General features: G+C 56.7%; 46 protein-coding genes and 1 pseudogene. 25 read left to right on the top strand and 22 right to left on the bottom strand.

The genetic code is table 11. From position 1 onward, the window contains the following. From ADICEAN_RS07915 to ADICEAN_RS07905, 3 genes and pseudogenes are all read right to left on the bottom strand, one after another. Positions 1-1,066: pseudogene (locus tag ADICEAN_RS07915) on the bottom strand (NAD(P)(+) transhydrogenase (Re/Si-specific) subunit beta); the annotation flags it as partial. Positions 1,067-1,071: 5 nt separating this feature from the next. Continuing rightward, positions 1,072-1,359, bottom strand: a complete 288-nt coding sequence (locus ADICEAN_RS07910; protein WP_009195044.1) for an NAD(P) transhydrogenase subunit alpha — start codon at positions 1,357-1,359, stop codon at positions 1,072-1,074. Continuing rightward, positions 1,356-2,489, bottom strand: coding sequence for a Re/Si-specific NAD(P)(+) transhydrogenase subunit alpha (locus tag ADICEAN_RS07905; RefSeq protein ID WP_009195043.1), 1,134 nt, complete (start codon positions 2,487-2,489; stop codon positions 1,356-1,358). The genes ADICEAN_RS07910 and ADICEAN_RS07905 overlap by 4 nt, the downstream gene beginning before the upstream one ends. 375 nt (positions 2,490-2,864) lie before the next feature. Between ADICEAN_RS07905 and ADICEAN_RS07900 the strand changes: the two genes are divergently transcribed. Next, positions 2,865-3,920 carry an acyloxyacyl hydrolase gene (locus ADICEAN_RS07900; protein ID WP_236612881.1) on the top strand — a complete coding sequence of 352 codons (1,056 nt, stop codon included), beginning with the start codon at positions 2,865-2,867 and terminating at the stop codon, positions 3,918-3,920. A gap of 80 nt (positions 3,921-4,000) precedes the next feature. Here the strand turns inward: ADICEAN_RS07900 and ADICEAN_RS07895 are convergent, their stop codons facing one another. Next, positions 4,001-4,708: an NADPH-dependent F420 reductase gene (locus tag ADICEAN_RS07895; RefSeq protein WP_009195041.1), complete on the bottom strand. Its 708-nt coding sequence runs from the start codon at positions 4,706-4,708 to the stop codon at positions 4,001-4,003. A 106-nt stretch (positions 4,709-4,814) separates the two neighbouring features. On the opposite strand from ADICEAN_RS07895, the gene ADICEAN_RS07890 reads away from it, so the two are divergent. Continuing rightward, positions 4,815-5,198 (top strand): winged helix-turn-helix transcriptional regulator, encoded by a 384-nt coding sequence (locus ADICEAN_RS07890; protein ID WP_009195040.1) that lies wholly within the window; start codon positions 4,815-4,817, stop codon positions 5,196-5,198. 66 nt (positions 5,199-5,264) lie between these two features. Here ADICEAN_RS07890 and mdh read toward each other — a convergent pair whose 3' ends face one another. The 3 genes from mdh to tilS all read right to left on the bottom strand — a co-directional run bounded on the left by mdh (position 5,265) and on the right by tilS (position 8,212). Next, positions 5,265-6,200 carry a malate dehydrogenase gene (mdh, locus tag ADICEAN_RS07885; RefSeq protein WP_009195039.1) on the bottom strand — a complete coding sequence of 312 codons (936 nt, stop codon included), beginning with the start codon at positions 6,198-6,200 and terminating at the stop codon, positions 5,265-5,267. Between the two features lie 123 nt (positions 6,201-6,323). Next, positions 6,324-6,851: a cyclic nucleotide-binding domain-containing protein gene (locus ADICEAN_RS07880; RefSeq protein ID WP_009195038.1), complete on the bottom strand. Its 528-nt coding sequence runs from the start codon at positions 6,849-6,851 to the stop codon at positions 6,324-6,326. Further along, a complete protein-coding gene (gene tilS, locus ADICEAN_RS07875) occupies positions 6,848-8,212 on the bottom strand; it encodes a tRNA lysidine(34) synthetase TilS (protein ID WP_009195037.1) in 1,365 nt (454 codons plus the stop codon). The genes ADICEAN_RS07880 and tilS overlap by 4 nt, the downstream gene beginning before the upstream one ends. 242 nt (positions 8,213-8,454) lie before the next feature. On the opposite strand from tilS, the gene ADICEAN_RS07870 reads away from it, so the two are divergent. The 11 genes from ADICEAN_RS07870 (at position 8,455) to ADICEAN_RS07820 (ending at position 18,067) form a co-directional block, all read left to right on the top strand. Beyond that, positions 8,455-10,164 (top strand): OstA-like protein, encoded by a 1,710-nt coding sequence (locus ADICEAN_RS07870; protein WP_009195036.1) that lies wholly within the window; start codon positions 8,455-8,457, stop codon positions 10,162-10,164. 341 nt (positions 10,165-10,505) lie between these two features. Beyond that, the gene (locus ADICEAN_RS21075) at positions 10,506-11,063 is read left to right on the top strand and encodes an outer membrane protein assembly factor BamD (RefSeq protein WP_009195035.1); all 558 of its coding nucleotides are present in this window, start codon (positions 10,506-10,508) and stop codon (positions 11,061-11,063) included. A gap of 4 nt (positions 11,064-11,067) precedes the next feature. Further along, entirely contained in the window at positions 11,068-11,397 is a 330-nt protein-coding gene (locus ADICEAN_RS07860) for a DNA-directed RNA polymerase subunit omega (RefSeq protein ID WP_009195034.1), read from the top strand. A 12-nt stretch (positions 11,398-11,409) separates the two neighbouring features. Beyond that, complete coding sequence (gene coaBC, locus ADICEAN_RS07855; protein ID WP_009195033.1) at positions 11,410-12,612, top strand: bifunctional phosphopantothenoylcysteine decarboxylase/phosphopantothenate--cysteine ligase CoaBC; 1,203 nt, start codon at positions 11,410-11,412, stop codon at positions 12,610-12,612. Beyond that, entirely contained in the window at positions 12,602-13,210 is a 609-nt protein-coding gene (gene porD / locus ADICEAN_RS07850) for a type IX secretion system protein PorD (protein ID WP_009195032.1), read from the top strand. Before coaBC ends, porD begins: the two co-directional genes overlap by 11 nt. Beyond that, positions 13,210-13,512, top strand: a complete 303-nt coding sequence (locus ADICEAN_RS23530) for a type IX secretion component PorD family protein (protein ID WP_009195031.1) — start codon at positions 13,210-13,212, stop codon at positions 13,510-13,512. The genes porD and ADICEAN_RS23530 overlap by 1 nt, the downstream gene beginning before the upstream one ends. Positions 13,513-13,823: 311 nt before the next feature. Beyond that, positions 13,824-14,072, top strand: a complete 249-nt coding sequence (locus ADICEAN_RS07840; protein ID WP_009195030.1) for a hypothetical protein — start codon at positions 13,824-13,826, stop codon at positions 14,070-14,072. Continuing rightward, complete coding sequence (recN, locus tag ADICEAN_RS07835) at positions 14,050-15,708, top strand: DNA repair protein RecN (protein ID WP_009195029.1); 1,659 nt, start codon at positions 14,050-14,052, stop codon at positions 15,706-15,708. The genes ADICEAN_RS07840 and recN overlap by 23 nt, the downstream gene beginning before the upstream one ends. A 233-nt stretch (positions 15,709-15,941) precedes the next feature. Next, entirely contained in the window at positions 15,942-16,442 is a 501-nt protein-coding gene (locus tag ADICEAN_RS07830; RefSeq protein WP_009195028.1) for an anthrone oxygenase family protein, read from the top strand. Between the two features lie 105 nt (positions 16,443-16,547). Continuing rightward, positions 16,548-17,426, top strand: a complete 879-nt coding sequence (locus ADICEAN_RS07825) for a bile acid:sodium symporter family protein (RefSeq protein ID WP_009195027.1) — start codon at positions 16,548-16,550, stop codon at positions 17,424-17,426. Between the two features lie 170 nt (positions 17,427-17,596). Further along, a complete protein-coding gene (locus tag ADICEAN_RS07820) occupies positions 17,597-18,067 on the top strand; it encodes a class I SAM-dependent methyltransferase (protein WP_236612880.1) in 471 nt (156 codons plus the stop codon). A gap of 18 nt (positions 18,068-18,085) precedes the next feature. Here ADICEAN_RS07820 and ADICEAN_RS07815 read toward each other — a convergent pair whose 3' ends face one another. Further along, positions 18,086-19,048, bottom strand: coding sequence for a transglycosylase SLT domain-containing protein (locus ADICEAN_RS07815; RefSeq protein ID WP_009195025.1), 963 nt, complete (start codon positions 19,046-19,048; stop codon positions 18,086-18,088). Between the two features lie 261 nt (positions 19,049-19,309). Here ADICEAN_RS07815 and ADICEAN_RS07810 point away from each other — a divergent pair, with 261 nt between their 5' ends. The 5 genes from ADICEAN_RS07810 (at position 19,310) to ADICEAN_RS07790 (ending at position 22,059) form a co-directional block, all read left to right on the top strand. After that, positions 19,310-19,900, top strand: coding sequence for a PepSY domain-containing protein (locus tag ADICEAN_RS07810; protein WP_009195024.1), 591 nt, complete (start codon positions 19,310-19,312; stop codon positions 19,898-19,900). A 53-nt stretch (positions 19,901-19,953) separates the two neighbouring features. Further along, entirely contained in the window at positions 19,954-20,448 is a 495-nt protein-coding gene (locus tag ADICEAN_RS07805; RefSeq protein WP_161622672.1) for a hypothetical protein, read from the top strand. A 61-nt stretch (positions 20,449-20,509) separates the two neighbouring features. Further along, positions 20,510-20,731, top strand: a complete 222-nt coding sequence (locus ADICEAN_RS07800) for a TetR/AcrR family transcriptional regulator (protein WP_009195022.1) — start codon at positions 20,510-20,512, stop codon at positions 20,729-20,731. Beyond that, a complete protein-coding gene (locus tag ADICEAN_RS07795) occupies positions 20,715-21,101 on the top strand; it encodes a TetR family transcriptional regulator C-terminal domain-containing protein (RefSeq protein WP_009195021.1) in 387 nt (128 codons plus the stop codon). Before ADICEAN_RS07800 ends, ADICEAN_RS07795 begins: the two co-directional genes overlap by 17 nt. A 55-nt stretch (positions 21,102-21,156) precedes the next feature. Next, positions 21,157-22,059, top strand: a complete 903-nt coding sequence (locus tag ADICEAN_RS07790; protein WP_009195020.1) for an alpha/beta fold hydrolase — start codon at positions 21,157-21,159, stop codon at positions 22,057-22,059. Positions 22,060-22,097: 38 nt separating this feature from the next. Here the strand turns inward: ADICEAN_RS07790 and ADICEAN_RS07785 are convergent, their stop codons facing one another. The 12 genes from ADICEAN_RS07785 to ADICEAN_RS07730 all read right to left on the bottom strand — a co-directional run bounded on the left by ADICEAN_RS07785 (position 22,098) and on the right by ADICEAN_RS07730 (position 31,469). Continuing rightward, a complete protein-coding gene (locus tag ADICEAN_RS07785; RefSeq protein WP_009195019.1) occupies positions 22,098-22,748 on the bottom strand; it encodes a hypothetical protein in 651 nt (216 codons plus the stop codon). Positions 22,749-22,772: 24 nt separating this feature from the next. Next, the gene (locus ADICEAN_RS07780) at positions 22,773-23,504 is read right to left on the bottom strand and encodes a caspase family protein (RefSeq protein ID WP_236612882.1); all 732 of its coding nucleotides are present in this window, start codon (positions 23,502-23,504) and stop codon (positions 22,773-22,775) included. Then, positions 23,450-24,091: a hypothetical protein gene (locus ADICEAN_RS23205; protein WP_040396526.1), complete on the bottom strand. Its 642-nt coding sequence runs from the start codon at positions 24,089-24,091 to the stop codon at positions 23,450-23,452. Before ADICEAN_RS23205 ends, ADICEAN_RS07780 begins: the two co-directional genes overlap by 55 nt. Continuing rightward, positions 24,091-24,747 (bottom strand): hypothetical protein, encoded by a 657-nt coding sequence (locus ADICEAN_RS07770; RefSeq protein WP_009195017.1) that lies wholly within the window; start codon positions 24,745-24,747, stop codon positions 24,091-24,093. The genes ADICEAN_RS23205 and ADICEAN_RS07770 overlap by 1 nt, the downstream gene beginning before the upstream one ends. 184 nt (positions 24,748-24,931) lie before the next feature. Next, complete coding sequence (locus ADICEAN_RS07765) at positions 24,932-26,023, bottom strand: hypothetical protein (RefSeq protein WP_009195016.1); 1,092 nt, start codon at positions 26,021-26,023, stop codon at positions 24,932-24,934. A gap of 45 nt (positions 26,024-26,068) precedes the next feature. Then, on the bottom strand, positions 26,069-26,944 hold the full coding sequence (locus ADICEAN_RS07760; protein WP_009195015.1) for a M48 family metalloprotease: 876 nt from the start codon (positions 26,942-26,944) through the stop codon (positions 26,069-26,071). A gap of 159 nt (positions 26,945-27,103) precedes the next feature. Beyond that, entirely contained in the window at positions 27,104-28,270 is a 1,167-nt protein-coding gene (locus ADICEAN_RS21070; protein WP_009195014.1) for a thioredoxin family protein, read from the bottom strand. A gap of 143 nt (positions 28,271-28,413) precedes the next feature. Beyond that, positions 28,414-29,196, bottom strand: coding sequence for a hypothetical protein (locus ADICEAN_RS07750; RefSeq protein ID WP_009195013.1), 783 nt, complete (start codon positions 29,194-29,196; stop codon positions 28,414-28,416). Further along, positions 29,193-29,777 (bottom strand): RNA polymerase sigma factor, encoded by a 585-nt coding sequence (locus ADICEAN_RS21065; protein WP_009195012.1) that lies wholly within the window; start codon positions 29,775-29,777, stop codon positions 29,193-29,195. Before ADICEAN_RS21065 ends, ADICEAN_RS07750 begins: the two co-directional genes overlap by 4 nt. A 111-nt stretch (positions 29,778-29,888) precedes the next feature. Then, on the bottom strand, positions 29,889-30,848 hold the full coding sequence (locus ADICEAN_RS07740; protein WP_009195011.1) for a hypothetical protein: 960 nt from the start codon (positions 30,846-30,848) through the stop codon (positions 29,889-29,891). A 109-nt stretch (positions 30,849-30,957) separates the two neighbouring features. After that, positions 30,958-31,161 carry a hypothetical protein gene (locus tag ADICEAN_RS07735; protein WP_009195010.1) on the bottom strand — a complete coding sequence of 68 codons (204 nt, stop codon included), beginning with the start codon at positions 31,159-31,161 and terminating at the stop codon, positions 30,958-30,960. A 32-nt stretch (positions 31,162-31,193) separates the two neighbouring features. Next, a complete protein-coding gene (locus ADICEAN_RS07730; protein ID WP_009195009.1) occupies positions 31,194-31,469 on the bottom strand; it encodes a hypothetical protein in 276 nt (91 codons plus the stop codon). 445 nt (positions 31,470-31,914) lie between these two features. On the opposite strand from ADICEAN_RS07730, the gene ADICEAN_RS21060 reads away from it, so the two are divergent. From ADICEAN_RS21060 to ADICEAN_RS07700, 6 genes are read left to right on the top strand one after another with little or no spacing between them, the layout of a single operon-like run. Next, the gene (locus tag ADICEAN_RS21060; protein ID WP_009195008.1) at positions 31,915-32,406 is read left to right on the top strand and encodes a tetratricopeptide repeat protein; all 492 of its coding nucleotides are present in this window, start codon (positions 31,915-31,917) and stop codon (positions 32,404-32,406) included. After that, a complete protein-coding gene (locus ADICEAN_RS21055; RefSeq protein ID WP_009195007.1) occupies positions 32,403-33,863 on the top strand; it encodes a S1C family serine protease in 1,461 nt (486 codons plus the stop codon). Before ADICEAN_RS21060 ends, ADICEAN_RS21055 begins: the two co-directional genes overlap by 4 nt. A gap of 18 nt (positions 33,864-33,881) precedes the next feature. After that, the gene (locus ADICEAN_RS21050) at positions 33,882-35,876 is read left to right on the top strand and encodes a caspase family protein (protein WP_009195006.1); all 1,995 of its coding nucleotides are present in this window, start codon (positions 33,882-33,884) and stop codon (positions 35,874-35,876) included. 23 nt (positions 35,877-35,899) lie between these two features. Then, positions 35,900-37,096 (top strand): CHASE2 domain-containing protein, encoded by a 1,197-nt coding sequence (locus ADICEAN_RS07710; protein WP_009195005.1) that lies wholly within the window; start codon positions 35,900-35,902, stop codon positions 37,094-37,096. Positions 37,097-37,102: 6 nt separating this feature from the next. Continuing rightward, positions 37,103-37,897, top strand: coding sequence for a hypothetical protein (locus ADICEAN_RS07705; RefSeq protein ID WP_040396524.1), 795 nt, complete (start codon positions 37,103-37,105; stop codon positions 37,895-37,897). Positions 37,898-37,948: 51 nt separating this feature from the next. Further along, a complete protein-coding gene (locus tag ADICEAN_RS07700; RefSeq protein ID WP_009195003.1) occupies positions 37,949-38,446 on the top strand; it encodes a hypothetical protein in 498 nt (165 codons plus the stop codon). A 104-nt stretch (positions 38,447-38,550) separates the two neighbouring features. Here ADICEAN_RS07700 and ADICEAN_RS07695 read toward each other — a convergent pair whose 3' ends face one another. Both ADICEAN_RS07695 and ADICEAN_RS07690 read right to left on the bottom strand, forming a co-directional pair. Then, positions 38,551-39,219 carry a hypothetical protein gene (locus ADICEAN_RS07695; protein ID WP_009195002.1) on the bottom strand — a complete coding sequence of 223 codons (669 nt, stop codon included), beginning with the start codon at positions 39,217-39,219 and terminating at the stop codon, positions 38,551-38,553. Positions 39,220-39,265: 46 nt separating this feature from the next. After that, complete coding sequence (locus tag ADICEAN_RS07690; protein WP_009195001.1) at positions 39,266-40,045, bottom strand: hypothetical protein; 780 nt, start codon at positions 40,043-40,045, stop codon at positions 39,266-39,268. Between the two features lie 266 nt (positions 40,046-40,311). Between ADICEAN_RS07690 and ADICEAN_RS07685 the strand changes: the two genes are divergently transcribed. Next, positions 40,312-40,872: a sugar O-acetyltransferase gene (locus ADICEAN_RS07685; RefSeq protein WP_009195000.1), complete on the top strand. Its 561-nt coding sequence runs from the start codon at positions 40,312-40,314 to the stop codon at positions 40,870-40,872. Positions 40,873-41,109 lie beyond the last annotated feature (237 nt).

The raw sequence follows: 41,109 nt of genomic DNA, 5'->3' as shown, positions 1-41,109 counted from the left end.
AGCACATTCATGTGCCCGGGCATGCGGCCCGCTACCGGGTGAATGGCAAATTTGAGGTGCCCCGTTTTTCCAGCAAGTCGGTGAGCTCCCGCACCACGTGCTGGGCCTGGGCCACGGCCATGCCATAACCCGGTACAATGATCACCGAAGAGGCCGATTCAAACAGCATGGCGCTTTCTTCCACGCCAACTTCTTTCACCACAATTTCATCACCCCCAGCGGCTGCACCGCCACTGCTGGTCTGGCCAAAGCCGCCCAGCAGTACATTGATCAGCGAGCGGTTCATGGCCCGGCACATGATCTGGGTAAGGATAAGGCCTGAGGCGCCCACCAGCGCCCCGGCAATGATCAGCACCTGATTATTCAGCACAAAGCCTGTAGCGGCGGCGGCAATGCCCGAGTAGGAGTTCAGCAGGGAGATCACCACCGGCATATCGGCGCCCCCGATGGGGATTACCGTAAGGATGCCCAGCAGCAGGGCCAGCAGCAGCATGCCCAGCATCCAGACCTCGGCATTGGGGTTGATGATCACCAGAGCACCCAGTACCAGAATGGCCAGGAAGATCACTGCATTCAGGAGATGTTGCCCGCTAAACACAATGGCCCGGCCGCTGATCAGCCCCTTTAGTTTGCCAAAGGCTACAAAGGAGCCGGTAAAGGTGACACAGCCAATAATAACGCTCAGTACCAGGGTAATGCCCATCACGACTTCCATGCTCACCCCTTCGGTTTGGGCCAGTTTCCAGTATTCCGAGCTGGCCACCAGCACCGAGGCGCCGCCACCAAAGCCATTCAGCACGGCCACCATCTCGGGCATGGAGGTCATCTCCACTTTGCGGGCAGTAAATACTCCTATGGCCGAGCCCAGCAGCACGGTGATAAAAATTTCGGTAAAGTTCAGGATATCCCGGCTCAGCAGGGTAGCCACTATGGCTATGAGCATGGCAATGGCCGAAAGTGTATTGCCCCTGCGGGCAGTGGTGGTGCGGCCCAGGCCCTTAATGCCCAGGATAAAGAGCACCGATGCCACCAGATAGGCGACTTTAATGAGTAAATCTCGCTCCATAGGGCTTATTTTTTCTTTTTGAACATCTGCAACATCCGGTCGGTTACCACATAGCCGCCCACTACATTGATGGTGGCCAGCAGCAGGGCCGCTACGCCCAGCCATTTGCTGACCGAGCCCACTTCAGGGCCGGCCGCTACCAGGGCGCCTACGATGGTAATGCCCGAAATGGCATTGGAGCCCGACATCAGGGGGGTGTGCAGGGTAGGAGGCACCTTGGAAATAAGCTCAAAGCCTACAAAAGAGGCCAGCACCGCCACATAGAGCAGCACTAAAAGGGTATCGGTACTCATACGGTCTTGCTTAAAATGTCTTTGGTAAATTGGTGCACCAGTTCGCCCTGATGGGTAATGAGGCTTCCGCGGGTGATCTCTTCTTCCAGCTCCCATTTAAATCCTTCCTTGGTGGCCAGGTGAAGCAGCAGGGTGCTGATGTTTTTGGCGTAGAGCTCCGAGGCATTTACCGCCACCAGGGCCGGCAGGTTGGCCTCGCCAATAATGGTGACCCCATGCTTTACCACCGTCTGGTTGAATTCGCTCAGGGCGCAGTTGCCGCCGCTCTCCACGGCCATATCTACAATCACCGAGCCGGGCTTCATGCGCTGCACCATTTCTTCGGTTACCAAAAGGGGTGCTTTTTTGCCGATCACCAGGGCGGTGGTAATCACCAGGTCGGCATCGGCAATGTGTTTGGAGATCAGTTCCTTTTGTTTTTGGAGGTACTCGGCCGATACTTCTTTGGCATAGCCCCCTTCGGTCTTTACCCCGTCGGCCTGTACTTCCAGAAAGCGGCCGCCCAGCGATTCTACCTGTTCCTTGGTTTCGGGACGTACGTCGGTTACCTCCACAACTGCCCCCAGGCGCTTGGCAGTGGCAATGGCCTGCAGGCCGGCCACCCCGGCGCCAAAGATCAGCACCCGGGCGGGGGTAATGGTGCCGGCGGCCGTCATCATCAGCGGAAAGATCTTGCCCAGGGCATTAGCGCCCATGATCACCGCTTTGTAGCCCCCCAGGTTGGCCTGCGAGCTGAGCGCATCCATTTTCTGCGCACGGGAGATGCGGGGCACCGCATCCATGGCAAAGGTAGAGAGGCGCTTTTGCAGGCTCAGGTTTACCAGCTCGGGAACGGTGTAGGCATAGAGAAAGGAGATGGTAGTGGCGCCTTCGGGCAGCAGCTGCAGTTCTTCAGGGGTGGGGGCATTCACCTTTAGCAGCACATCGGCCTCGGCCAACAGGCTGCGCTTGTCGGGGAAGATAACAGCGCCGGCCCCTTCATAGGCAGCATCATAAAAGCCGGTAGCCTCTCCGGCTCCGCTCTCAAGGCCACACTGAAAGCCTGCTTTGGTAAGGGATTTTACCACATCGGGGGTGAGCGCTACCCGGCGTTCGGGTACCTTGCTCTCTTTGGGAATGGCTAGTTTCAAGGCAGATGGGGTTAATGAATACGCCTGTTAGCGTTAAGATACTAAAGTATTTTGGCTAATTACAAGTGATTATTCTAAAGAACTGCTCAGAAACCGTTTGTTGTTGGGATTTTTCTGGCATCTGAAGCGGCCCCAGAGCCCCTGGGAGGCAGCTCCGATACAAAAGCTGCGCTACCCGCTGCCGGCCAGGGCTGCTATACTGGCCAGGCCGCAGCTTTCTTTCTCAGAACCCGGGGGCTGCCGCAGGAGTTAGGGCATCAGGGACTGAATTCTTCTATTCACAGTAACGCCGGCATGACCATCCGAAACTCTCCAGCTCTATTTTTACCCAGGCTACTGTTAAGGCTGCTGTACTACCTGCTGGCCCCTTTAAGCTTGTACGCACAGCAGCAGCAGCAGCAGCAGTCCAACATCGCTGAGCCGGCCGCTCTGCAGCTGGGCCTGACTACACATTACGGATTTATCATTCCCCATTCCAGCACCATCCGGGATGTGGCCCATTCCAATCCCCGGGCGCTGGAGCTGGACCTGAGCCTGCATTTCACCAGCCAAAAAGCCTGGAACTATCTGCAAGGCTATCCCCGCCTGGGAGCTACATTCAGCTATGTGAACTTCAACTACCCCCGGGTGCTGGGCAATGCCTATGCGCTGGTGCTGTATGCCGAGCCTTTTCTGTCGGCGCACCGCCGGTTTAGCTTGTCGTTTCGGCTGGGTGGGGGGCTGGCCTATATGGATACCCCCTATGATGAAGCCCAAAACCCTGATAACCTTTTTTACAGCACCCGTTTCAGTTTTCCGCTGGTGGCCAACCTGATGGGCAATTACCGCCTGGGGGAGCGCCTGCAGCTGCGGGCAGGGGGTACCTACAACCACATCTCCAATGGCGGCCGGCGTCAGCCCAACAAGGGGATCAACTACCCCACGGTTACCCTGGGCCTGCAGTGGGCACTGCGGCCGGCCTCTTTTCCGGAGCGTCAGCCGGCTACGGCTCAGGCACAGGGCAAAAAGCGGGAGTATTTGCTGGCCCTGATCGGGGGGTATAAGGACCGGGAGGATGATCCCGGTCGGCAGCTGCCCGTGCTTGGCCTTGCCGCCTATGCCAGCCAGCGCCTGGGCCGGCTCAGTGCCCTTACGTTTGGCCTGGAATGGATAGCCGATTACACCATACGCCACCAGCTGGAGCAGCAGGGAGTGGATACGGATTTTCAGCGGGGCGCCCTGCTGCTGGGCCATGAGCTGCGCATAGGCCGCATCCGGCTGGGCCAGCAGCTGGGGGTGTATGTGTATGCTCCGCATAAGGCGCGCGAGGCCGTGTACCAGCGCTGGGGGCTGGAGTATCATAGCCAAAAGCGCCTGTTTGGCGGCATCAACCTGAAGGCCCACCGGCATGTGGCCGATTTTCTGGATCTGCGGCTGGGGCTGAAGTTTTGAAGGGGGGCTGTGTTCTTAAATCCTAAAACCTGACAGATCTGGAAGACCTGTCAGGTTTTCACCGCCCTCATCTAGTAGGGTTAGACTGCCGCCTCAACAGGCACTTTGCGCGCAATGTGGAAGTTGAATTCCGGGCTGCCCAGCGCCCCCCACAGCCTGATCCAGACGGGTAGGAGCATTTCGGTACCCCGGGCGGTGCTGATATCGCCCAGATCAATAATGTTTTTTTCCTTCCAGCCCAGGCTATTCAGCAGGCGAACGATCTCTTTTTTTGCATCGGCATCATTGCCGCTCAGGAGTACGGTATGATCTCCGGGCACAAGCTGGGGATTCATCATTAAATAAGCATTCATGGTATTGAGGCCTTTAACCACCCGGGCTTCCGGAAACTCCCGCTGGATCTGCTCGCCCAGCGAATCGGTATTGCAGACAAACAGGGTAGGCGGCATGCCTTTTGAAAAATCCAGGGGATTGGCTACATCCAGCAGTACCTTTCCAGCCAGCGCCTTGCTACCTACGCCTCGCAGGGCCTCCAGCGAGCCGGCGCCACTGGTGGCATTGATGATAAGATCGGCATCGGTAGCGGCCTCCTGATACGGGGCGATCCGGATGCCGGAATGTGTGGCATGCCAGTCGGCAAAAGACGTACCCGTCATGGGGTTGGCAGCCGTACGCTGCAGGGTATCATTTACGGAGCGGGTGCCCAGGGTGATCTGGTGGCCCAGCTCCTGCAGTTTGGCAGCAATGGTTTGGCCAACCATGCCGGTGCCTAAGATGGTAATGTTCATAATCAGCTGTTTTTCAGTTACTATAAAATATATAGTTGCAAACCTAAGTATAGTTTGCTATCCTTGCAATAACTGTCAATGTTGACAGTAGCCAATTATTTTTCACATGCTGATACAGGACAAGGAATACGTATTTATAATCGATGGGGTAAAGCACCATTGCGCCCTGGATGTGACCATGAGTTATATAGGCGGAAAGTGGAAAACCGTAGTGCTCTGGTACCTGCGCAACCGCACCTACCGCTTTGGGGAGCTCAAAAAGCAGATACCCGACATCACCGAAAAAATGCTGAGCCTGCAGCTGAAAGCTCTGGAAGACGATGGGCTGGTCAGGCGCGAAGTGTTTGCCGAAGTACCCCTTCGGGTAGAATATTCACTGACCGACTTTGGTAAAACCCTGGTGCCGGTGCTCACTGCCATAGCCGGCTGGGGTCGCCAGCTGGCCGAAAGCAGGGGAACGCTGGTAGAAGTAGAAAAGGGGAAGGGATGAAAAAAGCCACGTCCCCTTGTCAGGATCGTGGCTTTCAAAAACAAAATACGATGTGAGATCGCCTGCTTACTTGTTGTTCATGCGGTCCAGTACATCCATTACTTCGCGTACGTGGCGGTTGCTGGTCTGCATCAGCTCCATTTCCTGCTCGTTCAGTTGCAGCTCAATTACTTTCTCTACGCCGTTCTTGCCCAGCACAACCGGTACACCCAGGTAGGTGCCATCGATGCCGTACTCGCCTTCCAGCTTTATACAAACCGGATAGATGTGGCGTTGGTCCTTTACGATGGACTCTACCATCTGGGCCGCTGCTGAGCCGGGTGCATACCAGGCCGAGGTGCCCATGAGTTTCACCAGCTCGCCGCCGCCAAACTTGGTGCGCTCGATGATGGCCTCCAGGCGGTCTTTGGCGATAAGTTCGGTAACGGGGATGCCCGATACGGTGGTGTAGCGGGGCAGGGGCACCATGGTATCGCCGTGGCCGCCCAGCAGCATGGCCTGAATGTCTTTGGGCGATACGTTCAGCTCTTCGGCCAGGAAGGCACGGTAGCGGGCCGTATCCAGAATGCCAGCCATGCCCATTACCTTGGTGCGGGGCATGCGGGAGGTGATGTGCGCCTGGTAAGTCATTACATCCAGCGGGTTGGATACCACAATGATGATGGCCTCGGGCGAGTGCTGCACCACCTGCTCGGTAACCGAGCGCACAATACCGGCATTGGTTTCGATGAGGTCATCGCGGGTCATGCCCGGTTTGCGGGGCAGGCCGGAGGTGATCACCACTACATCAGAACCGGCCGTTTTGCTATAGTCGTTGGTGGAGCCTGTGGTACGGGTGTCGTACAGATCGATGGGAGCTTTCTGCCAGATATCCAGAGCCTTGCCTTCGCTAAAGCCTTCCTTAATATCCACCAGCACTACTTCATTCACAATTTCCCGGTACGCCAGTACATCGGCGCAGGTTGCGCCTACGTTACCGGCACCTACTACGGTTACTTTCATGTTTTCTAAAAAATTTTAGGGCCTAAAATCGTATTAAAAGGTCATTTGCCCCGAAGATACAGCAAAAATCGGGGAGCGCCAATAGAATGCGCAACTGAGTGCGGGAGTGATCGGCTCCAGGCCTTATTTGGTAGGATGCAGGTAGGCCTGGCCCAGATCAAAGAAGCCAAAAGTAGAGCGGTAGGCATTAAAGAGGTTTACCGTATAGCCGTTGTAGAGCTCTGCCAGGGAGTTGAGCATCTCGGCCTTGATGTTGGGGTGGTTCTCAAAGATGTCCAGGATGTTGATCTGGGGAATCACATAAATCTCGGCCCGCTCGCTCACCACCAGGGAGGTATAAATGCGGCGCGTATTTTCCAGCAGGGCATTATCGCCAAAGGCATGGCCACGTTCCAGCAGGGTAAGCACCTCAAATTTGTCGCCCAGGTCAATGTTAAGTGAAATCGCCCCGCTGCGGATCACATAGAGGGCCTGGCTTGGATCGTTGCGGAAAAAAACGGCCTCGTCCTGCGTATAGGTGCGCAGAAACATATAGGGGGTAAACAGGGCCAGCTCGTCATAGGTGAGCCGCTCAAACAGCTTTACGCCGTTTAAGAACGAAAAAAGCGCGCTCTCCTGATCGCTGTACGACTTCCTGAAGGGATTGATCATGTATGTGTACCCCTGATTTCGAAAATTTCCGCTGTATGCCCGCTTACTTTGTAGCGCTCGTCAATGCGGTGGCCAACCACCCAAACAATATCAGTGCCCGATTGCAGCACCAGCAGTTCGTCTTTCAAGTTTAGCGGGATTTTTTGGTCAATCATAAAATCACTTAGCTTTTTTTTGCCCCGCATGCCCAGGGGCTGAAAGCGATCACCGGGCTGCACCGGCCGCAGCAAGAGCGGAAACTGCAGCCGCCCCAGGTCCAGGGCGGCCAGCAGCGGATCGGCCAGCAGGCGGTACCCCTTTGCCGGCAGGCGCCGGGTCCTGAAGTGCCAGGGGCCCAGCTGCAGCTCGGGTTGCTCGAGAGCCAGGGGGGTAGGGGGTAGCGCAGCAGCCCCTAAAGGAGTAATGACCAGCTGCTCCCGGTCCACCACCAGGCGGTGGGTAGCCGAGCTGAATTCTTTTCCTACCGGGCTGCCGGCGCTGCGCTGCAGGCTGTGCAGAATGGCCCCGGCCTCGGCCCAGCCAAAGCCCCAGGGCTGCAACAGTTCCCCCAGCAGGTACTGTGGCTCGGGCTGTGCCAGCAGGGGGGGAAGTGAGAGGGTAGTATGTCCCGCTTTTTCTGCGACTACCTGCCGGTGCAGGGCGTCCACTACCCCCTTGAGCACGCCCTCGGCGGCGCGCACCTGGCTGGCCAACTCCTGCAGGCCCTCCTCCAGCTGGGGGTTGAGACTTTTTAAAGGGGGGATCACCTGCTGGCGGATCAGGTTGCGGCGGTATTTTGGGGAGGCGTTGCTGCTGTCTTCCCGCCAGCGGATACCTTGTGCAGTGGCCCAGGCTTCCAGCTCGTCCCGCCGGGTAAACAACAGCGGACGGATCAGCAGGGGGCTGTTTTCTGTGGAGAGCAGCGGGCGCTTGGGTGCTATACCGTGCAGGCCGGCCAGGCCGGTGCCGCGGCTCAGGTTCAGAAGTAGTCCCTCGGCCTGATCGCTCAGGTGATGGGCGGTGGCCAGGGCCAAATACCCCTCTTGCCGGCAAAGCTCCCCAAACCACTGGTAGCGCAGGTCCCGGGCCGCCATCTGGATGGATACCCCCTTTACCTCCGCTTCCGAGGCAGCCGGCAGGCGGGTGGTATGGAACGCAACGCCCAGCTGCCGGGCCAGCGCCTCCACAAAGTGGGCATCCCCCTCTGATTCTTCGGCCCGCAGGCCAAAATTGGCATGGGCCAGCGCAAAGGGGTAGGGGCACTGCTGAAAGAGGTGGGCCATGGCCACAGAGTCCAGCCCGCCGCTTACGGCCAGCAGTACGGGCTGTCCTGGCTGCAGCAGCTCTTTCTCCCGAATGAACGCCAAAAATTTTTCCTGCATAAGGAGAAGCACCCTTTTTACGTTACCTTTGCAGACAAAGGTAAAAACCGCTGCTACAAGTCGGTGCCTTTTGGCCTTAAAATTGCGGTGCTGCACCTAAAAAGGGCTCCGGACGGCGTTTCAGACGGTGCTCCGGGCGGTCTTGAAACAGCCACACTGCACGGCAAGCAGCTGGCAGCAGAGGGTGTCCTTTTGCCGCCGCTATCCCGAGGCCGCGTAACGCTTTGCGAAGAATATTCAGAATGCAACAACTTAAGCATGCCTGCTGGCTTTTGCTACCCCTCCTGCTCCTGCTCCTGGCCTCCGAAGCCCAAGCCCAGCAACGGCTGCGCTTTACGGCCGATAAGGTAATAGGCCGCCGGGTAGAAGGCGGACAGGTTAACGTGCTGGTAGGCAATGTGGTGATCCGCCAGCCGGGTACCACCATCTATGCCGACTCTGCCCAGGTACGCCGGGCCGAAAACCAGGCCGAAGCCTATGGCCGCATCCGGGTAGAGGAGGGCGATTCCATCACCATCACCTCCAAAAGCCTGGTGTACGAGGGCAATACCGGCACCGCCTTTATGACCCGCGATGTGGTGTACCGCGATGGCGCCACCGTGCTCTATACCGATAACCTGGAGTTCAATAAGTTTACCGGCATCTCGTCCTACCACAGCGGCGGCCGCATGGTCAATAATGAGAATACCCTTACCAGCCGCAGGGGGGTGTTTAACCGGCCGGCCAATTCAGCCTCCTTTTATAGTAAGGTAGTGCTGCGCTCGCCGGATGCCACCATTTATTCCGATACCCTTCATTATAATACCCTTACCGGCCAGGCCACCTTTGTGGGCTTTACCCGGGTGGTGCGGGCCGATGGCACCGTAACCGAGGGCAACGACGGGCTGGTGTACAACACCCAATCCGAGCGGGGCGCCGTGCTGCAGGGCTTTATCGAAAATGAAGACTACATCATCACCGGCACCCGCCTGGGCTACGACCGCCAGCGGGAACTCTTTACGGCAAAGGGCAATGTGACCATGACGGCCAAAGACCAGCAGGTGATCATTCTGGGGACGGAGGCCTATTACGATAAGAAAACGGGCATTACCCGCATCTGGGGCCGCCCCCTCATGAAGCGCCCCGTGCAGCAGGATACCCTCTTTATGTCGGCCGATACCATGATGGCCATTGAGCATGAGCTGGAGGCCAAAAAGCGCCTGCTGGCCTGGGGTGGGGTCAAGATCTTTAAGCAGGATCTGCAGGGGGTGGCCGATTCCATGGCCTACCGTCTGGCCGATTCCCTGCTCTTCTTCTACCGCCAGCCGGTGCTCTGGAACCAGCAAAACCAGCTCACAGGCGATACCATTAACCTGCAGATCCGCAACAATACGGTAGACCGTATGCGGCTGCTCCAGAATGGGTTTGTGATCTCCCGCGATACGCTGGGCGACTATAACCAGGTGAAGGGCCGCCTCATTACCGCCTTTTTCCGGGATGATGAGCTTAGCCAGGTGGCTGTAAACGGCAATGCCGAAAGCATTTACTTTGTGCTGGAAGAAACCGACAGTGTAATGGTGCAAATGGGCATGAACCGCATTACCTGCGCCAACATGCTCATAAATTTTGCCAACCGCCAGGTGCGCCAGATCCGCTTTTACCAGCAGCCCGATGCCACCTTTGTGCCTCCCCATGAGCTGAAGGAACCCGATACCCGCCTGAGCGGGTTTGTATGGCAGGAGGAGCGCAGGCCCAGCCTGGCCGATGTGCTCTCCCGGGAATCCTCGGCCGCCAGCAGCCCGGCGCCGGTGAAAGGAGCCCCCGAGAGGAGTGTGCCTTCTGATGGTACGCAAACCAAACCTGCTGTGGCACCCCGGCAGGGCCAGCCGGAGCGGACCAAGCCGCTGCGGCCCACAGACCGCAAAACGACCCCCAAACCAAGCTCTGGTAAACCAACCCCCGAAGATCAGTAACCAATGCATTGTCATTCATCCAGAAACCGCTATATTTGCAGGCTTATGCACCTTATGCCCCTACATCGTTTTCTAAGCGGGTTCTTCCTGCTTCTTGTGCTGGCCTCCTGCGGAGACTTTAGCAAGATCCAAAAGAGCACGGACCCCATGGCAAAGTACAATGCCGCTCTGGCCTATTATGAGGCGGGCAGCTATGCCAAGGCGGCTGTTTTGCTGGGCGATGTGCTGCCGCTGCTCACCGGCCTGCCCGAAGGAGAAAAAGGCCAGTTCATGTATGCCTACCCCATTATCACCAGCGGCTCTATATTGAGAGCGGCTACTACTTCAAGCAATTTTATGATGTGTACGGGCGCAGTCCGCAGGCCGAAGAAGCCCTGTTCATGCACGGCTATTCGCTCTACCTGCAGTCGCCCAACTATAAGCTGGACCAGACCAGTACCCTGGATGCCATCAACGCCATGCAGAACTTCATCAACCTGTATCCGCGCAGCGAATACAAGGAGCGGGCTACCCTGGTACTGGATGAGCTGCAGCATAAGCTGGCCAAAAAGGCCTACGACAATGCAAAACTTTATTATAATGTAAGCCGTTACAAGGCTGCACTGATTGTGCTGGAGAACTTCTCCGAAGATTTTCCGGACTCGGAATACAACGAAGAGGTGGCGTTTCTGCGCATACAGGCCGCCTATGAACTGGCCAAAAACAGCCTGCCCCGGCTGCAGCAGGAGCGCTACAATGATGTGATGGACATTTACCTGAGCTTCATTGACCGCTATCCCGAAAGTGCCTGGGGCCGGGAGGCCGAGCGCCTTTATGTGAACAGCCAGGCCGAGCTGGCCCGTATGAAAAATACAACGCCTTCACCCGCAACTACATCTACAGAAAACAATAATCAATAAGCATATGGCCACTACAAAAGCCTCACTGGTAACCCGCGATCTTGATAAACTGGCAGCTCCTACCGGCAATGTATATGCCTCGGTAGCGGTTATCTCCAAGCGTGCCCGCCAGCTCTCTTCCCAGATGAAAGACGAGCTTAGCTCCAAGCTGGCCGAGTTTGCCTCTACGGTTGATAACCTGGAAGAAGTGTTTGAGAACCGGGAGCAGATCGAGATCTCCAAGTACTACGAGCGCATGCCCAAGCCCAGCCTGGTAGCCACCGAAGAGTTTATGAACGATGAGCTGGTGTTCCGCAAGATTGAGGACGAGGAAACCTCTACCAACCAGCTATAATTCCAACAGCACATGCTACACGGCAAAAAGATATTGCTGGGAGTATGTGGCAGTATTGCAGCGTATAAAGCAGCCCCGCTAACGCGGCTGCTGGTAAAAGAAGGAGCAGAGGTGCAGATTATCATGACGCCCTCTGCTTTGCCTTTTATAGGCCCTCTTACGCTGGCTACGCTCTCCAACCGGCCCGTACTACACCAGTATGCCGATACCCAAAGCGGCGAGTGGCACAACCATGTGGCCCTGGGCCTGTGGGCCGATGCCCTTTTGGTAGCCCCCGCTACGGCCAACACCCTGGCCAAATTTGCCGGCGGCCTGTGCGATAACCTGCTGACGGCCGTCTACCTCTCGGCACGCTGCCCGGTGTACCTGGCCCCGGCCATGGACCTGGACATGTACCAGCACCCCTCCACCCGGGCCAACCTGGAGCGCCTGCAGGGCTGGGGCCACCACCTGATCGCCCCGGAGACCGGCGAGCTGGCCAGCGGCCTCTATGGGCAGGGGCGCCTGGCCGAGCCCGAAACCATTGTGGCCTACCTGCAGCAACAGATGGGGCAGAGTGCCCGCCTTAGGGGTAAAAAAGTGCTTATCACCGCAGGCCCTACCTATGAGGGCCTGGACCCCGTACGCTTTATTGGCAACCACAGCACCGGCCGCATGGGCTTTGCCCTGGCCGAAGCTGCCGCTGCCCAGGGCGCCGAGGTGGTGCTGGTGAGTGGCCCCTCGCAGCAACAGGTTACGCATCCCGGCATCCGGCGCATTGATGTGCGCTCGGCCGAAGAGATGTACCAGGCCTGCCGGGCACACTATAGGGGGCAGGATTGCGTTATCTTTGCAGCCGCCGTGGCCGATTACCGTCCTGTGAAGCAAGAGGCGCAGAAGATCAAGAAGAAAGAAGACCGCCTGCAGCTGGAGCTGGAAAAAACGGTGGACATTGCCGCCACCCTGGGCCGGGAAAAGCAGGGCCAGTTGCTGGTAGGTTTTGCCCTGGAAACCGACAATGAGCTGGCCCATGCCCGCCAGAAGCTGGAGAAAAAGGGCCTGGACCTGATGGTGCTCAACAGCCTGCAGGATGCCGGCGCCGGCTTTGGGCATGCTACCAATAAGGTAACCATTCTGGACCGTAGCGGTGACGAGCAGGCCTACCCCCTGAAATCCAAAGAAGCCGTGGCAGCCGATATACTGGAGCACATAATCCAAAAACTACATGCAAGCTAGAACCCTGGTATTCTCCCTCCTGTTGCTGCTGGCCCTGCTGCCCCTGCAGGCGCAGGAGCTGAATGTAACCGTGCAGGTAAACGATGCCCAGATTGATGTGGCCGACAAGCGGGTGTTCCGGGAAATGGAGCGCACCTTTACCAACTTCCTGAACAATACCAAGTGGACGGAGCATACCTACGATTTTAACGAAAAGATCCGGGCCAGCCTGCAGCTTACCATCAACACCATGCCCTCGGTGGGGGTGTACACCGGTACGCTGGTGGTGCGGGCGGTGCGTCCGGTGTTCAATACAAGCTATACCACTTCTACTTTTACGTTTGTTGACCGCGATTTTAACTTCAACTACGTAGAGTCGCAGCCGCTGGACTTCAACATCAATAGCTTTAATAACAACATCACCTCCATGCTGGCCTTTTATGCCTATGTGATCATTGGCATGGACAGCGATACCTTTGAGCGCATGGGGGGTACCTTCTATTTTGAGCAGGCCCGCACCATTGCCCAGATTGCCCAGCAGCAGGGAGGCATTGCCGCTGGGACCCCACGCAGGGGGGGAGTGCCGCCCGCAGCAGGGGCGCCCTCATCGACAACCTGATGAATACCCGCCTGCAGCCGCTGCGGGAGTTTATGTACAGCTACCACCGCCTGGCGCTCGATGTATTTACCGACAATGCCGATGGCAGCCGCAAGCTGATCTCCGAAGGCCTGGCCGGCCTAAAGCCGGTGCGGGACTACAACCCCTCGGCCATCCTGCTCATTGCCTTTTTTGATTCCAAGGCCACCGAGCTCACCAATATGTTCAAGCAGGGGGCTCCGCAGGTAAAGCAGCAGGCCTACGCCACCCTCACCGCCCTGGACCCCTCCAATACAGATAAATATAGCCAGATTTTGCGGTAAAGGATTCGGCGCTGAACTGCGTTACCCGGTTCGGACTCCGGTAAACATTATCCTGTGGCCGGTTGCCCAACCTATCCTCCCCCTTTGGAGGGGGCGCAGGGGGAGGTCTGCTTGATAAACCCTATCCGCTACCCCTTATCCATCCCTCCTTTTTTTTCCAGGCAAAATCCTGCCCTCACCGCTGAACTAGCCCACCGGGTTTCAAGACCAAAGTAATCCCATAATGCACTAAAAATTTTAGTAAAAAGAGTGCTCCCCGCCTGAGATGTATAGCTTACGGATGCTAAAAATTTAGTATTTTTGGCGGTCGTATGGCGAAGAAACAAACGCGCATCAGGGGACCTTTTCAGGCGCAGCCGGCACCCAGCTGGCTGGGCCGTGCCGCTTCGGTGGTACTGATGAGCGGGGCTGTTTTTGAAGTTAACACCCTGGCCCTTGAGGGGGACAGGCTGCTGGGAAAAGACCACAGCGGCCTCAGCCACAGCTTTCCCTTTACTGATATACGTGAATTAATTCTGGATTATCCGGTAGTCGAGCATGCTCAAACACCTGCTAATTAAAAACTACGCCCTCATTCGGGAGCTGGAAATGCAGCCTTCCGCGCACCTCAACATCATTACCGGCGAAACCGGTGCCGGCAAGTCCATTATGCTTGGCGCCGTGGGCATGCTGCTGGGCAACCGCGCCGATACGCGCATGCTCTACGATGAGGAAACCAAGTGCGTGGTAGAGGGCACCTTCGATATCAGTGAATATGCGGCCCTGAAGCAGGTATTCGGCGAGGAAGAGCTGGAGTACGATGCCGAAACCGTGATTCGCCGGGAAATAAGCCCCAGTGGCAAAAGCCGGGCCTTTATTAACGATACCCCCGTTACGCTGGAGGTGCTGCGCCGCGTGGGCGAGTACCTCATGGACGTACACTCGCAGCACGATACCCTGCAACTGGGCACCAACGCCTACCAGCTGAGCATTCTGGATGCCTACGCCCAGACCACTGCCGAGCTGGAACGCTACCAGCAGGCCTACAGGGGTATGCGCAGGCTGCAGCAGGCCCTGGACCGCCTGCAGGACGAAGCCGCCAGCATGCGCAAGGAGGCCGACTACAACGCCTACCTGCTACAGGAGCTGGAGGAGGCCCGGCTCGATGGCCTGGACCAGCAGGAGCAGGAAGAGGAGCTGGAAAAGCTGGAGCATGCCGAAGAGATCAAGGTAAAGCTGGCTGGTGTGCTGCAGGCCCTGGAGTATGGCGATGAGCTGGCCCTGAACCCCCAGCTGCACAGCGTGCTGGCCGAGCTGCGGGCCGTAGGCAAGTATGCCGAAAGCTATCGCCAGCTGGCCCAGCGGCTCGAGAGTGTGGTGATTGAGCTGAAAGACATAACCCGCGAAGTAGAGGCCGAAGAAGGAGCCGTAGAGCTGGACCAGGAGCGCATTGTGACCCTGCAGGACCGCCTGAGCGCCCTGTACAAACTGCAACAGAAGCATGGGGTACAAAGCGTGCAGGAGCTGCTGCAGCTGCGCAACGAGCTCTCTGGCAAAGTAAACCGCGCCGAAGGCCTTGATGAGGAGATTGCCGCCATTCAGCAACAGCTGCAGGAGGCCCGCCAGCAGGTGGAGGAGACCGGCACTGCCCTGAGCAAGAAACGAAAAGGGGTCTTTGAAAAGCTGGTAAAACAGATCGAAGAGCTGCTGGGCGGGCTGGGCATGCCTGAGGCGCGCCTGCAGATCGATCACAAAGCCATAGCCCCGGCCCCTACCGGCCTGGATGAGGTAAACCTGCTCTTTACCGCCAACAAGGGCATGAAGCCCCAGCCGCTGAAGGCCGTAGCCTCGGGGGGTGAGTTCAGCCGCCTGATGTTCTGCGTAAAGTACGTACTGGCCGACAAAACCGCCCTGCCCACCATAGTGTTCGATGAGATCGATACCGGCATCAGCGGTGAAATAGCCCTGAAGATGGTGCGCATGATGCAGCAAATGGCCCGGGGCCACCAGGTGATCTCCATCAGCCACCTGCCCCAGATTGCCGCCAAAGGTGAGGCCCATTACTTTGTGTACAAGGATAACAGCACGGCCAAGACCTTCAGCCGCATCAAGAAACTAACCGAAGAGGAACGGGTGCAGGAGATTGCCAAAATGATCGGCGGCGCCACCCCATCGGCCGTAGCCTTTGAAAGCGCCCGGGAGCTGATGGCGGGCTAAATCGTCAAGACAAGCTGCTGAAGTTTTGTCTGGCCCACTCGATCAGTACACCTGCAGCTCTTGTACATAAAGCAGGCTTTGTGTACTTTCAGTACATACAGGAAAGGATAGCTGCTTTGTTCGCCGGATTTTCGAGCACCTATTCTTTACGTTAGGGCTAAATGAAGCTCTAAAAGTAGGAGGGATGCGCCAGCTCCCAGTTCTAAGCTGTACAGATCTAGCCAGGCATTTATATGAGAAATACACTTTTTAATTTCTTCCTGTGGTGGGCTGTCATTGGATTTAGCATCTGGCTGGGCGGTACCCTCTTTAGCATGTCGGTGATTGTACCGATGTGGAGCGAGTCGCCCCCTGAATCCGTGCGGGATTTTTTCGGAAACACCAGCTTTAACACCTACATCTATAACTTTTTTGGGCCGCCCTGGATGGCTGCCCGAAATCTGCCCCTGCTGATTGCTCTGGTGCTAGGCTGGCCAAGTCTGCCGCACAGACGGTATTTGCTTTTTGCTGTACTCCCTCTGATTGCCGGTATCCTGTTTACGCTGTTCTATATATACCCCATTAATGAGATCCTGATGACCCGGGCGGGCGATGGTAGATCTGCAGACGAAATTCAGGCGCTGGCCGATACCTGGATCTTTGCCGACCGGCTAAGGTTTGGGATTATGCTGATCGGGTATTATTTCTTGTTAAAAGCTTTTAAATTACCCCAGCCCTTGCCAGGCAAGAGATGATGGAGAGGGTAGTGACCCTTCCCAAAGGCGCGGCTGCCTGACCCTACCTGCTCCATAAAGCAGGAGGTGCTGTTTTATACCATGTGAGCTTTTATCAATACCCCTATGGAATCCTCTTTCATCACCAGTGTTCTCCTGCCTGCGGCGCTTTTTGTTATCATGCTGGGCATGGGGCTTTCCCTGGTGCTGGCGGATTTTAAGCGAGTGGTGCTCTATCCCAAAGCAGTACTGATCGCCCTGGTGAACCAGCTGGTGCTGCTGCCCCTGATTGGCTTTGGGCTTACCATAGTGTTTGGCCTGCAGACTGAGCTGGCCGTAGGCCTCATGCTGCTGGCCGCCTGCCCGGGCGGGGCTACCTCTAACCTGATCAGCCACCTGGCCAAAGGAGATACCGCTCTTTCCATCACCCTCACCGCCCTGAGCAGCCTGATCACCATTTTCACAATACCCCTTATTGTTAACCTCTCCCTGCTCTATTTTATGGAACGGGGGCAGTACATACAGCTGGATGTGCCGGCCACCATTCTGCAGATCATTGGTATTACGCTGGTGCCGGTAGGCATAGGCATGCTGGTGCGCTCCAGAAACAGGGCGTTTGCCCACCGTATGGACCGGCCGGTGAAGCTGGCCTCTGTGATCTTCTTTTTTGTGATTGTGGCAGGTGCTGTGATTAAAGAGCGGGCGCAGCTGCTGGAATACCTGCAGCTGATCGGGCTGTCTACAGCTTCTCTGAATCTGCTGACCATGGCGCTGGGCTACTTCTCCGGACGCCTGTTTAGGCTGTCTAAAGCGCAGTGTATTACCATTTCGGTAGAATCGGGCATCCAAAACGGCACCCTGGGCATCATTGTGGCCACCACCTTTCTACATAGCAGCAGTATGGCCATTCCGCCGGCTATTTACAGCCTGCTGATGTTTGTAAGCGGCCTGGGCTTTGCTTACCTTGTGAATCGAAAAAAACAGGCAGGCGTAAGCCTGGGCTAACAAAGGGATATGAGTACAATACAGCAAGGTTACAACCAGTGGGCTGCCCAGTACGACAGCAATGAGAACAAGACCCGGGACCTGGAAGCAAAGGCCCTGCGGGAGCTTCTGTCCGGCGGTTCCTTTCGCCACTGCCTGGAACTGGGCTGTGGCACCGGCAAGAATACCGAATGGCTGGTGCAGCAGGCACAGCGGCTTACAGCAGTAGATTTTCGGAGCACATGCTGCAGAAGGCAAAGGAAAAGATCAGCGCTCCCAACGTTCACTTCTTCCAGGCAGATATTTCAGAGGAGTGGGGCTTTGCCCGGCAAGGGGGCTATGATCTGGTAAGCGTTAGCCTGGTGCTGGAACACCTGCCGGCGCTGGAACCCGTTTTTCAGAAAGCTGCGGCGGCCCTGCAGCCCGGCGGCAGGCTGTACGTGGGCGAACTGCACCCCTTTAAGCAGTACAGCGGCTCCAAAGCCCGTTTCGATGCGGCAGAAGGCACCCAGGTACTTAGCTGCTTTACCCATCATGTGTCGGACTTTACAGAGGCTGCCCGCCAGGCCGGGCTGGAGCTGCTGGTGCTCAGGGAGTATTTTGATCAGGAGGATCGTGCCGGCCTGCCCCGCATTCTGGCGCTGCTGTTTCGTAAGCCTTAAAGGGGGAGAAGCAAGCGCTTAGCGGCCCAGGCCCCCTTCGCCCCGGTCGGGGAGGCGGATCTCGTAGCGGCCCTTTTTGGGTACGCTCAGCTTGTAGTTGCTGGTGTTGTTGAACCAGGGGTTTAGCTGGCGCAGCTCTTTATAGGTGGTATTGTGCTGGCGGGCAAAGGCCACCAGATTGTCAATGTCCTGCTCTACCGGCTGGGTAATGAAGCGATAAGGCTTGTATTGCTCCTCGGCGGGCAAAAAGTAGCCGTAGCGTTCGGGGTTCTCCAGGATCAGCTTAAAGGCAATGATGCGGTACACATAGCGGGCCGTTTCGGGATTCAGGTGCAGGTCCCAGAAACTATCGGCCTGCTGGTCTTTCAGCGCATTCTGCATGCCGCTCACCCCCCGGTTGTAGGAGGCTGCTACCAGCGTCCAGTTATTGAGCAGGCCGTGGGCCCATTTCAGGTAGCGGCTGGCGGCTTCAGTGGCCAGTTTGGGGTCGCGGCGCATATCCACATCCTTGTCGATCTGCAATCCGTAATCCTTGGCCGTAGCTTCCATAAACTGCCACATGCCCATGGCGCCGGTAAAGGAAACAGCATTGTTGTCGAATTCGCTTTCGGCTACGGCCAGGTAAATGAAATCCTGGGGTACGCCGTTTTCCTGCAGCGTCTGCTCGATCAGGGGGCGCCAGCGCTCAATGGTCTTGATGGTGTACAGGGTGCGGGAGTGGCGAAAGGTGTTAACGATTAGCTCATTCTCCAGCGCCTCCCGCACATCTTCCCGGTGCAGGGGCACTTCTTCTCCGGCAAAGGTAACGGAAGAAGGGATCGGGGGGAGGGTCACATATTGCGGATGGCTGGCGCTGCTACCCTCTGTACTACTGCTAATGGAGCTGAGCACTTCCGCCCCCCGCTCTTCCCGGGGAGGGGTGGTGTCTTTGGTGGTGCAGCCGGAAAAAATCAAAAGACCAGTCAACAGAAAGTAGCGCATGTGCCGGAAGGGTTGGGGGTGTGCTAAAAGAAGGTATTTGGGGGAAGAATAATTCAAAGATAGGGCATCAAAATTGAAATTGCCCGAATTGGTCCCCACTGCAGAGAGATTTTGTCTCGCTGAACAGCGCTGGACAATTACCCCGAATTTCCTGTATCTTTAGCCGCTGAGCCCGACCGGCCGCCAAGCGGACCCCTTGCCGGTGCCGATGGCTGCCGCCCCGGAATTAGGCGGCACCTGCCGGCAGGCCGCCACACCCCTATGAGCCGAGAAACCGAACATCTTGCCCGCCACACCCGCTTTTACCGCAGGCTGCACAAATGGGTAGCGGTGCCGCTGCTGCTGTTTATGCTGCTGGTGGCCAGTACCGGCCTGCTGCTGGGCTGGAAAAAACAGCTGGAGCTGCTGCCTCCAACACAATCGACCAAAGAAAGGGGAGGGGCCTGGATCTCGCTGGATAGCCTACAGGCCCTAGCCATCCGTTTCGCTCAGGACAGCCTGCAGCTTTCGTCTACCATCGACCGCATCGACATCCGGCCCAGGAAGGGGATTGCGAAGGTGCGCTTTGCAGAGCACTTTACCGAACTGCAGCTGGATGGCTACAGCGGGGCCATTCTGTCCGTAGAGCCCCGCAATTCAGACCTGCTGGAGATGATCCACGACGGCTCTATCCTGGACTGGCTGCTGGGCCTGCAGCACGATCAGCTCAAGCTGCTCTACACCAGCCTGCTGTCGGTGGGTCTGCTGCTGCTCACCATCAGCGGCTTCTGGCTCTGGTACAACCCCCGGCAGATACGCCGCTACAAAGCACCAGGCCGTCATACGCCCAAACGCGGGCAGCCCGCTGCGTAAATTCCTATCCCCCCTGCAAATTTTTACCCAGTCTGCTGCGTTACCCCTACACTATGTCCTGTACTAGCTCCATGAAGAAAACTGCACTGCTCCTGCTCACACTCCTGCTGTCGCTGGGCGCCCAGGCCCAACTTGGCAAAACCAAAGCCGATGTACTTGCCCACTGGGGTAGGGAGAAGGTGCTGAAAGAATCGCCCGGCGCCCGGCCCGGCTACTCGGCCCTGCTGCTGGAGCTGGACAGTACCCGCTACCTGCAGGTAACCTTTAAGGCCGAAACCGCCGTGATGCTGAGTTTTATGCATACCGACTCTACCATCAGCGAACAACAGTATAAAGCCTACCTGGCCGAGAACCTGGGGGCCTTCAGTCCGCAACGCAGTTGCCAGCTGGGCGCCAAGACCTACCTGATCGATGGGCGAAAAAACCAGATGGTGGTGCAAAACCACCGCGATGAAGGGGGTGCCTACCCCCTGATCAGCCTGCTGATTGCCGCAGACCCCGCCCTGGTGAAGAGCCTGCAGAGCCGCATGGAAGGGGTGTGCCGCTAAGGCAGGCCAAAAATTTTTCCGCCAAACCTTGCTTTCTAGATACCGATCGGTATCTTTGAGCATGCGCAATCCGGACCTAACCAGGGAAACCATTCTGAAAGAAGCAGGTATTCTGTTCAATACCCTGGGCTATAAGGCTACGTCCATCAGCAACATTACGGATGCCACCGGCTACACCAAGGGGGCCATTTACCGGCACTTCAGCAGCAAGGAAGCGCTTGAAAAAGAAACCCTGCAATACCTTTCTTCTCTGGTGTTTGAAAAAAATGCGGGCGCTCATTAAAGAGCAGCCTACGGCCGGCAGTAAGCTGCGGGCCGTGGTGCGTTTTTTTGAAACCTATGTGGATTCGCCCATTATTCAGGGGGGCTGCCCCATCCTGAATGTAGCCATTGAAGCAGATGATTCCAACCCGGCTCTGCGGGAAGAAGCGGCCAAAACCCTCCACATGATCCAGTCTTCGCTGATGCACATCCTGGAAAGGGGCATCCAGATGGGGCAGCTGAAGGAGGGAATTGATACCGAATTCTATGCTACGCTCATCATCGCCAGCCTGGAAGGAGGCATCATGATGAGCAAGGTGCGCAATAGTAATGACGATATGAAGAAAGTGATCCGCCATCTGGAGATGGTGATCTCCAGCCTGGAACGCTAAGAAAATTTTTTTACCCTTAAAGATACCGATTGGTATCTATAAAGAAGAATACCCTATGAAACGCCTTATTCCCAGCCTGCTTGGCACTTACCTGAATACCCTGGCTACCGTAGCGCCCAAAACGGCCGGCCGCCATGGCTTTTCCCTGTTTTGCTATCCGGTTCGCCCCAGCCTTCAGGCGCACCAGCGGGCCTTTCTGCAAACGGCCGAGCGTTTTACGCTCAACCAGCAGGGCCGTAAGCTGCAGGCTTACCGCTGGGGCAGCGGGCCGCGCAAGGTGCTGTTTCTGCATGGCTGGCAAAGCCACAGTTTCCGCTGGAAGAAATACATTGAAGCCCTTTCGCCCGACGAATTCTCCCTCTATGCCCTGGATGCCCCCGGCCATGGCCTATCGGAGGGCAGGGCGCTTACCGTACCCCTGTACAGCCAGCTTATCCGGCAGTTTATCGATCAGCTGGGGGAGGTAGAGACAGTGGTTAGCCATTCGCTGGGCAGCTTTTCGGCCCTGCATGCCCTGCATGTGCAGCCGCAGCTGCCGGTGCAAAAGCTGGTGGTCATGGGCTCTCCGGTGGCGGCTAGCTCCTTCATCGATTTTTACAGCCAGTACCTGCGCCTGGGGAAGCGCGCCGTGGGACTCACCCTCCAGCACTTTGAGCAGGTAATAGGAGAGCCCATTGCCCACTTTGAGGCAAGCCGCTTTGCCCGTGGCCTGCAGCTGCCCGGCCTGATCGTGCATGATGAGAAAGATCAGGAGGCCCCCTATGCCGGCGCCCTGCAGCTACAGCAGGTATGGCCGCTGGCCCGGCTGCTCACTACCCGGGGCCTGGACCATAAGCTGCGCTCCCCTGAGGTGGTTGCGGCAGTTGTAGGGTATATTCAGGGAGAAGCGGAGCTGCCCCATGCTGTGGAGCTGGCAGGGGATAGGCTGGCCCAATCTGCCCTGACCAGGGAGCATTGAACGGGGAGAATGAGCGGGGGCGGTAAGAATTGGCCGCCTTATGTCAACTTCTGGGTATAATATACAAAACAGACCTCATCTCCACCCAGCAAGAGGCCTGCCTGGCTGGCGGCTGCTTCCAGTGCCGGCCTGTCCTGCTCATGAAAGGCCAGGTGCAGGTTGCCATCGTCGCAAAGCTGCAGCGAAAGGGGCAGGCCCTCTGCGGCAATCAGGTAAATGACCGGACCATCAAAGCGGCCGGAAAAGAAAAATAGGGGGAGGAGCCGGGAGAGCTGCCTGATCTCCAGCAGAAAACCCCCGGGCTCAAGCCGGCCCTGCGCCAGGCGGCTGAAGGTGGCGGCTTTATCGGCGGTTTCAAAGGGAAATTCCTGCCAGGAAAAAGCCAGCCAGTCCAGTAGGTAAAGGTGGCGGCAGCCCAGCTGCTCCAGGAAACCCTGCAAGGCTTTGGGAAAGCGCCGCGCATAGCCGCTGCGGGTACGGGCCCGTAGGGTCAGGATTGCTTCGGCCTGCGGTGCTTTATTGCCCGGCTGCAGCACCTGGCGGTGATCATACAGGCGGTTCAGCACCTCCAGCTCTTCGGGCACCGCTTCATCAAAGCCGCGGGCATAGAAGCCCTGCACTTCGGCAATCATGCCATCGGCTACCGGACTCTGGCTGAAGATGTCCTTGCGGGATAGGGGGGTGAGCATGGGGTGAAAGGGGTTACTTTAAGATCAGTAAATACGCCAGTTGTAATAGGGGTTCTCTTCCCGGCTGGTAGGTTTCTGCCTGCCGGCTGTAAAGTCGGCTACGGCATCGGTCACATAGGCCTTTAGCTCTGCAATGCTAATGCTGCCATCCCGATCCGTATCGGCGGCCCCTGTGGTAAGTCCCCTGATCACAAAATAGCTGAAGGCGCCGTTTTGCAGGCCCAGCCCCTCATAGGCATGCTGGCTGGCGCTGGATGCGCCAATGATATCGATGCCACTTCCCCGGATGGTGCCAAAAACCTCCTGCAGAAGCTCGGCAGGGTCTGCCAGACCTGGTTGCGACTGATCGCCTCCCACCTCCCGGGCGCCCCGGCTGGCCAGTACGGATCCAGCTGCCGCGCCCGCCGGCCTGCCCGAACCCAGCAGCTGGTAAAACTCCGTGTTGCCGCTCTGGCAGGCATCCAGCAGCATCAGTCGTTTTCGGGCAGTGCTGCCGGCGATCAGGGCTTTGAGGGTATCCAGGTGGATGCCCTTTTCGGCTGGGGCCGCCATATCAAAATCGTAGGTGCCGAAGTAGAAGTTTCCGGCCGGGTCCAGCATCCCATGGCCTGCCAGGTACACCAGCACCACATCGTTTACCCCGGCCTGCTGCAGGTTTTTCTGCCAGCGGACCAGGGCCTCGGCCGTAGCGGATTCGTTCATTAACGTATCCACCACCAGCTCGTAGGCAGGATTTGTTGCCAGGGCAGCCAGCACATCCCGGATATCCTTGGGGCCGTACCTGAGCGTATAGCTGCTGTTCTGATAGCGGGCAAGGCCCATTCCAAAAAAGTAAAGCTTATTTTTTGTTGGCCGCTCCGGGGCAGGTACACATGCCGGGTAGCGGTCAGCGAGCTGCTGCCATCGGCTTGCCGCAGCTGCCACTCCAGCCGGTTAATGCCCTCTGAAAGGGCCAGGTGCAGAAGGGCGGTGCCGCTTTTATCATCAAACTGAATCGTTTCGGGCGTATAGGCGCTGCCGTTCACCCAAACTGCTACTGAGCGGGGCTTTTGCTCAGGATCATACCGGAGCTGTAGGGGGTATACAGGTCTGGTAACCAATAACGCGCCCCCTTCTTCGGCAGGCAGGTAGTTGGTATCGGCACCTGCCTGATTGGATAAAAGGCGCACTTTCTGGTAGAGGTGTAGCAGCAGGCTGTCCGGACTGGGCAGGCTGGCCAGCAGCAGGTCGGGTCGATTATAGGTTTTGTCGATACTCTCAATGGGCAGGACATGGCCCTCTAGCTGTGCCGCCAGCAGGGCAGATCTGCCAGAGGCCAGGTAGTAGCCGTTTTTGTCATGCATCAGGTAGTGGCTACCCAGCTGGTAGAGAAACAGGGGATTTTGGGGGAGGCCAGGTTGATAAGGGCAACATGGTCTCCGCGGGAGAGAGCCAGCCAGCGGCCATGCATCCGCACCAGCAGGCGCTCAGGGCTGGCGGTCAGAAGACCGGCTGGCAGAGGCAGCGCCTGGGTAGTTGCCAGGGTGCTGTAGTAGGCCGAGTCCTGGCTGATAAAGAGGAGGCTTTCGCCTTCCTGCTGGTACTGGATAAACTGAAGGGGGCTTGAGAAGCTGTACTGATAACGCGTATCTCCCTGCGCATCCCTAAGGCTCAGGCTGTATTTATGCTCTTCACCTCCGCGGATGAGGCCGTAGAATTTTCGGGCCTGTTGCTCAGGTACCTTGCGCTCACTGGCATAGGCCAGAAAGCGGGGCCATTCATAGGTGCTGGCCTTGGCATAGAGCAGATCCTTCTCCATCTGGTCAAAAGCCAGTGCCAGGGTATCCAGCCCTGCCTGCCGAAATAAGCTTTCGATCAGCCGGGCCGAGGGCAGCCGGCTGCCTGTTTTTTGGCCGGGGTCGGGTACCCGGTAATAGCCCGTAAGCGGGCGGCTGCCCGATGCCAGCGAAAAGCTGTATTCTCCCGGCTGGCCGCTCAGTTGCTGCAGCTCCTGCATCATAAGCGCATTCTGGAAGCCTTCATCCTGCTCGGGCAGCTGCAGGCCGTAGCCGGGAGCAAAGCGAAGCAGGGGGCGTTCCAGCGTATCCAGCTTGTTCTTTTCCAGCAGGTGCAGGCGGTACAGGCCCTGGTCCTGGTGCCGGCTGGTTAGTGCCTGTTCATCGGCATCAAAGCGGAGGTCATAACTAGCCTGAGCCGGTACGGTGGCCGTGGAGATGATGCGGGCCTTGCGCAGGTCCCAGCAGCTTAGGGGGCGCCATAGGCATCGTGGCTGGCCATGGCCAGATAATTGCCCGAGGGCAAAACTGCAGTTTGGTGATCTGGCCTGCCTCGTCTGCTGCCAGCTGCAGGATCTTCTCCAGATCGTTCCGAAGCCGTACCTCCAGCTGCCCTCTGAAGTCACCAATGGCCAGCATGTTCTGCTGTACGGCCAGGGCGGTAAACGAACGGCCAGGCGCCTGCGGCAGCAGGCGCCGGCTGGTTCCCCTGGCAAGCTGTAGCTGGTAAAGGGTGCCGGTATTGGTGCCTGCCATCAGCTCGGTATCAGAGAGCCAGTTTACCGAAAGCGCCAGCCCCTCCAGCCTGATTGTTTTAGTCAGAATCTTCTTGCTGGTGAGCTCAAAAACCACCAGCTTGTTTTCGCCGGTAGCCACCAGCTGCTGTGTTTTGTCATTCCAGCTGTAATCATAGGCCAGCGCCTGGGCCCGGCCCCGGTAAAGCTCCCGGCCACTGAGGGAAAGTACTTGATGGGTATGCAGGCCAATGGTATACAGCTTGTCTCTGAGCACACGAAACCAGAAGAGCCCTTCGGTTTGGGTAGTGAGGGTGTCTGTGGGATAGAGACCCTCAGGTCCCTGTTTCAGGGACAGGATTTGGCCGCTGCTGTTGGCTACTTTCCAGTGGTCTGGCTGCACCTGCATACAGGCGGCATAGGGGTAGACAAAGCTGTCCTGTTTCTCCAGGCTGCCGCTGCCAAGCCGGTAGCTCTCCAGACCGTAATCGCCACAGATCACCAGCAGCGAATCGCCCAGCAGCTGCATCTGCCGGATGTCGGTATTGAGCGGCTGCTGGGAATGGAGCACCAGGTTCAGGTTCATGTCCCACAGCACAAGCTTGCCGCCCTGGTCTGCCGATACAGTGCGGGAGCCATCCCCTACAAAGAGAATCTTGCGGATGGGCCTGTTGTGCCCCCGGTTGAGAAGGAGCTGATGGTTCTGCGCACTACTGCCCAGGGAGAGCAGCAGCAGAAAGGCAAGGGTAAGAAGGGGGTGTTTCATAAGGCAGGCTGAAAGAAGGCGAGGGGGCAGGCGCCGGCGATAGGCCTATTCGGCAAAGGGAAAGAGGGATTGGATGTAGGCCCGGCTCAGGTTCTTGGGATACTGCACCTCGGCAAAGAGGCCGGTCTGGCGTCCGTTGCGGGGGGCTATATGGGTGCGAATCTGGTTCAGAAAGTGCTGGTGCAGCTGCTGATACGACATAGCCGTGCCCGACTGCAGAAGCGCCACCGCCGTTTCTACGCCCAGGTAAGCACTGGCCAGCCGCTCCTGCTGGGTGCCGTGGTGGCTGGGGGAGTTAAAGTTGTAGTCGCCGGCAGCATAGACATTGCTGTAATAGCCCTGAATCTGGCTCCAGGCCCATTGCTTGTTCAGGGCCATGTAAAAGCCACTCCAGGCATCCGCTTCCAGCTCTGAGTACATATCCCGGGTTTGCCAGCCAAAGTAATTCTGCGTACTGTGGCCAAATTCATGGGCCAGTACGCCGGCTACGGCCAGCTCGCCATACTGGCTTATGGTATAATAAAACATATGGTGGCCAAAATATATGGCCGCCTCGGCATAGGGCACATAGGCATTCTTCTGGCGGGCATTCGGTTCCAGCAGAATGTGGAGGCGCGTAGGGCAGCAGGAGAAAAACTGCTGCTGGATGGCATACTCTTCGCTCATCTTCTGGTCCCAGTAGGCGTTTTGCAGCGTGTTGGTAATGCTACCTGAGTTGGTCATGCCGGTAACAAAGCCGCTGCAGCCGCGCATGTCAATACAGGAATTGTCTGATGTGGTGGCTGCAGGGTTGTAATTAAAGGAGTTGGGATCGGTGCAGCCGGCCAGGGCATCTTCACAATCACCTAAGCCAAGCGAGCAGCAGGCCGTGAGGCACGCAGCAAATACAAGCAGAAGAGGAGAGGAAAACTGAGGCTTCATAGATCGGCAGAATACGGTAAAATTAATTGAAAAATTTGATTAATTGGCATAGTGGCCAAGCGGTTCCCACTCAAAAACAACCGCCTGCAGGCTATGAACTGCAGGCGGTTTTCCCCTCAACACCAACACCTGTTTACCTCCTCAACGCGTCTATCACTCCTAAAGCTCGCTGCCCTGCCGGGTGGCCCAGTTGCGGGTGTCCTCATCATGGGCCAGTTCCAGGGCTTCCCGGTTGTAGCGCCTGGCTGCTGCCCTGTCAACATCCTGTATGGTGTGGGCCAGCAGGTAGCAGGTGTAAAAGTTTTTATCAAGCACATAGGCTTTTTTTGCCCAGTCCAGCGCCACCTGCTTATCTTCCTCGGTCTCTGCCTGGTCAAGCCAGGTAAGCAGCGCGGAGATGAGCGATTCTGCATCAGAGGAGTGATAGCCTTCTACCAGCTGGCGGTAGTAGTCTTTGCCCCTGGCGGGATTGCCAATGCCCAGGTAGTAGAGCGATTTGCTACGGAGCTGGGCGTAGCGGAGGTCAAAAGCACCTTCTTCAAAGGCCTGGCTGTAGCTATGGTAGATGGTGGCATATTGCTCCAGCAGGCGGGTGTTCCGTTGGGCCACGGCCCGTTCCATCAGCGTATCCAGCACGGCTTCGATGTAGGGGCTCACTACCTCCTCCTGCTCCCTGAAGCTGCTCAGATTGGCCATCAGGTACTGAAAGCGGGTATGGGCAGGGTCATACACGAACTTGGTCAGCAGAAAGAGGTTGAATTCACCAGCCAGCTCTGCATTCGAGACCCCTTTCAGCAGACCCTCTGCTATGTCTCTGGCCCGGGCAAAGTCCTGCTCCCTGAGCATGCTCAAGTAGGTAGTAAGCTCCGGCTGGCTCATTTTCTTCAGGTCCGGATTCTTGCCCAGGCTGCGAAAATCCTTTACCTGCCGGCCCATGCTGATGAGCTCGGGGGCCGACATCGACCCTACTTTTTTGTAGATGATTTCCTGATTGGGGTCAAAGAACACCAGGGTGGGGTAGGCCTCCAGCTGGATCTTTTCCACCAGGGCCTGCTCTTCTTTTTCAGCATCGATCTTTACCGAAATGTAGTGCTGGTTGAAGTAGTTACCCACCTCCTTATCGGTAAATACCCGCTCCGACATGTAGACACAAGGGCCGCACCAGGTAGCGTAAAAATCTACAAACAGTAGTTTGTTTTCCCGTTTGGCGCGTTGCACGGCCCCATTCCAGTCCGTTTCAAAGCGAATACCTGTGGCAGTGCTCTCATGAATATAGCCCAGGCTCAGGGCAGCGGTAAGCAGAAGTGACATAAGCGAAAATTTCATGACCGTAGGATTTAAAGTGTTATAGCTCTTGATGTGCACACAGGGGATATGTCATCCGTCAGGCGAAAAAAATCTTAAAAAAAAAGAGCCGGTAGGGGATACCGGCTCTCAGGGATAGCTGTAGGTAGGGGTGCCTCAGGGCATTACTCCTGCTCCAGGCGTCGGAGTAATTCTGTGGACTGGGTTTGGTAGGGGCCGTCATTCTGCTGCAGGGTTTCCAGCGTCTGGCGGGCCTCCGGGCGCTTCTCCTGCGCCAGATAGGCTAGCGCCAGGTACCAGCGGGCGTCCTGCTGCTGCCGGAAGCGGAACTCCCTGGCCTGTAGCAGCGCCTGCTCGGCCTCGGCATAGCGCTCCAGTGCCAGCAGGTTAAGTCCCTGCAGAAAGAGGAGTTCGCCATCGGCTCCGGCAAGCTGGCGGGCCTTTTCCAGCAGCTGCAGGCTTGTGGGGTAGTCGGCCTGCTGATAGGCAGCGGCGGCCTGCTGCTTCAACTCAGCGCTCTCATCTTCACCCCGGGGGTGCGCCAGCTCCAGCTGGGCCAGGGGGGTATAGTAGGCGGCATACAGATCGGGGGCGCTGCTGCGGTCAGCCAGCAAAAACAGGGCTCCGGCCATGGCTAGTAGCAGCACTACTGCTGCCGCCAGCATCCAGCCGCGGCGGTATAGGGGAACGTTTTTGGGGGTATCCTCTTCCCGTCTGAAGGTGAGGGGGGAGGCAGGCTCCTGCCGGGCATCGGCCTCTTTAAAGGCCTGCACCAGCCGCATGCGGTTGTAATACTGTATGCCGGCCGTAAGGCGGGTAAATTCGGCATAGCCCGCTGCAAAGTCCGTATCCGTTTGTAGGCGGGCTTCAAAGGCAGCTTTATCGGCGGCGGACAGCTCCTGGCGGTAGTAGGCGTCGTATAGCTCGTCGCTGGTTGGCGTTGTCATGAGGCTTGCAGTAAGGTTTTGAGCTTTTGCACACAGCGATAGCGTTGGTTGCGGGCCACGGCTTCGGTCGCATAGCCCATGGCGGCCATAATGTCCCGCATAGAGGACTTGTTGTAATAAAACAAGCTGATGATCTTGCGGCAGCCCTCATTGAGCGCTTCCATGGCCCGGGCCACCTGCTGCAGGGTAGTTTCCTTCTGAAGCTCCAGTTCCTGCTCTTCCATCGCCTCATCGGCTCGGTCGTGGTACACGCTCAGGTCTTCCATAAAGGAAATTTTCTGCTTTTTGCGCTGAAATTCAAGGGCCTTGTTCTTGCCAATGGCAAAGAGGTAGGTCTTGAGGCTGCTGTTGAGCTCGCTGAGCTTCTGGTTCATCACATTCTCATAAAACAGCACCATTACCAGCTGAAAGATCTCTTCGGCCGTTTCAAAGGGCAGGCTGTAATTAGAGGACAGCCAGTAGACAAACTCGGGCTTAAGCCGGCGGTAGAGCTCAACAAGGGGAGCTTCCTGGCCACTTTTTACTTGTTCCAGCAGTAGCCTGTCTTCTTCCAGACTGCTGGCGGTACCGGGTGCAGACATAGTGAACGGGTGAGGGTACTATACGGGCCCTTCTTAAAAAGGGCACCTGATAAAAGTAGGGAAAAAAGCGAATATATGGAATCCGGTGCAGGGGGCTCCCCCTGCCAGCGGCTATTGCAGGTTAAGGGCTTTGGGCAACTTGTCCAGGGCATCATCTACATTATCAAAGATGATGCGGTTCACAAATTTCTCCCGGCCCGATTCGGTTACGCTGATATCTACCGAGTATACCCCCTGGCCAAAGCCCTTCGCAATTTCCTTGTTGGCGCTTACATAGCTGCCGGCCGAACGGGGCACCAGGTAAAAGTAGCCATCCAGGGTGGTGTTGCGCAGCTTGTTCTGGTAATTCTCCAGTGCCTGGGGGTTGTTAATGGGAATATCCCGCAGGGTAAGCAGGGCAAGCCCCAGTTTTTCGTTGTTGTGGATCTGTCCCTGCTCGCTGATCCAGGAAGCGTAAAAGGTAATGGCAATGTCCAGGTTCAGCTTGTCATTATTGGCATAGATCAGCGTCCAGGGCATGTACCAGCGGGCGGCCGGAATTTTGGCCTTGGCATAGTTGAGGTCAAGCTCACTCAGGCGCAGCTGAAAGAGCGAGTTGTTCAGCAGGTTGTAGAGGCTTTGCGGATCATCGGCCAGCTCAAAGCGCATGCGCAGGGCTACCTCCTCCTGTTTGGTCTTTTTTGGGGTAATGTAGCGGGTTAGCTCCAGGCCGCCAAACTGGATGTTTTGCGGGTCAAGGGAGCTGATGGCCGAAGGCTTGTCATAGAAGTACAGGTTGCTCTTCACCTGCTGGTAGCTGGCGGTGTATTTTTCCTGGTCTTTACGGATCAGGGTTTTAATGCCCTCTACGGCTATGGGCAGGCCTTTGCCCAGCAGGGCCAGCGCCAGGGCGCCCCGGCTGCGCTCCTCCTGCACATCCAGTGCAGAGAAGTCAAGGGGTTGGGCGCGTTTCAGGATCTTGCTTTCCAGCCGTTCGCCGGCGGTTTTATTGGCAACCGGCAGGCTGGTGCAGGCGCTGGCAAACAGGTAAAGCAGGGCCAGCAGGGGCTGCAGGGTTTTGGGTAGTTTCATAACAGAAGGGTAGTGGTTTCAGGCAGTGGATTGTGCCGGGCAGCAAAGATGCGGCAGGTAGAAAAGAAAAGCCAGCGGGTAGCTGGCTTTTCTAGTGAGAGTTGCGGTATTAGCGCGCCTGGTAGGTGTAGCTACCTTCGCGGATGGTCAGGTCAAACTGGTCATAGCAGCTTCTGGTTACAGGACCCCAGGTTACGCGGCTGCCATCTGTAAATTCAGCTACGATGTATACTTTCGTATTGCCGGCGCCCACATTTACATAGTCATCACCCCAGGGGCTTACCTGGCCTCTGTAGGTACCGTCTACATACACATCCAGCCACCAGGAGGTGTAGTTGTCTACTACTACAGAGCAGTAATCATAATCACCACGGGGGGTAGGCGCCTTTTTCTTATTGGCTGCACAAAGCCCTCAGGCTGCTGGCCTTTTACGTTGCCCTGCGGCTTGGCTACTTTGATTTCGGGGTCCGCGCCTCTGCTTTTGGTAGCTGTGCTGGCTTCGCCACCGCCTCTTTGTTGCTGGCTGGCAGGCTGCTTTGTCTGCGCATTTGAAAACTGAGTACCGGCAAATGCAAAGAACAGCATGAGCAATAGGGCGCGGAAAATGGTTTTTGTGTTCATGTGAAATTAGGGGTTTGTAGATAAATAAATTCTGCTTTTAGAATGCTTTGTACCCTTTATGCGAATTCCGGTAATACATCATCAGCCCGCCACACCTTTTTTCTTGCGGAGTTCTGATACTGGATAATGGATGGGGATTGCGAGTGCAGACGGTTGATTCTGCAACATACAGGGATTAAAGCGGGATTAAAATCGTCTCAAATCTATATTTTATCTTAGATACGAGCAAAATAATATTGGTGAATTACATTACATCTTCCGATAATAATATTTGAGTAGAGGGCTAACGTTTTGTCTACAGAAAATGTAAATTTACCTTTTGGCGCAGCTCGGTTTCTGTAGGCAAACCAATAAAGTGCTTTGCTGATGACATTCGGCCCGTGGTGGCATAAAGAGGTAGACACTACGTTTTACTTCCTTGCTTCACAACCAAAATCCACTCATTATGAACGTGTTATTGTCCCTTGCTGTTTATGTTGTTATGCTTCTGCAGGGCAGCCCGGCCAGCCTGCTGCAGGAGGGAAAACAGCAGTATCAGCAGCGAAACTTACCTGCAGCCCACACTGCCTTCACCAAAGCCATTGAAAAGGACCCCAGTCTGGTAGAGGCGTATTTTCGGCGAGGGCTGGTGAAGGAAAAAATGAACGACCTGCCCGGTGCCGAGGCCGACTATAGTGCTGCCATTGCCCTGGACCCGCTGCCGCTTTACTATAATAACCGGGGGCTCACCCGGCAGCTGCAGGGAAAAACCGCCGCTGCAGAGGCAGATTACCTGCAGGCTATAGCGCTGGATCCGGCCTATGCCCATGTGTATGTGAACCTGGCCATGCTCTATTCCGAAACAAACCAACCCGAAAAGATCTGCGATAACCTTCAAAAGGCGATCGACAACGGTTTTTTACCCGCTGCACAACTAAAATCCGAGTATTGTAAATGAGAACCCTGCTATCCCTTCTCCTGCTGCTGCTGTGCGTTGCCTACACGCCTGCCCATGCCCAAAGCACTGCTGATGTAATTGAAAAAACCCTTTCCGGCGTAGTAACGGTGGCCGTATATAAAGCCGAACCCCTGCATGTACTGCTGGGCTTCCGGGGAGAGGCAAGCGTATCGGAGCAGGCCTATACCCGCGCCCTGGACCTGAGCGGCGCCCGGGGCTCCGGCTCTGGCTTTGTCATAGAGCGCGGGGGCAAAAAATACATCATCACCAATGCGCATGTGATCCAGGAAGCCTCCAAAGATCCGGGCAGCATCTATGTGTATTCCATTGATCAGACCCGCTATGAGGTAAAGATCGTAGGGGGGGATACCTTTTACGACTTTGCCGTGCTGGAGTTTGTAACGCAGCCGGGCAAGGATATTGTGGCCTTAAAATACAGCAGCACCGAGCCGCGCATCGGCGAAAAGGTGTATGCCATTGGCAATCCCCTGGGTGATTTCCCCTATTCGGTGTCGGATGGCATTATCAGTGCCAAAAACCGGGCCCGCGGAGGCCTTACCGGCAAGTTTGGCTTTTTGCAGACCACCGCTACCCTCATCTGGGGCAACAGCGGCGGCCCGCTGGTGAACGAGGCCGGCGAGGTGGTGGGCATCAACTCCCAGATCCACTTTACCGAATCGCCCGCCGGTGGCCTGCTGTGGCAGTCGCAGCTCAACTTTGCCCTGGAATCCAAGATTGCCAGCAAGCTTACCGATGATATCCTCACCAATAAGGGACTGGTGCGCCGGGCTTATCTGGGAGTAGAATTCTCTGAATCATCTGCCTACCGCAATAACAGCCTGGTGTCTGACGAGCGGGGTCCGGTACTTACCGGCCTGGTGCCCGGCTCCCCGGCCGAAACCCGCCTGCGGGCCATGATGGGCAAACGCATCATTGCCGTAAACCAGCAGCCGGTGCGTAACCTGGAAGAAGTACTGGGCGAGCTGGAACGGGTAAAACCCAACACCAATGTAAGCCTGCAGTTTCAGGGCGAAGCCCCCATTAACCTGAGCGGACAGGAACTGAGCCCCCGGGCGCTGGAGGCCATTGCCGGCTATGTGCTGGGGTCCCTGCCCAATGTAGAGGTAGACCTGAACAGCCCGCTGCCGGCCATTTACCTGAAGAATGCCGATAATGTGTATGCCTATGGGGGTAAAAAATTCCAGGAGAAGCTGGCAGCTCCCTCGCAGGTGCGCAAGTACATGATCCTGGCCGGGGGGATCATGGACGAACATCATCCTACCATGTACGCCACTACCAAACTGTCTGATATAGGGGCGGTACTGAAGCTTACCGGCCTCTCGGGCGTGTTCGACTTCTGCAATGTGCCCGAAGGGGGTAGCGAAAGCGATGTGAGCATTAATCGCTATGTGCTGTCCAGCAAGGAAGATGTCCTGAAAAAAACGCTCTGGTATTAATCGAAATCCAATTTCCCAATGAAGTATCTGCTTACCGCTCTTTTCTCCTGCCTGCTGCTGGGGGCACAGGCCCAAAACAAACATGCCCTGATTGTGGCTGTGGGGGATTATGATCCTTCTACGGGCTGGGGCAAGATCAGCTCTCTGAACGACATTGATCTGATCAAATCGGCCCTGCAGCAACAGGGATTCAAGGATCAGCACATCAAGGTAATTACCGATGCCCAGGCCACCCGGGCGGGCATTGTAAAGGAGCTGCAGGATCTGAAGGGGCGGGTTAAGCCTACCGATATTGTCATGTTCCACTTTTCGGGCCATGGCCAGCAGATCATGGATGATAATGGCGATGAGTTTGATGGCTTCGACGAAGCCCTGGTCCCCTACGATGCACCCAAAAAATACATAAAAGGTGTGTACGAGGGTGAAAATCACCTGCGCGATGAAGTGCTGGGCGGACTGCTGGACGGAGTGCGGGAAAAAGTAGGCAAGCAGGGCGAGCTGCTGGTGGTGATCGATGCCTGCCATTCGGGCACCGGCACCCGTGGGCTGGCCGTTGCCCGGGGCACCCAGGAAGTGCTGGCGCCCGAAGGCTACAATCCCCAAAATACCTGTACCGACAACAGCTGCAACTATGATCTGGTTAGCAACAAGCCTAACCTGGCGCCCATGATCTGTTACTTTGGCGCCAGCCCGCATGAGCTCAACTTCGAAACCTTTGATGAGCAGGGCAGAGGGGTAGGGTCCCTTTCCTGGGCCTTTGCCAAAGCCATGAGCGCCAGTGGTCCCAATACCACCCACAAAAGCCTGTTTGACCGCATCAAGCTTGAAATGGCCGCTGTGGCGCCCCGCCAGACCCCGCAGATAGAAGGCAATATGAATGTGCAGGTATTCCAGGGCAAGACCGTTACCCTGCCCCAGCATTATACCGTACTCAAGTGGCTGGACGATAAAAACCTGACCCTTTCGGCCGGTACCCTGCTGGGACTCAACGAAGGATCGGAAATTACGCTCTACCCCATGGATACCCGCAATCTGGCTACGGCTACCCCCCTTGGCAAGGGTACTGTTAGCTATGCCGATATGCTAACGGCTGATGTAAGCTTTGACAAACCGATCGCCAAAGAGGTGGCACAAAAGAGCTGGGCCTTTGTAACCAGCAAAAACCATGGCAAATTAGAGGTGAGCGTAAAGCTGGATATGCAGCAGGGGGAGCTTTACACAGCCCTTACCCAAGCCATAAAACAGCGTCCTTTTATCAAAGTGGTAAGTACCAATCCCGATCTGGTGATCGATAACGGAAATGCCTTTGCCCGCGGCGAAGAGGTGCAGGTGATGAGCGCCCAGGACCATGTGCTCTACCGCCAGCCCGTGCAGGCAGTGGCCGTAACCGTAGAGCAGCTCATCACCACCATCCATTCCGTAGCCCAGGCCAAATTTCTGAAGAATATGGAGAGCCGCTCGGATAATATTGCCCTGGAAATGGAAATGATACCCGTAACCGTACGCAAAGAAGGCCGCCGGGTGGTGGTAGACAAAACACTGGATCCTGCCAGCAAGCGGGATGCCACCGGCAATCTGGTGTTTAAAGAGGGCGATTATTTTCAGATCAGGGTAAAAAGTACTGGCTATCGGGGAGCTTACTTCTCCATTCTGGACTTTACGCCCGAAAATGAGGTAAGCATCCTGGTGCCCGGCCAAAACCGCCAGGCGCAGGATTACTTCCTCAAAGCCGGCGAGACCAAAGTGCTGCCGGAGATCTTCCAGCTGGGGGCTCCCTATGGCACCGAGGTCTTCAAGCTGATCAGCACCGAGCAACCCATGGACCTGTCGTCCATCCTCGTTAGCCGGGGGGAAAACAATTCCAGAAACAGTGGAAACCCCTTTGAAGCCCTGTTCAAAGATTCCTTCAAGAGCAATGGAGATGTACAGCACCGCTCGGCCGCTACCACCAATGTGCCGCCCGATGCCGTGCATATCCAAAATGCCGTCTTTACCATAAAGCCAAACAATTAAGCCCGCTGTAATCAAAGCCTGAGATGAAGGAGAGCAAACTGTACCTGGAGGCCCTGCTGGCTACTGTGCTGGTGTTTGTGGTAATGGGGGCCCTGGCCCTGATGCCCTGGAACATTAAGGCGCTTAATCCCCTGAAGGAGATTGTAAAGGACTTCCGCTATACCGATCTGTACTACTCCCAGCTGCGGGGCAAGCCCGGCTCGGTAGATACCGCCATTGTGCTGGTAAACATTGGCAGTGCCGACCGGGCCACCATGGCCGGGCTGCTGGAAGTGCTGAATGGGTATGCCCCGGCCGCCATTGGGCTGGATGTGTACTTTCCGGAGCTGAAAAGTCCGCAGGAGGATAGCCTGCTGGCGGCTGCCCTGCAGCTAAACCGGGACAGGCTGGTGGCAGGCAATTACCTTTGGGAACAGCCGCTGGAGGCGCCGCAGGTGCTGGGCTCGGCCTCGCTCTTCTCGCTGCCTCAGAGCGGTTATCTGAACCTGGTAGGGGAGGATTCACTCAATACCACCATCCGCCACTTCAGGCCCTTTATCCGCCATGGCGAAAGCGAATACACAAGCTGGGCCACCCGGCTGGCGGCAGCTGTAGATCCCCAGGCTGTTGAGGCGCTTAAGAAAAGGGAGCGGTCGATCGAGCTGATCCATTACAGCGGCGATTGGGAGCGCTTTGTGCATTATGAAGCTGACGAGATTCTGGCGGGAGGCGTAGCAAAAAACGCCCTGGCCAACAAAATTGTGCTGCTGGGCTACCTGGGCGAGCAGGTAGGCGAAAAGCGGGTGATGGAAGACCTGCACTTTACCCCCCTGAACCCCGAGCAGCTGGGCCGCAGCAAGCCCGATATGTACGGCATGGTCATTCAGGCCAACATCATTTCCATGATTCTGCGGGGTGATTACATCAACGAAATGCCCTTCTGGCTGGAGCTGCTGCTGGCCTTTGCCATCTGCTACCTGCATACCCTGCTGTTCGTGTACTTCTTTGTGAAACAGCACCTCTGGTACCACCCCGTAGCCAAACTGGTGCAGCTGCTCACCAGCATTTTTCTGGTCTATGCCATGGTAGTGTTTTACGCCAATGCCAATTACAGCATCAATACTACCCTTATGGTGCTGGCCGTGCTGCTATCGGTTGATGTGCTCTACCTCTATGAAACCCTGGCAGCCTATCTGTACAAGAAGCGGGGCACCCACAGCTACTTTATCCATCATCATTAAAACGGCATGCGAGCTTTTTTCATCTCTCTCTTGCTGCTCTTGGGCAGTTTTATGGCTCAGGCGCAGGTATATGTGTACCATGTAAAGGGTACGGCCTATCTGCTGGAGAAGGGGCAGCAGCACGCCCTGCAACCTGAGAGTGTCCTGGCCAGGGGGCAAAAACTGTTGCTGGAAGCCAACAGCCGGGTGGTACTCATTAACCAGCAGGGCAGTAATGTGCTGCTGCAGAAGGCAGGTACCTACACTTATGCAGCAGTAGAGAAACGTTTTGCCGAGCCCCAGCCCGATGCCGGCTCGGCTTTTCTGGCCTATGCCTGGAAAAAGATCAACAAGAGCAAGCTAAAGCCCGAGCAGCAGCGCAATGCCCCCATAGCCGGAGTAGCCCGTGGCGAAGCGCTTATGCTCCAAAGCCCGGCCGATTCTCTGGTGCTTGTCGGGCCCGAGCTGCAGCTGGAGTGGCTGGGGGGCGAGGGGCCCTACTACCTTACCCTGGCCGATGCGCAGGGCAAGCCCCTGTTGCGCCTCCAGACGCCGGCTACCAGCATCCGCATTCACCTGGCCCAGTCAGGGGTTGTGCCCAATCGCCAGTATAGCTGGTATGTGAGCGAGCAGGCCCCCGGCAGCGGCACCGAACAAGGCCACAGCTTTTTATGGGTAGAGCAGGCGGTACTCCGGCAGGCTGTGGAGAACATGCAGCAGGTCTTTGCCCTGGCACCGGCCGAAGAGCTTAGTGATGCCAGCCGCCGCCGCCTGAACCAGTACCTGTTTGAGCAGCTGCTATACCGGCTGGAAACCCCTTAAGACCTGCCGGCGTCTGAGTTTTGCCCATACGCCTCAAGAACCCCCAAACCGATGAACCACGAGGAGATCTTACAACAGCTGGAGCAGGCCAGAATAGCCCATCTGAAAGAACTGGAACGCTACCGGAGCTGGTACCTGACCGCAGACCAGCGGAGTGAGGATGGATTTGAGCAGCTGGAGCGGCTGCCCGAGGGGGTCTTCTGGGTGCTGGAGCAGGAGGTGCTCTGGATGAAGGGCACTATGCCCGGCCTGCAGACACTCACCTACATCCTAAAAGCCTTTGCCCATGATGAAGCAACCGTGGGCCTGTTCTACCAGGATGTGCTGCTGCTGAAACAGCACGAGCCTGCTCCCTTTGAGGGACTTACCGTGATTGCTATGCCCGATGAGGCCTGGGCCGTATGGGGAGGCAAAATGGTGGATGTGGCCTGGGGCAATGACTTTCCAGAACTTACCTTTAATGAGCTGGGCTTCTTTGAAGAGACCCTGCCTACCGATCTTGGCATTTGCTTGCTGAGTGAAGATCGGGGAGAGGCTTCAAGGGATTAAACGCTTCTCTGGCCTATGCCCTAGCAGGGGGTACCCTGCCGGGAGAAAACAAGGCTTCACTACGCATCTGCAGAAAGAGGGACCTGCGTCTACCGGCTCACTCATCAATACAGCACCTTGAGCAGATCCACCAGCTTGCGGTCCTGTGGCAGCTGCTTGGCTACTGCCGGGGCCGAAGGGGGCAGTAGCCTGGCTTGTGTAAAGTGGCCCAGGTGCTCAAAAATATAGGCCTGCTCCCGATAGGTGCGGGCCCGGCGACTGCTCAGGGAGGCATCCCGCTTGCCATTGATCTTTATTTCAACACTTTTTCCCGCTTCCAGCTCAGCCAGCTTTATGTTGTCCCGGCGGGGCTCGCCTACCTCAAAATACCCCCATTGCAGATGGACCTCAATTTTTCCATCCTGCTCCCGCAGCTGAAAGATGTGCAGGGAGCGGGGATGGCGCAGGTCCAGGCAGGCATTGCGCTGCGGCTCCAGTTGCTGGTAGCAGCTGGGAGAAGCCAGCACGGGCAGCTCGGCCTGGGCCTGATGCCGGTCTTCCAGGCTGATGAACGTACACTGCTGAAACTGGGGGTGCTCCACAATCAGCTGCGGCAGGTAGAGAACCCCTTCCTGCACATGCCCCGAACGGGAGTAAAGGGGCTCCTGCCACTGCGAGATCGTCTTTCTGGCGTCAAACGAGCGCAATTCCTTGCCATAGTCCAGCAAGCGCCGGTGCAGCTGCACCAGGGCGATAGGTTGCCTGAATTGCCAGTCAGCAGGAGATGGGTTCATCTGTGTACAAACAAGGGGGTCATGCTTAAGGAGATGGTGCTTAGGCTCATTTCACCACAAAGGCATCGGTAAATTCGCTGCGGAGGCGAACCCCAAACAGGGGGTTGTACATTTCAAAGCTGCCTGAAAGGTTGTAGGTCCCTGCTTCCAGGGGGTGAACCTCTCCCAGCAGCACCCCACTTTTCAGCCACAGCTTGTTTTTTACTGCTACGGCCTGTCCGTTGCGGCGAATGCTCAGGCTGGAGTCTGGCCGGATCTGGGTGGTGGTAAAATCATAGGCATTCGGTATGATGGAAAATTCATAGACCCCTCCCAGGGCAAGGGTATCCATGGGCTTAATGAGCTGCCAGGAAGGGGGGTGGAGCACATTGCGGGGTGTCAGGCGGCGGGCGTATTCATTCAGCACGCTGTTTTCAATCAGAAAGATCTGCAACAGAAATTGCCGATAGGCCAGCGAATCGCCGGACTCCCGGCTGCGCTCCTGCAGCTGCTGCAGGCGGATGAGGGATTCGGTATCCTCAGGCTGAAAGCCCTGGTAGGCCTGAGCCAGGGCCGCCGTATAGTCGGCTGCCTCCAGGTTTCCCTGCAGGAAGTCTTTTCGCAACTCCACCAGCCCTTCGGCTTTCTGGCGTTCGGCTACATCCCGGGGACGGTTGCCCTGTGTTTCTATCTGCTCGTTCATGAGCTGCAGCAGCCGCAGGTTTTCCCTGTCCATAAACCAGGCGGTTTCCTTCAGGGGGTGCAGGTCCCGGACCGAATCCGGCGCAGCACCGTTACAGGCAGCCAGCAAGCCGGCCAGCAGGAACAAGAGTAGGCGTTTGTACATGGGGGTTACTTTTATTTTAATGCTTTGGCAGGCAATTTGTCATCCGCCTGAGCGCTGCGTGCCTCCGGTATCTTGTGAAATTGAGTCCGGATCACCTGGATCCATCCTGTCCAGAGAGTCCAGACCAAAGGTACTACCTTGCACCGGCGGGTAAAAACAAATGGGCCAAAATCAGGAAGGGAGAAGCTTGACTGAATTTCCGCTTGCAGTGTAGACCATTTTCCGTTTGGCGGGTTGGTACTTAGAAATCCCCTTACCTTACCCTTATGAAAACAGAAAAAGAAAAAATGCTGGCCGGTGAGCTCTACAACGCGCTGGACCCCCAGCTGATGGCCGAGCGCCGGCGCACCCGCCTGCTGGTGAAGCAGCTCAACGATTCGCGCGATGACGAAGAAGCCCTGCGCCGCCAGCTCCTGCAGCAGCTCATTGGGCAGCAGGGGGAGGGCCTCTGGATCGAGCCCCCCTTTTACTGCGATTACGGCAGCAACATCTCCGTAGGGGATAAGGTATTCTTTAATTTTAACTGCGTGGTGCTGGATGTAATGCAGGTAACCATCGGCAGCCATACCCTATTTGCGCCCAATGTACAACTCTACACCGCCACCCACCCCCTGGACTGGCAGGAGCGCGCCAGCGGGCTGGAGTTTGCCAAGCCCATTACCATCGGCAGCCATGTATGGGTAGGCGGCGGGGCCATTATCTGCCCGGGCGTCACCATCGGCGACCGTACGGTGATCGGGGCCGGCTCGGTGGTGACCAAAGATATTCCGGCCGATGTATTTGCGGCCGGAAATCCCTGCCGGCCTATTCGTTCTTTGGCAAACTAGCGCTACTTTTGCAGCCGGTTTGGATCTTGGAAGGCGGGCTTCCTGGCTTCCAGTCCCTTATCCTTTCTGGCTTATGAACATTGCCTACGTGTGCTATAAAAGCGCCGAGAAATTTTCGGTGATCGAAAACGAGAACGACCTGCTGCTGGGCTACCTGCAGCAACAGGGCCTGCAGATCCGCAAAGCCATCTGGGACGATCCGGCCGAAGACTGGTCGGCCTACGATCTGGTGGTGCT

The organism is Cesiribacter andamanensis AMV16 (genome assembly GCF_000348925.1).
Classification (GTDB): domain Bacteria; phylum Bacteroidota; class Bacteroidia; order Cytophagales; family Cyclobacteriaceae; genus Cesiribacter; species Cesiribacter andamanensis.
Note: the sequence above shows the minus strand (reverse complement) of the source record. Positions and strands in the feature narration are given on the sequence as shown.

Bases quoted from the DNA above. Each gene is read 5' to 3' on its own strand.
- ADICEAN_RS07910 (WP_009195044.1), bottom strand. From the start codon at position 1,359: ATGAGTACCGATACCCTTTTAGTGCTGCTCTATGTGGCGGTGCTGGCC.
- ADICEAN_RS07895 (WP_009195041.1), bottom strand. From the start codon at position 4,708: ATGAACATTACCATCTTAGGCACCGGCATGGTTGGCCAAACCATTGCT.
- ADICEAN_RS07890 (WP_009195040.1), top strand. From the start codon at position 4,815: ATGCTGATACAGGACAAGGAATACGTATTTATAATCGATGGGGTAAAG.
- mdh (WP_009195039.1), bottom strand. From the start codon at position 6,200: ATGAAAGTAACCGTAGTAGGTGCCGGTAACGTAGGCGCAACCTGCGCC.
- ADICEAN_RS07880 (WP_009195038.1), bottom strand. From the start codon at position 6,851: ATGATCAATCCCTTCAGGAAGTCGTACAGCGATCAGGAGAGCGCGCTT.
- tilS (WP_009195037.1), bottom strand. From the start codon at position 8,212: ATGCAGGAAAAATTTTTGGCGTTCATTCGGGAGAAAGAGCTGCTGCAG.
- ADICEAN_RS07870 (WP_009195036.1), top strand. From the start codon at position 8,455: ATGCAACAACTTAAGCATGCCTGCTGGCTTTTGCTACCCCTCCTGCTC.
- ADICEAN_RS07860 (WP_009195034.1), top strand. From the start codon at position 11,068: ATGGCCACTACAAAAGCCTCACTGGTAACCCGCGATCTTGATAAACTG.
- coaBC (WP_009195033.1), top strand. From the start codon at position 11,410: ATGCTACACGGCAAAAAGATATTGCTGGGAGTATGTGGCAGTATTGCA.
- porD (WP_009195032.1), top strand. From the start codon at position 12,602: ATGCAAGCTAGAACCCTGGTATTCTCCCTCCTGTTGCTGCTGGCCCTG.
- ADICEAN_RS23530 (WP_009195031.1), top strand. From the start codon at position 13,210: ATGAATACCCGCCTGCAGCCGCTGCGGGAGTTTATGTACAGCTACCAC.
- ADICEAN_RS07840 (WP_009195030.1), top strand. From the start codon at position 13,824: ATGGCGAAGAAACAAACGCGCATCAGGGGACCTTTTCAGGCGCAGCCG.
- recN (WP_009195029.1), top strand. From the start codon at position 14,050: ATGCTCAAACACCTGCTAATTAAAAACTACGCCCTCATTCGGGAGCTG.
- ADICEAN_RS07830 (WP_009195028.1), top strand. From the start codon at position 15,942: ATGAGAAATACACTTTTTAATTTCTTCCTGTGGTGGGCTGTCATTGGA.
- ADICEAN_RS07825 (WP_009195027.1), top strand. From the start codon at position 16,548: ATGGAATCCTCTTTCATCACCAGTGTTCTCCTGCCTGCGGCGCTTTTT.
- ADICEAN_RS07820 (WP_236612880.1), top strand. From the start codon at position 17,597: ATGGCTGGTGCAGCAGGCACAGCGGCTTACAGCAGTAGATTTTCGGAG.
- ADICEAN_RS07815 (WP_009195025.1), bottom strand. From the start codon at position 19,048: ATGCGCTACTTTCTGTTGACTGGTCTTTTGATTTTTTCCGGCTGCACC.
- ADICEAN_RS07810 (WP_009195024.1), top strand. From the start codon at position 19,310: ATGAGCCGAGAAACCGAACATCTTGCCCGCCACACCCGCTTTTACCGC.
- ADICEAN_RS07805 (WP_161622672.1), top strand. From the start codon at position 19,954: ATGTCCTGTACTAGCTCCATGAAGAAAACTGCACTGCTCCTGCTCACA.
- ADICEAN_RS07800 (WP_009195022.1), top strand. From the start codon at position 20,510: ATGCGCAATCCGGACCTAACCAGGGAAACCATTCTGAAAGAAGCAGGT.
- ADICEAN_RS07795 (WP_009195021.1), top strand. From the start codon at position 20,715: ATGCGGGCGCTCATTAAAGAGCAGCCTACGGCCGGCAGTAAGCTGCGG.
- ADICEAN_RS07790 (WP_009195020.1), top strand. From the start codon at position 21,157: ATGAAACGCCTTATTCCCAGCCTGCTTGGCACTTACCTGAATACCCTG.
- ADICEAN_RS07785 (WP_009195019.1), bottom strand. From the start codon at position 22,748: ATGCTCACCCCCCTATCCCGCAAGGACATCTTCAGCCAGAGTCCGGTA.
- ADICEAN_RS23205 (WP_040396526.1), bottom strand. From the start codon at position 24,091: ATGCATGACAAAAACGGCTACTACCTGGCCTCTGGCAGATCTGCCCTG.
- ADICEAN_RS07770 (WP_009195017.1), bottom strand. From the start codon at position 24,747: ATGATGCAGGAGCTGCAGCAACTGAGCGGCCAGCCGGGAGAATACAGC.
- ADICEAN_RS07765 (WP_009195016.1), bottom strand. From the start codon at position 26,023: ATGAAACACCCCCTTCTTACCCTTGCCTTTCTGCTGCTGCTCTCCCTG.
- ADICEAN_RS07760 (WP_009195015.1), bottom strand. From the start codon at position 26,944: ATGAAGCCTCAGTTTTCCTCTCCTCTTCTGCTTGTATTTGCTGCGTGC.
- ADICEAN_RS21070 (WP_009195014.1), bottom strand. From the start codon at position 28,270: ATGAAATTTTCGCTTATGTCACTTCTGCTTACCGCTGCCCTGAGCCTG.
- ADICEAN_RS07750 (WP_009195013.1), bottom strand. From the start codon at position 29,196: ATGACAACGCCAACCAGCGACGAGCTATACGACGCCTACTACCGCCAG.
- ADICEAN_RS21065 (WP_009195012.1), bottom strand. From the start codon at position 29,777: ATGTCTGCACCCGGTACCGCCAGCAGTCTGGAAGAAGACAGGCTACTG.
- ADICEAN_RS07740 (WP_009195011.1), bottom strand. From the start codon at position 30,848: ATGAAACTACCCAAAACCCTGCAGCCCCTGCTGGCCCTGCTTTACCTG.
- ADICEAN_RS07730 (WP_009195009.1), bottom strand. From the start codon at position 31,469: ATGAACACAAAAACCATTTTCCGCGCCCTATTGCTCATGCTGTTCTTT.
- ADICEAN_RS21060 (WP_009195008.1), top strand. From the start codon at position 31,915: ATGAACGTGTTATTGTCCCTTGCTGTTTATGTTGTTATGCTTCTGCAG.
- ADICEAN_RS21055 (WP_009195007.1), top strand. From the start codon at position 32,403: ATGAGAACCCTGCTATCCCTTCTCCTGCTGCTGCTGTGCGTTGCCTAC.
- ADICEAN_RS21050 (WP_009195006.1), top strand. From the start codon at position 33,882: ATGAAGTATCTGCTTACCGCTCTTTTCTCCTGCCTGCTGCTGGGGGCA.
- ADICEAN_RS07710 (WP_009195005.1), top strand. From the start codon at position 35,900: ATGAAGGAGAGCAAACTGTACCTGGAGGCCCTGCTGGCTACTGTGCTG.
- ADICEAN_RS07705 (WP_040396524.1), top strand. From the start codon at position 37,103: ATGCGAGCTTTTTTCATCTCTCTCTTGCTGCTCTTGGGCAGTTTTATG.
- ADICEAN_RS07700 (WP_009195003.1), top strand. From the start codon at position 37,949: ATGAACCACGAGGAGATCTTACAACAGCTGGAGCAGGCCAGAATAGCC.
- ADICEAN_RS07695 (WP_009195002.1), bottom strand. From the start codon at position 39,219: ATGAACCCATCTCCTGCTGACTGGCAATTCAGGCAACCTATCGCCCTG.
- ADICEAN_RS07690 (WP_009195001.1), bottom strand. From the start codon at position 40,045: ATGTACAAACGCCTACTCTTGTTCCTGCTGGCCGGCTTGCTGGCTGCC.
- ADICEAN_RS07685 (WP_009195000.1), top strand. From the start codon at position 40,312: ATGAAAACAGAAAAAGAAAAAATGCTGGCCGGTGAGCTCTACAACGCG.